Consider the following 57,671-nt stretch of genomic DNA (forward strand, 5'->3'; position numbering starts at 1 on the left):
CTCCGATCATTGAATCTTTGTATCAAGCTGTTAAAGGAAAGGAGTATAGAGTGGGGGAGTAAAAACGTGACTGGATTCTTTTCTTCCATTATTGCAACATTCGTGACTATTCCGTTGCTTGGGTATATAATCGTGTTTGTAATTAGTAAGCTAGTTACAAAACAGCATCGGAAGTCCGTAAGAATTGCAATTGATGTGACAACACTATTATTAATAATTGCTGTACATTATTTTATTAAAGCCATTTGGGATACTTCCTTACTATGGGTCATTCTAATCATCTTGCTGATTGTTGCAGTTGTATTTGTCATTGTACATTGGAAAGTAAAACATGACATTCAGTTTTCTAAGGTTTTTAAGGGATACTGGAGGTTCAATTTTTTGCTGTTTGGTTTCATTTATATTATTTTAATTGTATACGGACTTTTTTATCGTGTCAGTATGTCTATTTCAATGTCATAATTTCGTTAGTAGAAAGGAAGTCATAAATGGAGATGTTAAATCTCGAGCTGCCGGCAACCAATCGGTTTGCAACTGGATATTTAGCTGGCGCACCTGAGATACAACGTTTTTTTCACTATCAATATCAGAATGTTGCTGATTATGAAGAAAGAGTATTAGAGCTGGAAAAGCGGACGTTCTTGAGGGAAGAACTGGCTTCATGTATTGAAAAATATTTGGATCGTTTTCCAACATCTAAAACTGTATTGGAATCCCTGCAAAAATTAAGACAACCGAACAGTGTTGTAGTGATTGGCGGACAGCAGGCAGGAATCTTAACGGGTCCGTTATACTCTATACATAAGATTATTTCGATTATCGTTTTTGCTAGGCAAAAGGAAGCAGAACTTGGCATTCCAGTAGTTCCCATCTTTTGGATAGCGGGAGAAGACCATGATTATCAGGAAGTAAATCATATTTATGTAGAGAATGAAGGAAAAGTTCAAAAAGTAGTCTATCCTGAAAAAGTACTCGAGAAGAAAATGGTCTCGGATATTAAGATTGACAAACAATTATGTATTGCTTGGGTCGAAGAGATCGTTGAACTGCTGGGAGAAACCGATCATACGAAAGGTTTACTTTCCTTTTTAAAAGAGGCGGTAAATCAATCAGAAACGTTCGTTGACTTTTTTGCACACATCGTTATGGAATTATATAAGGATTATGGTTTACTTGTAATTGATTCCGGTTATTCTGGTTTACGCTGCCTTGAAAAGGAAATCTTATTTTCGCAGATTAAACAAGCGGTAAGTATAACAAACCATGTAAAAGAAGTTCAAGCAGAACTTGAAGAGGCTGGTTTTCCTCATTCGATTGATTTAAGCAATCAAGCTGCCAATATTTTTTATTATGATGACCGGTACAAAGAAAGAATTTTACTTGAGTATCAAGAAGAAACAAAAGAGTTTATTGGGAAGAACGGGGCGGTTACATTCACGATGGAGGAATTACTGCAAACAGCCTCTGAATTTCCATGGAAACTAAGTAACAATGTGGTGACCCGGCCCATTACACAGGAATGGCTGTTTCCGACACTGGCTTTTATTGCCGGACCAGGGGAAATTGCTTATTGGGCCGAATTAAAAAAAGCATTTGAAAGCTATTCAATGAAAATGCCGCCTATTGTTCCACGGTTAAATATAACTCTTGTAGACCGATCGGTTGAAACCGATTTTCTTGAGCTGGGGTTGTCGCTAGAGACTGTTCTAACAAAGGGTACGGACAAACAACAAGAGCAGTATTTATCGTCGGTAAAGGATCCAGAACTCGATCAGCTATTTAAACATGCCAAGGAGCAGCTGCTTAACAGCTATCATTTGATTAAGGAAAGAATAGATAGGGGACTTTCCCCACTTTTAGAAAAAAACCAGGAGAACTTGCTTAAACAAATCGAGTTTATGGAAGGGAAAGTCGACTTGGCTTTACAGGAAAAACATCAGGTGATTTTGACTAAATTCAGCCGGGTGAATAATAAGTTAAGGCCTTTAGGCTCTCCGCAGGAACGGATTTTAAATGCGGTTTACTATATGAATCAATATGGTATTCCTTTTCTTGCTGATTTAGCAGCCCTTTCCTACACATTCGATGGAAAGCATAAAGTCATAAAAATTTAACTCAAAACAGACCTTTTCCGAAATGGAAAGGTCTGTTTTTTTGCTTATTTTTTAAAAAAATTTCAATTTATTTACGTATATAGAAGGATTTTATTTCATCTGCGAGAATTACTAAAAATAAGTGGTGGAAAGTGGAGGGATGTGGTAAAGTAATTTTAGAAAGTGGGGGCAGCGGGTATGTTCATGGGCGAATATCATCATAATATTGATGCAAAGGGTCGTTTGATTGTACCTGCTAAATTCCGCAATGATTTAGGCGATTTGTTTATCTTAACTCGTGGTCTTGATCAATGTTTGTTTGGCTACCCGCTAAGTGAATGGCAGATTATTGAAGATAAATTGAAAAATCTTCCATTAACAAAAAAAGATGCCCGTGCATTTACTCGTTTCTTTTTCTCCGGTGCTACCGAATGTGAATTGGATAAACAAGGACGAATTAATATTGCGACTCCGCTTGTAAATTACGCAAAACTCGAAAAAGAATGTGTTGTATTAGGCGTTTCCAATCGAATCGAAATATGGAGTAAAGATATTTGGGACGAGTATTTTAGCGAATCAGCGGATTCTTTTGCTGAGATTGCAGAAAATATGATAGGGTTTGATATATAATCAGGATAGTATATGAAAATAATTTCCTGATCTTTTCGATTGGAAAGGTGGACGCAAATGTTTAATCACAAAACTGTATTATTAAATGAAGCTGTTGAGGGCTTAAATATTAAGCCTGATGGTATATATGTAGACTGTACACTTGGAGGAGCCGGTCATAGTGAGCTGATTTTATCAAAGCTATCAGAAACTGGTAAATTGTACGCCTTTGATCAGGATCAGACTGCGATCAATCATGCCAAAGACAAGCTGGCTCAATATGGAGATAAACTGACGATCATTAAAAGCAATTTTCTTCATATAAAAGAAGAGCTGGCGAATTTAAATGTGAACAGTGTAGATGGAGTATTATACGATTTAGGTGTTTCATCCCCACAACTTGACAATCCCGAAAGAGGTTTTAGCTACCATCACGATGCCCCTCTTGATATGAGAATGGACAAGGATGCTGAATTTTCAGCTTTTGATGTGATTAATCAATGGTCGTATGAAGCGCTTGTTCGTATATTCTTTCAGTATGGTGAAGAGAAATTCTCCAAGCAAATTGCTCGCAAAATCGAAGCAGCCCGCGAGATTAAACCCATTGAAACAACTGGACAGCTAGTTGACATTATTAAAGATGCAATTCCCGCTCCGGCACGTAGAAAAGGCGGTCATCCAGCAAAACGAATTTTTCAAGCCGTTCGTATTGCTGTCAATGATGAGTTAGGTGTGTTTGAGAAGTCGTTGGAGCAGGCTATTTCGATCTTAAAGCCTGGCGGGCGTATAAGCGTAATAACGTTCCATTCTCTCGAGGACAGGATTTGTAAGGTTACCTTTAAAAAGGCTAGTGAAACACCTGATCTGCCTCCTGGTCTCCCAATTATTCCAAAGGAATATCAACCTGTCTTAAAATTAATCACACGAAAACCAATCGTACCGCTGGAAGAGGAATTGTTAGAAAACAATCGGGCTCGTTCAGCAAAGCTCCGAATTGCCGAAAAACGATGAAAAAAGAATTTTTATGATAAGAACAATTACAATTGGAGGGGTATATGAATGGCTAATTTAGCAAGACAGCTTCGACAAGAGCAACGGGAGCAACAAACGACTATAGCTCCAAAAGCTCCAAAGAAAAAAGCACAACAGAAGAGATGGCTTTCTCCTGGTGAAAAGATTTTAGGAATAACATTTGGAGCATTGGTTTGTTTTGGCTCAATTCATATAATCTCCAATCAGGCTTCAATATACGAACTTAATGCAGAGATTCAAGATACGAATGATATGATTCAAGAGCAGCAAAAGTCCAATAGCGATTTATCGATTCAAGTCAGTGAGTTAAGCCAATATGATAGAATTAAAGAAAAAGCTAGAAAGCTTGGTCTTGAATTAAATGATCAAAATGTTAAGGTTGTGCAGGATTAATGATAAAAAAACAACGAAATATCAATTTTGGAGCAGCTATCTTATTTCTAATATTTAGCATGCTCTTTTTTGTCTTATTGTCCCGTTTTTTCTTTATTCAAGCAACCGGCGAAGTTAAGGGTCAGGTGCTTGCAGCAAAAGCCGAACAACAGTATACAGACTCAACGAAAATTGAAGCAAAGCGCGGAACGATATACGATCGGAATGGAGAAGTGATCGCGGAGGATCGGAGTTCATTTAGTTTAGTTGCGATTCTTGAAGAGGATATGACGACAGATCCGAAGAATCCTAATCATGTTGTCGATCTAAAGAAAACGGCTAAAGAGCTATCTAAATATATTAATTTAAAAGAATCTAAGATCTATGACATTCTCGAAGAAGGAAAGAAAAAAGATCGGTTCCAGGTGGAATTTGGATCTGCTGGTCGTGATATTTCGTATGAAACAAAGACAAACATTGAAAAACTAGATCTTCCAGGTATTGCCTTTAACAGAACGATGAAACGCTTTTACCCAAATGGAATTTTCGCTTCACATGTCATTGGATATACAGAAACGAGAGAAGATAAAAATGGTAAAACGTCAATTGTCGGCCAATTAGGGTTAGAGAAGAGCCTAAACGATGTTTTGACAGGAACTGATGGTTCATTTAAATTTGAAAGTGATGTATGGGGCTACTTACTTCCAGACGGAAAAGAACAAATTACGCCCGCTCGTGATGGAAAGGACGTCTACTTAACTATTGACCGCAAGATTCAGATTTTGCTTGAAGATGCGATGAATAAGGTAGATAAGGAATATAAACCGAAAAAAATGATTGGGATTGTAGCTGATGCTAAAACAGGTGAGATCCTTGCAATGGGACAGCGCCCTACATTTGACCCTGAGACAAGAGCAGGAATTGAAAATGGCTGGTATAATGAGGCGGTTGAAACATCATTTGAACCAGGTTCAACGATGAAGATATTTACTCTTGCTGCAGCAGTTGAAGAAGGGGTCTTTAATCCGAATGAATACTATGAATCAGGGACCTATAAAGTTGATCCTAAATCCCGAGCAGTACCCGATCATAACGGTGGAAGTGGATGGGGTTCCATTACCTACCTAGAAGGAGTTCAAAGGTCATCGAATGTTGCCTTTGCGAAGCTTGCTAATGAGAAGCTGGGATTTGATAAATTTAGAGAATATTTAACTCATTTTGGGTTTGATCAGCCGACAGGGATTGACCTGCCGAACGAAACAAATGGAAAATTAGCTTATACGTATCCAATTGAAAAGGCAACAACAGCCTTTGGACAAGGGACAGCGATTACTCCGATCCAACAGGTACAGGCAACTACGGCCATTACGAATGATGGAAATATGATGAGGCCCCATGTGATTGATAAAATTGTGGACCCTGATACGGGAAAAATGATAAAAGAAACAAAGCCGAAGGTAGCCGGAACTCCAATTTCAGCAGAAACAGCCGCGAAGGTGAGGGACTATTTAGGAACAGTTGTTACAGGTGAAAACGGAACAGGTAAAAAATATGCTCTCGAAGGATATGAAGTGGCGGGGAAAACAGGGACTGCGCAGATTCCTGGCAAAGGGGGATATTTAACAGGAGCAAGCAACTATATCTTTTCATTCCTCGGCATGGCTCCTAAGGATGATCCAAAGTTGATTATGTATGTAGCAGTACAGCAGCCTGATTTAACGAAAAACGCAGACGGAGCCGTTCCTGTTTCGATGATCTTTAATCCAGTGATGAAAAGCAGTCTACAGTACCTTCAAATTGAACCAACCGGAAAAAAACCTGCTGAGACTGCGAAAATTCCAAATGTTACCGGACTGTCGACGAACGAAGCAGCTGAGGTATTAACGGAAAAAGGCGTACAGCCTGTTATTGTTGGCAATGGTTCAAAGATTATTAAACAGATTCCAGCTAAGGGTGAAACACTTTTAGCCGGTGAAAGAGTCATCATTAAAACAGATGGAGATGTAACGGCTCCTGATATGTCAGGCTGGTCTATCCGGGATGTGATGAAGTTTGCTGAGGCAGCCGGTTTGAAATTAAACTCTGTCGGAAATGGCTATGTTGTTAAACAAAATGTTCAGGAAGGGTCTGTTATAAAAGAAGGCGAATTTTTAATTGTTGAACTGAATGATCCTGAAACGATAGTAAATAAAGAAAAAAATAATGATGATGAAGTGGAAGAAAAGGAAAAAACGGACGAAGTGAAAGTGAAAGATTAACGATCGTTGTAAGACATGACTGTCCGTTCTAATAAAAAAAGTACAAGCATATATTGGAACGAGCCATATGAAAGGGGGTTCGTTCTTTTTATGCGTGTATCAAATGTAACGGTCAGGAAGAGATTGACGATTGTCTTATTAGTAGGGATACTCGTATTTTCTATTATTGATATGCGGTTAGGATATGTTCAACTTTTTTTGGGAGATGGGCTGACTGAAAAGGCAAAAGGATTGTGGAGCCGGAATATTCCGTTTGAACCAAACCGGGGGGAAATTATCGACCGAAATGGTGTGGCGCTTGCAACCAATATTAGTGCGCCCACCGTTTATGTTGTTCCCCGTCAAATTAAAAACCCTCAGGAAGCAGCAGAAAAATTGGCATCTGTCTTAAATATGTCAAAAGAAAAGGCATATGAACTTATTACAAAAAAGACAAGCAGTGTAAAAATTCCGGAAGGCAGAAAGATTTCTCATGTAAAAGCCAAACAGATTCGTGCTTTAGGGATTGATGGTGTGTACATTGGAGAAGATTCAAAAAGACATTATCCATTTGGTAATTATCTTTCCCATGTTCTTGGTTTTGCTGGTATCGATAATCAAGGCTTGATGGGATTGGAGCTTTTCTATGATAAAGAGCTCAGCGGGACAGAAGGCTCGGTGAAGTTTTATGCGAATGCAAAGGGAGAACGGATGAACGATATGGCGGATGATTATGAGCCGCCGGTTGATGGCTTAGATTTAAAACTGACGATTGATTCGAAAATACAGACGATTTTAGAACGAGAATTTGACAATGCAGAAGCTACTTATAATCCAGATGGTCTTATTGGAATTGCCATGAATCCAAATACAGGAGAAATATTGGCGATGTCCAGCCGGCCAAGCTTTGATCCGGCTGACTTTCGAAATGTAGAACCTGAAATTTATAATCGCAACCTGCCAATTTGGAGTAGCTATGAACCAGGGTCAACATTTAAAATTATCACGTTGGCGGCAGCCCTTGAAGAGGGAAAAGTCGATTTGGAAAAAGAAGTATTTCATGATCCTGGATACGTTAGTGTCGGTGGTGCCAGATTGCGTTGCTGGAAAAAAGGCGGCCATGGCAGTCAGTCATTTCTTGAGGTCGTCCAAAACTCTTGTAACCCTGGATTTGTTGAACTTGGTGAGAGATTAGGAAAAGATACATTATTTAAATATGTTAAGGATTTTGGTTTTGGGGAAAAAACAGGTATTGACCTGCAAGGTGAAGGAAAAGGGATCCTGTTTAATCTTGAACGTGTCGGTCCTGTGGAGCAGGCAACGACTGCTTTTGGACAGGGGGTTTCGGTTACGCCTATCCAACAAGTTACGGCCGTTTCAGCAGCCATTAATGGCGGAACATTATATACGCCGTATGTGGCAAAGGAATTAATTGATCCGACCACTGGAGAAGTAGTGATGAAGAAAAACCCTGTTGCAAAAAGAAAAGTAATTTCAAATGAAACATCAACAAAAATTAGATATGCCCTCGAAAGCGTTGTCGCCCAAGGAACAGGCGGAAAAGCATTTGTGGATGGTTATCGAGTCGGCGGTAAAACAGGTACGGCACAAAAAGCACAAAACGGCCGCTATTTGGAAAATAATCATATTGTATCGTTTATCGGTTTTGCACCGGCAGATGATCCGCAAATTGTCGTTTATGTTGCGGTAGATAACCCAAAGGGGACCGTACAGTTCGGGGGTACAGTTGCAGCGCCGATCGTTGGAAATATTATTGGCGATAGCTTAAGAGTAATGGGTGTGGAGCCAAGAAAAGAACAAATAGAAAAAGAGTTAACGTGGATGGATACACCAATGATCGAAGTTCCTGACCTTGTTGGAATCTCTAAAACAGAAATACGTGAGCTTATGTTGAATTTAAAGATTGATGCCAGCGGTGATGGCGATACCGTTGTCAAACAAACACCTGAAGCAGGTGTGAAATTAAAAGAAGGTTCAACGATCAGGCTTTACTTTGGTAATTCTCCAGATAAAAATCAGTAATTTGTCGTATCACAGTGTCAACTAATCATATATTACACAGGGGGGCGGCTCGTTTTTACTCCGCCTCTTTTCACATATTATGAACTAGTTTAGCATGAACATATTGCTTTTTTTCTCATACATTAAAAATGAAAATAGATTAATTGCCATTTATCATGTAAAATAATATCGCGCTTGTTTGTAAGCAGGTCATCTAAGTATTTCAATTTTGAGAGGATTTGAGTGATTTGAAATTACATACCTTACTTCAATATTTGTATCCTTATTTGCCGGTTGATGGTGAAAATCCAGAGGTTACATCAATTGAAAATGATAACAGAAAGGTTCAGCCCGGCAGTCTATTTGTTTGTATCAAAGGCTATACGGTAGATGGGCATGATTTTGCACAGTCTGCAGAAAAAAATGGTGCCGTTGCTGTTTTAGCTGAAAGGGAACTATCATTAAATATTCCAGTTATTGTTGTCAAAAATACTAAGCGGGCCATGGCGTTATTAGCTGACTTCTTTTATGAACATCCAACACAAGCCTTGCACCTTGTAGGAATTACAGGTACAAATGGTAAAACAACGACAAGTCATTTAATCGAAAAAATTTTTTCTGATCATGGCAAAAAAACCGGTTTGATAGGAACAATGTATACAAAAATTGCCGGTGAAACGTTTAAAACAAAAAATACGACACCTGAAAGCTTGACACTGCAAAAAACATTTAAGGAAATGGTTGATGAGGGCGTAACTGCGGCAGTCATGGAGGTTTCTTCCCATGCGTTAGTGGAAGGACGGGTACATGGATGTGATTATGATGTGGCTGTTTTTACAAACCTTACCCAGGATCATCTAGATTATCATAAGACAATGGATGAATACCGTCAGGCAAAAGGGTTATTGTTCTCGCAGTTAGGAAATGCATTTAACAGCCGGAAGCCAAAATTTGCCGTATTAAATGTAGACGATAAAGCAAGTGAACAATACATAACGAATACTGCGGCAAGAGTAGTGACATATGGTATTGATCAAGAGGCTGATTTTTACGCAAAAAACATTCAAATGACAGCAAGAGGAACATCTTTCGAATTATGGAGCCCACTTGGAACGTATTCAATTAACATGAAGTTAATTGGCAAATTTAGTGTATATAATGTTTTGGCAAGTATTGCTGCTGCATTTGTTTCCGGTGTACCAATCAATAAAGCTATCTCTTCAATTGAAGAAGTAGAAGGGGTTTCCGGGCGTTTTGAAGCTGTGAGCGCTGGACAGGATTTTTCAGTCATTGTAGACTACTCCCATACTCCGGATAGTCTTGAAAATGCTTTAAAAACAGTTCGTCAGTTTGCAGAGAAACGGATCTTTGTTGTTGTTGGCTGTGGAGGCGACCGTGACAGAACAAAGCGGCCGCTGATGGCAAAAATTGCATGTCAGTTGGCAACCGATCCTATTTTTACATCTGATAACCCACGCAGTGAGGACCCTGAGGCCATTTTACGGGAGATGGAAGCAGGGGTTATCGGGGAAAAATATATAAGTATTACTGATCGTAAGCAGGCAATCCAATATGCGGTAAACGAAGCCAAACAAGGCGATGTCATTTTAATTGCCGGAAAAGGCCATGAAACATATCAGCAAATAGGCCGGGAAGTGTTTGATTTTGATGATCGGCTTGTTGCAAAAGGGGCTATTGAGGAGAAGATACAATGACATTAAGATATCGTGATTTGGTTCAATTATTTCCGGGAAACAAGGGGATAAGTGAACCGTCCTTATCGTTTTTAACCGTTACTGCTTTTGCTCGAATACCTCAGCCTAAAGGGATCTTTGTTCCCTTATTTCATAATTCGGGTGAATTAAAGGAAGCAATTGATCACGGTGCGGTCGCTGCTTTATGGGATGAAAAGATTCCACTGCCAGCCTATATGCCAAACCATTTTATTGTTTTTTATTGCAATGATTTACTGAAAGGTTTAAAAAAGATGATTGAATTATATCGTAAGAATCAGCTAGAAATGGAAGAAGAACAAATGAATCAAACAAAATTTTACTTTTTGCCTGAAATCAGTCTGAATGAGAAGGAAAGCACATATGATTTAGCTGTAATGGTAAATGAATTGGATCTGTTGTTGAAAGACAGCGAAGATGGGAGGGGGAAGTAAGTGCAAGAACAGGTGTTGTTTTTTTCTATATTACTTGGATTTCTCATAACGGTTTTACTATCCCCCATTTTCATACCTTTTTTAAGAAGATTAAAATTTGGACAAAGTATTCGTGAGGAAGGACCGAAATCTCACCAGAAGAAAACGGGGACTCCAACAATGGGCGGCATTATGATTTTACTTTCTATTATCATAACGACGCTGGTGATGACGGAGAAATTTAGTGAACCTACGATAAAGACGTTTATCCTTTTGTTTGTGACAATCGGGTTTGGACTTTTAGGGTTTTTGGATGATTTTATAAAAGTGGCAATGAAAAGAAACCTTGGTTTAACATCGAAGCAAAAACTGCTTGGCCAAATTGTCGTTTCAATTGTTGTCTATTTCTTATTAAAACAAACGAATTTTTCAACGTCCGTAGAGATTCCGTTTACCAATTATACAGTAGAGCTCGGCTTTTTTTATGCTTTATTTATTGTGTTCTGGCTTGTCGGGTTTTCCAATGCAGTCAATTTAACAGATGGACTTGATGGTCTTGTATCAGGAACAGCAGCCATAGCCTTTGGTGCTTTTGCTGTCTTAGCATGGAACCAATCGATGATCGAGGTTTCCATCTTCTCAGTAGCTGTTGTCGGGGCGGTGCTTGGTTTTCTTGTTTTTAACGCTCATCCAGCTAAGGTATTTATGGGAGATACAGGTTCGTTGGCGTTAGGAGGGGCTATCGCATCCGTTGCTATCTTAACAAAGCTTGAAATCATACTGCTTGTTATTGGCGGGGTATTTGTGATCGAAACTCTCTCGGTGATTTTGCAGGTTGCTTCATTTAAAACAACGGGAAAACGCATTTTCCGAATGAGTCCGCTGCACCATCATTATGAGTTATTGGGATGGAGTGAGTGGCGGGTAGTTGTCACATTCTGGACTGCTGGATTATTATTTGCCATAATAGGAATTTACATTGAGGTGTGGTTATAAATGAAAACAATAAATGATTATACTCATAAAAAAATACTAGTTCTTGGTTTGGCTAAAAGTGGTGTTGGTGCAGCATTACTATTACATAAGCTTGGTGCATTTGTCACTGTAAATGATTACAAGCCATTATCAGAGAATCCCGAAGCGCAAGGGCTCCTTGAACAGGGAATAAAGGTGATTTGCGGCGAGCATCCAATTGAACTGCTTGAAGAAGGATTTGAGTTGATTGTTAAGAATCCGGGGATTCCATATCATAATCCGATGATTGTAGGTGCGATGGAAAGGGGAATTCCTGTTATTACCGAGGTCGAACTGGCTTATCAAATTTCTGAGGCTCCTTTTATTGCTATTACAGGAACAAATGGAAAAACAACGACAACAACGCTAGTTTATGAAATGCTCAAGGCGGGGAATAAGAACCCGCTTATTGCTGGTAATATCGGTACCGTGGCTTCAGAGGTTGCACAAGCAGCGGAAGGACATAATCAAATTGTCATCGAGCTATCTTCGTTCCAGCTCATGGGTACTCCTAGCTTCAGACCAAAGATTGCCATTTTGACCAATTTGTATGATGCCCATCTCGATTATCATGGGACAAGATTAGAATACATAAAAGCAAAGGCAAATATAACTAAAAACCAAACGAGTGATGACTTTTTTATTGTTAACGCCGAGCAGGAAGAGGTAATGAATGTTGCCCGCGCGTCAAAGGCTCAGATTGTACCGTTTTCCCCTGTAAGAGAGCTTACTAATGGCGCATATATAAAAGATGGCTGGCTGATTTTCGAAGGGGAACAGATCATGCAGCAGGCAGATATAAGACTGCCTGGTGCGCATAATCTTGAAAATATTTTATCAGCGGTAGCAGCTGCTAAGTTGTCTGGAGTTCAAAATGATGCAATTTACCAAGTACTTACTACCTTTACAGGAGTTAAACATAGACTGCAATTTATCGGTGAAGTTTGCGGCAGACTGTTTTATAACGATTCAAAAGCGACTAATATATTGGCAACAAAGAATGCATTAGCGGCCTTCGATAAACCAATCATTTTGCTCGCAGGCGGTTTGGACAGGGGAAATGAATTCGATGAACTCATTCCTTCTTTTAAAAATGTCAAAGCAATGATTACGTTTGGACAAACAGCAGGAAAAATGGAAAATGCAGCACAAAAGGCAGGAATAAAAACAATTCAACGTGTCGATAATGTTGGAAAAGCTGTTCCTCTTGCTTATGAGCTCTCAGAACCGGGTGATGTCGTGCTATTATCACCAGCATGTGCGAGCTGGGATCAATATAAAACTTTTGAAGTAAGGGGAGACATTTTTATCGAAGCAGTGCATAAGCTTAAGTAAGGGCTTGTCTTCTAGAGGAGAATGTTTTTATTGTCACCTGAGTGGTTCCTAGACTTCTCTAAGCAGGCCAAATAACTTGCATTTCGAGGTGTGGTCTTTTGCCGACAAAAAAAACGACTCCTGATATTATTTTAATGATATTGACTTTTACGCTCTTAGCTATAGGATTGATCATGGTATACAGTGCAAGTGCCATTTGGGCAGATTATAAATTCGATGATTCCTTTTTCTTTGCTAAACGACAGATGCTGTTTGCTGGCGTAGGGATTGTTGGAATGTTTTTTATCATGAATGTGGATTATTGGACATGGAGAACATGGGCGAAAGTACTAATAATTGTTTGCTTTGTACTGTTATTGCTTGTGTTGATTCCGGGAATTGGGAACGTCCGTAACGGTTCACGAAGCTGGATTGGTATCGGTGCGTTTTCGATTCAGCCTTCAGAATTTATGAAGCTAGCAATGATCGCTTTTTTAGCTAAGTTTTTATCCGAGAAACAAAAATATATTACATCATTTAAAAAAGGTTTAGCACCTTCGTTAGGTCTAGTATTTTTAGCCTTTGGGATGATTATGCTCCAGCCTGATTTAGGGACAGGAACAGTCATGGTTGGTACCTGTATTGTGATGATTTTTATTGCCGGGGCAAGGGTAAGTCATTTTGCTGTTCTTGGGTTAATGGGGGTAGCTGGTTTCGCGGCACTGGTTATATCCGCTCCGTACCGGATTAAACGGATAACATCCTTTTTGGATCCGTGGCAGGATCCGCTTGGTAGTGGGTTTCAAATTATTCAATCACTATTTGCTATTGGACCAGGGGGATTATTCGGCTTAGGTTTGGGACAAAGCAGACAAAAATTTTTCTATTTGCCTGAGCCGCAAACAGATTTTATTTTTGCTATCTTAGCAGAAGAGTTAGGTTTTATCGGAGGATCCTTTATTTTATTATTGTTTTCTCTTTTGCTCTGGCGGGGGATACGAATCGCCTTAGGTGCCCCTGACCTTTATGGAAGTTTTCTAGCCGTTGGAATTATCGCGATGGTAGCAATCCAAGTGATGATCAATATTGGGGTTGTAACCGGCCTTATGCCGGTAACAGGGATCACGCTTCCATTTTTAAGCTATGGGGGCTCCTCGTTAACACTGATGCTTTTGGCAATTGGCGTGTTGCTGAATATAAGCCGCTATTCACGGTACTGATGGTGTTTTTTCTATTTGAGCTGACCGATTTCAGGTCAGTTTTTTTGTGGAGTGAGAAAGAATTGTTTTTTGCCTTCGTTCCGTCATAAAAAAGGATTATAATCAATAATGTTGAAATAGGTATTTCAAATGAATATCAATTTGGTTGCGTGTATTACACATTTATCATTCTTTTCTATAAATGATTACGATTTTATAACATTCTTTTGATGGTATCTTTCTTACGTTTGGAATATAGTAGAATAAGAAAAGTAAATAAGGGATTTTATTCACTTTTATAATTCCAAATTACATACTGTTAATTATCCGTTCTATGAGGTGAAACAATGAATATTGTGGTAAGCGGAGGAGGGACTGGAGGTCATATTTATCCAGCCCTAGCTCTTATTCGTGAGATAAAGAAAGCAGCACAAGATGTAAATTTTTTATACATCGGTACGGAAAAGGGACTTGAAAGCAAGCTTGTGACGCGAGAAAACATTCCTTTCAAATCAATACATATCACAGGTTTTAAAAGAAAAGTCTCATTTGAAAATGTCAAAACGATTCTCCGTTTTATTAAAGGAGTAAATGATAGTAAGAAAATGTTGAAGGAATTTAAAGCGGATGTTGTCATTGGTACTGGAGGATATGTATGTGGTCCTGTTGTTTATGCTGCCGCAAAGCTCGGGATACCGACAATTATCCATGAACAAAACAGTGTCCCTGGTTTAACGAATAAATTCTTAAGTCGTTATGTAGACCGGATTGCCGTGTGCTTTGAGGAAGCAAAAACGTTTTTTCCTGAATCGAAAGTGGTTCTTACCGGAAACCCTCGTGCTCAAGAAGTATTACACCAAGACGGGATAAAAGGTAGATTATCAGCTGGTTTAAGTGTAACCGAACCAGTTGTATTAATCGTTGGCGGCAGCCGGGGGGCAAGACCGATTAACGAAGCTGTTTTAAAAGCTTTATCATTACTCGGAGAAAAGCCTTATCAAGTGCTTTATGTTACAGGTGATGTTCATTATGAAGAGGTAAAAAAAGAAGTTGAACTAGTGGGAAATCCGAAGAATGTAATCATAAAACCATTTATTCATAATATGCCTGAGGTACTGGCCGGGGTTGATTTGACGGTCGCAAGAGCAGGTGCTACAACACTTGCTGAGCTTACCTCATTAGGCATCCCAAGTATATTGATTCCAAGCCCATATGTAACGAATAACCATCAAGAAAAAAATGCCCGTGCATTAAGTGATCACGATGCGGCTGAATTACTGCTTGAAAAAGATTTGACTAGTCATAAGCTCGTGGCAGAGATTGATCGGATCCTCATGGATGAAAACACGCTTAAGAAAATGAAAAAATCAGCAAAGGAATTAGGAATACCAGATGCTGCAAGTAGACTTTATCTTTTAATGAAGGAGCTTGTTGATAAGAAAAAGTAGCCCATTTATGATTTCGTCATACACTATGGTAAGCTATTTTTCAGGAGGGTTTTATGGACAATAATATAAATACGTTAATGAATGAACTTATAGAGTTAAATGTCGGCAAAGTGAAAAGACATGAGCCGCTTGCCAATCATACAACTATCAAAATAGGTGGTCCTGCCGATTTGTTGATTGAACCTAGTTCAATCAAATATTTGGAAACAACGTTGAATTTGATACGAAAATATAAAGTAGGCTGGAGAGCCATCGGCAGAGGATCCAATTTACTTGTTTCAGATGATGGTATTGAAGGAATCGTTATTAAATTAGGCAGCGGTTTAGATCATATGGATGTGAACGGAACGGTTTTAACAGTGGGAGCAGGTTATCCTCTTGTCAGCCTGGCTATGAAAATCAGCCGCCAAGGATTATCCGGACTTGAGTTTGCCAGCGGGATCCCTGGATCTGTTGGCGGAGCTGTTTATATGAATGCCGGAGCACATGGCTCAGATATATCCAAAATCCTAACGGAAGCACATATTCTTTTTGAAGATGGCACTATGAAATGGCTATCGAACGAGGAAATGGAATTTTCATATCGGACTTCTGTACTACAGAAAAAACGTCCTGGTATTGTCATTGAAGCCAGATTCCAACTGACTGAAGGGGACAAAGATAAGATTGTTGATGTCATGCAAAAGAATAAAGACTATCGAAAAGATACACAGCCATGGAATTTTCCATGTGCAGGGAGTATTTTTCGAAATCCACTGCCAAACTATGCGGGCCGATTAGTTGAAGAGGCAGGATTAAAAGGGCATCAAATTGGCGGTGCGAAAATTTCCGAAATGCATGGGAATTTTATTGTAAATGCAGGAAATGCCACGGCTTGTGACGTATTAAATTTAATAGAACATGTGAAAAAAACCGTTTTTGAATTATACCAAGTCAAAATGGAAACCGAAGTAGAGATAATAGGAAGAAAGTAACGGAAAACTTCCAAACGCAACATCCATTTACTGTGTTATAATTATCTATTGAAATATACTTAAAAACCATAACGGCATGATACTCGTGCCGTTGTTTTTAATAAGAAATGCGGACAAGCCATGAGAGGTGTGAGGTGATTGGAATGGAAAATGGTAATGTTGTCTCAATTGAAGATCGTATACCTAAATTAAAACAACAGCGCAGAAAAAAAGCCAATCGACGACTAATCTTTTTACTATTGCTATTTTTTATTCTAATCGCTTTTATTCTATATTTTCAATCTCCATTAAGTTATGTTAATCATGTTGTTATCAATGGAAATACAGCCCACACAGATAAGGAAATCATGGCGGTTGTCGGAATCAAAAAAGAGACAAATATTTGGAAAGTCCGCAAAAAGGAAATAGAAGAGAAGCTAATCGCCCTGCCTGAAATGAAAAAAGCAGACGTTGTGACAAAGCTGCCAAATTCTATCATTATAAATGTTCAAGAATATAAACGAATATCCTATATCTCTAAAGGGAAAAACTTTTTACCTGTTTTGGAAAATGGCAATATTCTTCAGGAGAAAAAAACAACAGACCTTCCATTAAATGCCCCCATTTTATTCAGTTTTTCTGAAAATAAAGCATTGAAGGAAATGATTGTTAGTCTAGAAAAATTACCTGCAGAAGTGTTGAATTCGATTTCAGAAATTCATTATGATCCAACAGAATCAGATCCATTTCATATTTCACTTTTTATGAATGACGGCAATCAAGTGAGTGCAACTATAAGAACATTTGCGGAAAAGATGTCCCATTACCCTTCAATTATAAGCCAGCTTGATCCAACCCAAAAAGGCGTGATTAATTTAGAAGTTGGTTCATACTTTAAGGCTTATGAACTGGAAGGAGATGAGCCGGTTGAAACAGATAAAGATCGTGAGGGGTAGATATGTCCTATTAACAGTTGTCTGCCTTGTCTTTGGGTTTATGATTGCATTCTCTTATCATTTAACCGAAAAACAGGCAAGTAATTCGAATATGACAAGCAGTCAATTTGAACGGGATATGGAACTAAGAAATGAATTGATCAAACAAGAAGAAAAAAATCGAGAGCTCAAGCAGGAACTGAGTCAAAAACAGAAGCAAGTGTTGAATAAAGAAAAGGAATTATCCAATGAGGCGCAAATTTATTTCAACCTTGCCGAAGATACAGAAAAATATCGAATGTATCTAGGTAAGGTTGACGTCAAAGGTGAGGGTGTTCAAGTAACCCTTGCGGACAGTGATTATAACCTTGATGAGCAAAACCCTAATCAATATATTGTTCATGAACATCATGTCTTTAAAGTTATAAATGAACTTAATATTTCAGGGGCTAGTGCGATTGCGATCAATGGGCAGAGGCTTTCACATGATTCATATGTGCTCTGTAATGGTCCGGTTATCGAAGTGGATGGGAAGAGTTTCCCTGCGCCATTTGTCATCACAGCCATTGGTGATGCGGACACAATGGCTGAATCATTAAACCTAAAAGGAGGAGTAAAAGATATTCTTGTAAATGAAAATGTTCAATTTACGCTAGAGAAAAAAGCTGAAATTGTGATAAACGCTAAATTAAATAGTTAATGGTTCTGGTAAAAGTAAGGTGGATCGAACATGGGGCAAAAAAGTTATCTAAGCATGGGGGTTATTACATTAATCATTGGTTTGATGATCGCCGTTCAATATCAAACTGTCAAAGATCCAATTGTTCGCGACACACGTGATACTTCACAGTTGCGCGAGGATTTAGTAAAAGAAAAAGAGCTTTATTTAAGTTTGATTCGTGAAATTAGATCGAATGAGGAAAAACTTGAAAAATACGAAACTGAGCGATCACAAAGCAAAGAACAGATTCTAAAAGAAACATTAAATGAATTAAAGACTGAAGCTGGCATGACAGAAGTCAAAGGACCGGGAATTGTGATCAATATTGAACATGTTGATGAGGCCCTATTACCTGGGAAAGTTGTATCTCCCATTTCTCCCTATTTAATCCAAAGGCTGGTCAATGAACTCAATCAATATGGTGCTAATCATATTTCAATTGCCGGACAGCGACTGATTAATTCCAGCGTGATTCGCGATATCAATGGCCAAACAAAGGTGGATGGATACAGTTTAGATACGTTTCCGATTGAAGTAAAAATAGCCGTTGATAATATAGAGGCAGCCGAAAAACTACATAACCGTATGCAAGTATCATCTTCAGCAGAGGACTTTTTTGTGGATAATTTTCGTTTAAAAATATCAGATCCTCAAACAAACATAATCATACCGGCATATAAGGACAGCTTAAAAATCCGTCACATGGAGTTGGCAGAGACTGAAAAAGGAGGGTAAACATGTGGCTTCCCGTTCTCGGGTTACTGATAGGGTTATTTCTCGGTTCGCTCACCGATATAAGGATCCCTGTTGAATATTCCAATTATTTATCGATTGCTGTACTTGCAGCGCTGGACACATTATTTGGGGGAATAAGAGCACATCTGCAAAATATTTATGATGAAAAAGTATTTGTGTCAGGCTTTTTCTTTAATATTATTTTAGCTGCAAGTTTAGCTTTTCTAGGTGTCCATCTTGGTGTAGACTTATATCTAGCAGCAGTTTTTGCATTTGGTGTTAGGCTTTTTCAAAATATTGCTGTTATTCGAAGAATTCTACTTACAAAGTGGTCAGCAAATAAGGAAAAAATGTAAAAAAATTAAATTTTAAAAAGGGAATAATTACATTTTGACGAATAATTTTAAGATAAAAGTAAAAGCGAACAAAAATTGCAGAAATTCGTAAGAGGGTTTCAAACTAAAGGACCAAGAAGCAGGTTCGCTAATCGTCAAATATAGTTATTACTTAATTTAGAGACTTGTTGTTCAAACAGTAATTGTAAAGGGAGGTGCCATAGAATGAACAGCAATGAAATTTACGTTAGCCTTGACATCGGTACATCCAGTGTGAAAGTAATCATAGGTGAAATGGTCAACGATGCATTAAATATTATTGGCGTGGGAAATGTTCCCTCTGAAGGATTACGAAAAGGTTCAATTGTTGATATAGATGAAACCGTTCATTCTATTAGGAAAGCAATAGAACAGGCTGAAAGAATGATAGGGATGGACATTCGGCAAGTGATTGTTGGAATAACAGGTAATCATATCATGCTGCAGCCTTCACACGGAGTAGTTGCCGTATCAAGCGAAAACAGGGAAATATCGGATGTGGACATCGCTAGAGTTTTAGAGGCGGCACAAGTTGTTTCAGTTCCTCCAGAGAGAGAAATTATTGATGTGATTCCAAAACAGTTTATTGTTGATGGTCTTGATGAAATTCATGATCCACGCGGAATGATTGGTGTTCGGCTTGAAGTGGAAGGTACGATTATTACAGGTTCAAAGACAATCCTACATAATATTTTGCGCTGCGTAGAGAAAGCGGGTTTAGAAATATTAGACATAACTTTACAGCCACTTGCTGCAGGATCGTTTGCCCTTTCAAAGGATGAAAAAAATCTTGGCGTTGCTCTCATTGATATTGGCGGAGGATCAACAACGATCGCATTATTTGAACAAGGCGGGTTACGTGCTACGTCTGTCCTTCCGGTTGGCGGAGATCATATTACAAAGGACATATCCATTGGACTTAGAACTTCATCTGAAGATGCTGAAAAATTAAAAATCAAATATGGACATGCTTTTTATGATCACGCTTCCGAGGATGTGGTATTTAATGTTCCGATTATTGGGAGTGATCAGCAGCAGACTTTTAATCAATTAGAATTAAGTGATATTATTGAAGCTAGAATGGAAGAAATCTTTGAAATGATTCTAGCGGAAATTCATCGTTTAGGCCTAAGGGATGTACCTGGTGGTTTTGTCCTAACCGGTGGTGTCGCTAATACACCAGGAATCCTTGAACTGGCACAGGTTGTGTTCGAAAACCGGGTTCGTATTGCGATTCCTGATTATATTGGCGTGAGGGAGCCGCATTTTACGACTGCTGTCGGTTTAATTAAGTTTGCCTATAAAAATGCAAAGATTCAAGGGAGACAGATGAGTTCAACTTCTGTTAATAATCATGAAGTAAAAGAGAAACGACCGGTAAAACAAGCGCAGGCAAAGTCAAAGCCGGAAAAACAACCTGAAGAAAAAGTTTCTTCAAAAATGAAAAAGTTTTTTGGTTACTTTTTCGAATAATAAAATCGAAATAACAGACTGATATAATGTAGCAATCCGAGTATGCACTGCTAACAGGAATATCGACGATTTAGGAGGATTTGTCATGCTGGAATTTGAATCAAATGTAGAGGCATTAGCAACGATAAAGGTTATAGGTGTTGGCGGTGGGGGGAATAATGCCGTCAACCGTATGATAGAACATGGTGTTCAAGGTGTAGAATTTATTGCCGTTAATACTGATGCCCAAGCATTGAATCTGTCAAAAGCAGAAATAAAAATGCAAATTGGCGGTAAATTAACAAGAGGACTTGGTGCAGGTGCTAATCCTGAAGTAGGAAAAAAAGCGGCGGAAGAAAGTAAAGAACAAATTGAAGAAGCCTTAAAAGGTGCTGATATGGTTTTTGTTACTTGCGGTATGGGAGGCGGAACAGGAACTGGTGCTGCCCCTGTGGTTGCACAAATTGCAAGAGACTTAGGTGCATTAACGGTAGGAGTAGTAACGAGACCGTTTACATTTGAAGGAAGAAAAAGGGCTACACAAGCTACTGGCGGGATTTCCTGTATGAAGGAATCTGTCGATACATTAATTGTCATTCCGAATGATCGTCTTCTTGAAATTGTTGATAAAAGCACGCCAATGCTTGAGGCATTTAGAGAAGCAGATAATGTACTTCGTCAAGGGGTTCAAGGGATTTCAGATTTAATCGCTGTACCTGGTTTAATTAACCTGGACTTCGCCGATGTAAAAACTATTATGTCTAATAAAGGCTCTGCATTGATGGGAATAGGTGTGGCTTCAGGTGAAAACCGTGCTGCTGAAGCTGCGAAAAAATCAATTTCTTCACCATTACTTGAAACATCTATTGATGGTGCACAGGGTGTGTTATTAAATATTACCGGCGGTTCAAATTTAAGTCTTTATGAAGTACAAGAAGCAGCCGATATTGTTGCGAGTGCCTCCGACCAAGAAGTAAACATGATTTTTGGTTCTGTCATTAACGATAATTTAAAGGATGAAATCGTTGTAACGGTAATCGCAACCGGGTTTAATGAAGAAGTCATGCAGTCGGCAAAACCGATGCGTCCTTCTTTTGGTCAACAGCAACAGCAAAAGACTGTGACAAATACAGTGAAAAGAGAGCCTAAAAGAGAAGAGCCTCCTGTAGAGCAGACAAGAGTAAGTGCACCACAGCAAGGTGAAGATGTTCTTGATATTCCAACTTTCTTGAGAAATCGCAATAGAAGAAGGTAAACATAAAAAAAGCATAGCCATTGGCTATGCCTTTTTTATTATGCACAAGGGTAGGTTTCTATCTACTTATACACGTGCAAAATTCATAGTAGATTGGCGAAAAAGGAATCGGATTCCTGTTAATTAAGTGAATGTTAACATAAATAAAATAGTGACAAAAAGCGGTGGGAATAGTGAAAATTTCTGCTTTTTTATAACCAGAAAGTGACACACTTCATCAATGAAGGTAATGTATACTTTTTTGTAACAGATTAATAGATAAAAGGAGGAAGTCTATTGGCCGTTTATTTAGATATCATTTGGTTACTAAATTTCTTATTTGATAGCCTCCTTCTTTATTTAACTGCCCTAGTTTTAAAAAGGGATTTCCGTTTTTGGAGACTTTTAGCAGGGGGGATGATCGGTTCATTCATCATTATATTATCGATTACACCTTTGAATACCTATTCAGGGCACCCAATGGTAAAGTTATTGTTTTCTGTTTTAATGATTCTCACAGTTTTTGGGTATAAGAGATTTAAATATTTTCTCAGTGGACTTATGACATTTTATTTGACTACTTTTCTTGTTGGCGGTTCATTAATGGGCATACATTATTTTATTCAATTTGATATGAATCTTTCATCGTCTGTATTTTTGGCAAGTGTAAAAGGGTTTGGTGATCCAATTAGCTGGTTGTTTATTGTATTTGGCTTTCCTTTAGCATGGCAGTTTTCCAAAAGGAATTTTGAGCGAATAGAAGTGGCAAAAATTCAATACAGCCAGAAAGTGCTGCTACAGATTGTTTTAGACGGCAAATCATATAATTTTACCGGCCTCGTAGATAGTGGCAATCAGTTGTATGATCCTATTTCAAAAATGCCGGTCATGTTTGTTTCAGTAAAAAAAATATTAGAGGAATTACCAGAGGAATTAAAGCTGGTTGCCTTAGGCTCAGAGCAAGTCATTATGGGCAATACACCAATGGCACCGGAGTGGGAAAATCGCATGAGAGTGATTCCTTATAAAGTGTTGGGAAAGGAGCATCAATTAATTATTGCCATCAAACCGGAGCAAATCATGATTACGCAAAATGGAGAAACGCATCAAGTTGAAAAAGGCCTTGTTTCCTTCACGATGCAGGAACTCTCCTCTGACGACAGTTTCCAAGCCATCGTCCATCCTAAAATGCTAAATGGAATAAGAAAAGCGGAGCCGGCTTGACCAGGGGCGACAAGCATAAGATGGCCCGAGGGTGAGGTTGTCCTTTAACCTCATCATCGGGACAGCTTATGACTCGAGCCCCTAGCCGGCGGAACTGGATCAAAGAAAAGCGGAGCCGGCTTGACCAGGGGCGACAAGCATAAGATGGCCCGAGGGTGAGGTTGTCCTTTAACCTCATCATCGGGACAGCTTATGACTCGAGCCCCTAGCCGGCGGAGCTGGATCAAAGAAAAGCGGAGCCGGCTTGACCAGGGGAGTCAAGCTATAAGTAATGATAATAATTAACCGCCAAAAGGAGGAATAATGATGAAAAAATTCAAACTACGCCTTTCGTATTATTGGTATAGACTATTGTTTAAACTGGGCTTAAAGGCCGATGAAACATACTATATTGGCGGTAGTGAAGCATTACCACCTCCTTTAAATAAAGAAGAGGAAGCGTTATTAATTGAAAAACTGCCAAATGGTGATAAAGCGGCGAGGTCCATCCTAATTGAACGGAACCTGAGATTGGTTGTTTATATCGCAAGGAAATTTGAAAATACCGGTATCAATATTGAGGATTTAATAAGCATAGGTACCATAGGTCTAATTAAAGCTGTCAACACGTTTAATCCAGAAAAGAAAATCAAATTAGCTACATATGCATCACGGTGCATTGAAAATGAAATTCTCATGTACTTACGGAGGAATAATAAAATACGATCAGAAGTGTCATTTGACGAACCCTTGAACATCGATTGGGATGGCAATGAACTGCTGCTCTCTGATGTACTTGGAACAGAAGAAGATATCATTACGAAGGATTTGGAAGCCAGTGTGGATAAAAAACTCCTGTTAAAAGCCCTTCATCAGCTATCAGACCGCGAAAAACAAATCATGGAGCTTCGTTTTGGTCTTGGTACAGGTGAAGAAAAAACGCAAAAGGATGTTGCGGATATGCTTGGAATATCGCAATCCTATATTTCACGCTTAGAAAAGCGAATTATCAAAAGACTCAAAAAGGAATTTAATAAAATGGTGTAAATAAAAATTTTTTTCTAAACGAAGAATCAAGATAATTCCCAAGTTTTGTTAGGCTTTTTTCTATTTTCACTTTGTTCCCTCCGTTTTGCCAGTGCATATTTTTCCTTACAGGGGAGATACTGTTTTTTGTACAGCAACTCCTGTAAGGAGGGAAATGGATTGACTCGAAACAAAGTAGAAATTTGCGGTGTTGACACATCAAAGCTTCCAGTATTGAAGAACGAAGAAATGAGATTGCTTTTTAAGCAAATGCAACAAGAAGGGGACATATCCGCACGGGAAAAACTCGTTAACGGGAACCTGCGCCTCGTATTAAGTGTTATTCAAAGATTTAATAACAGGGGCGAGTTTGTTGATGATCTGTTCCAAGTTGGCTGTATTGGACTTATGAAATCAATTGATAATTTTGATTTAAGTCAAAACGTTAAATTTTCCACCTATGCTGTTCCGATGATTATCGGAGAAATCAGACGTTATTTGCGTGATAATAACCCGATACGAGTATCGCGGTCACTTAGGGACATCGCTTATAAGGCGCTGCAAGTACGGGAACGTTTAATGAGTAAAACATCACGCGAACCTACAGCGGAAGAAATTGCAAAAGAGCTTGATGTTCCACATGAAGAAATTGTTTTTGCCCTTGATGCTATCCAAGATCCTGTATCACTATTTGAACCGATTTATAATGATGGCGGAGATCCGATATTTGTTATGGATCAGTTAAGTGATGAGAAGAACAAGGATATTAATTGGATTGAGGAAATCGCTCTCAAAGAAGGCATGCGCAGACTAAATGAACGAGAAAAGCTTATTTTAAGGAAGCGATTTTTTCAAGGGAAAACCCAAATGGAAGTGGCAGAGGAAATCGGTATTTCTCAAGCACAGGTCTCCAGGCTGGAGAAAGCTGCCATTAAACAAATGAATAAAAATATACAAAGTTAAAGCTGCCAAAAGGCAGCTTTTTATTGTGAAAAAAGACTTTTAGTTGATGTAAAACCAAGTGATTTTTCCTATACGTTTCATCATATACATAAGGTAAGGCTAATTGTGGGAGTGAATACGTATGGTAAGAATCTCTGATTTTCAAATAAAAGATGTCGTCAATGTCGCAGACGGGAAAAAACTTGGAAATATCGGTGATATTGAAATTGATGTACAAACCGGGAAAATTGAAGCAATCATTATTTCAGGTTCCGGAAAGATACTTGGCTTTTTTGGAAAAGATGAGGAATTCATTATTCCCTGGAAGAATATTTTGAAAATAGGGGAAGATGTGATACTTGTTCGTTATAAAGACTCATCTGAGTATAAAACAAATGAAGAAGAAGGGTCTTGATGATTTTTACTGGGATGCGTTTTCATTGTGTGATAGAATAATTTAAAAAACGATGAGGTAATGAGATGGATCCTTTTAAATTAGAATCAAATGAATATTTTGTCCTTGAAGATTGGGTCCAAAGGTTTCCAAACTTATCGGTCGGGTTTACAACGAAGAATGGCGGCAAAAGCAGCGGGGATTTTACAAGTTTAAATGTCGGTTTTCATGTAAATGATTGTCAGCAGACTGTAAATGAAAACCGGCTTCTTTTAGCGGAAAAACTTGATTTTCCTTTGCCCGATTGGGTAGGTGCCCAGCAGACCCACGAAACAGTGGTTAAAAAGGTAACGAAAGCAGATAAAGGCAATGGTGCCTCTTCATATGAAAATGCATTTAAGCATACGGATGGCTTTTTTACATATGAAAAGGGGATATTACTGACTTTATGCTATGCAGATTGTGTTCCGCTTTACTTCCTTCATCCTGAATCGGGTGCGATCGGAATTGCCCATGCAGGCTGGAAAGGGACGGTTAATGGCATTGCTGAAGAAATGATTCGTGTATTTCAATCTGAAGGAATAAATTCAAATGACATTTTTGTGGCAATTGGACCCTCTATATGCGAAAATTGTTATATAGTTGATGATCGTGTTATAAAATTAGTGCAAAATAAACTAGAAGATGTCGAGTCAAAACCATATAATTTAATCAGTGATCATCAATATCAATTGAATTTAAAGGAATGTAATAAAGAAATCCTTTTAAGGGCAGGGGTACAGAAGGAACATATTCTGATAACGAATCTATGTACGAGTTGTCATAAGGAACATTTTTTTTCACATCGTAGAGATCAAGGAAAAACCGGACGAATGATGAGTTTTATCGGTTGGAAGGAGGCTATTCTGTAAGTAATGAAAGTGGCAGATAATTTAAAGACAATCAAAGAAACGATAGCGAAAGCGTGTGAACAGTCTAACCGAAGGCCAGAAGAGATCAAAATCATAGCAGTAACAAAATATGTTTCGATTGAACGGGCTAAGGAAGCTTTAGATTCCGGGATAGTTGATCTTGGTGAGAATCGTGAGGAAGGCTTAACAGCAAAATGGGAAGTTTTACAGAACAAGCCAACATGGCATTTTATCGGATCATTGCAATCACGGAAGGTAAAAAATATTATCGATAGAGTAGACTATATTCATTCTCTAGACCGCCTATCATTGGCTCAAGAAATAAATAAACGGGCAAAACGCATAATCAAATGTTTAGTACAAGTGAATGTGTCTGGGGAAGAGTCAAAACACGGTTTAGCACCGGAAGAAGTTAGATCCTTTATTGATGAAATGAAACAATTTTCGAACATTGAGGTTGCTGGCTTAATGACAATGGCACCTTATACAAATGATCGGGAATTCCTGCGTGAATGCTTTAAAAGATTGAAGAATATCCAATTGGACATTCAACGATTGGAACTTGATTATGCACCTTGTACTGAATTATCGATGGGGATGTCAAATGATTATGCTATAGCCATTGAAGAAGGTGCAACAATGGTTCGCATTGGGACAGCCTTAGTCGGAGAAGAATAGGAGGTTCGAAAAATGAGCATTAAATCTAAATTTAAAACATTTTTCTTTTTAGATGATGAATATGCTGATAACGAAGAGGATCAATATGAAGAAGAATATGAACCTGAAAAAAAGCAAAAAACATTCTCACCGCCGCCTAAGCCTAATGTTGTAAGCTTACAAAGCGTACAAAAGTCCTCTAAAGTTGTGTTAGTCGAACCTCGTGTCTATGCAGAAGCGCAGGATGTTGCAGACCATTTAAAAAACAGGAAAGCAGTTGTAGTGAATTTACAACGCATTGATCATGATCAAGCAAGAAGAATTGTTGACTTTCTTAGCGGAACTGTCTATGCATTAGGCGGGGACATACAAAAAATTGGATTGGATATTTTTCTTTGTACACCAGATAATGTTGAGGTTTCCGGCAGTATATCAGAATTTCTCCAAGAAAAAGAATTCGAACATTCGAGGTGGTAATTGTAAATGGGATTTATTATTAGCATACTGTCTACTTTAATTTATTACTATTCATGGGCATTAATTATTTATATTTTAATGTCATGGTTTCCCAATGCCCGCTCATCAGCAATTGGCCAATTTTTAGCCCGCATATGTGAGCCGTATTTAGAGCCTTTTCGTCGTTTTATTCCATCAATCGGGATGATTGATATTTCACCAATTGTTGCATTTATGGTTCTGAACTTTGCTACAGCAGGATTAGGACAACTTGCAAGGTGGTTTGCATAGAGCACAATAAAATGGGTATGAAAAAGGGGCTCTATAGTCTGTCCCTTTTTTATTAGGATTTAATAAAGGTGAAAAACATGTCAATCTATCAGCATTTTCGACCAGAGGAACGGGATTTTATAAACCAGGTAATGAATTGGAAAGCGTATGTTGAAGAAGTATATGCTCCGAAATTAACGGATTTTCTAGATCCTCGTGAGCAGCAAATAGTCAAAATGATAATTGGACAGCAAATGGAAGTGAAATGGGAGTTTTTTGGAGGTTCTGTCTATACAGAACGAAAAAGGGCCCTTTTATATCCAGAATATTACCTTAGCGAAGACAGCGATTATAAAATAAATTTATATGAGATTCAGTATCCAAAAAAGTTTATCAGCCTATCCCATCGTGATGTATTAGGCAGTTTGATGTCACTCGGCTTGCGACGGGAAAAATTTGGTGACATTGTCATTGTTGGCGATCGTATGCAATTTTATTGCGCAGAAGAAGTCGGGGAATATGTACGTCTGCAATTACAAACAGTTGGAAGAGCTAATATCCAATTATTGGAGCAGCCATTGACTGAAGGTATCGCATATGAAGACCTCTGGCATGAAACGGCCGTTTCTGTTTCCTCATTAAGGCTTGATGCAGTCATCGCTTCGATTTTTAAACTTTCAAGACAAAAGGCTCAAAGCTTAATCAGTTCGCAACTTGTGAAAGTAAACTGGACAACCATCGAAAATACTTCTTTTGAATGCGGTACAGGTGATACGATTTCCGTACGGGGCTTCGGCCGCGGTAAGCTGTTCTCTATTGAAGGGAAAACTAAAAAGGAGAAATGGCGTATTTCAGTAGGAAGACAAAAATAATTATTATTATTGCAGGAATATAAATAAATTTGTCGAAAAAGAAAAAGGCAAACTAGAGAAAATACTTGGGAGGTGGCAGCATGCCATTAACGCCATTGGATATACATAATAAGGAGTTTAGTAAAGGATTTCGGGGATATGATGAGGATGAGGTAAATGAATTCCTTGACCAAGTGATCAAGGATTATGAAATCGTTCTTCGTGAAAAAAAAGAGCTGGAAGACAGGCTTAACGAAATGACGGACCGAATGGGGCATTTTAACTCATTAGAGGAAACGCTTAATAAATCAATTGTAGTTGCTCAAGAAGCCGCTGAGGAAGTCAAGCGGAATGCCCAAAAGGAAGCAAAGCTTATTATTAAAGAAGCCGAAAAAAATTCCGACCGCATTGTGAACGATTCACTTTCAAAGGCCAGAAAAATTGCGCTTGAAATTGAAGAGCTTAAAAAACAATCAAAAGTATTTCGTACCCGTTTTAAAATGTTGATTGAAGCACAGCTTGATTTATTGAATAATGATGATTGGGATCATTTGCTTGAATACGAGCTTGATTCCACAGAGTTAAAATCCACGCAAGAAGAAGATTCCTTAGCTTGACGTATTGCTGTAAAAAAGCATATAATTTCTATTACAATATGAATTAAACGTTGACAGGGACAGTACAGCTTAAAAAAAGCTTATCAAGCGAACCGGGGATGGTGAAAGCTCGGTATAAGCATTAAGACTGGAAGATCACCCTTGAGTTCCTTTCTGAAACTTTAAAAAAGGAGTAAGAAAAGGCGTATCATTCGCGTTAAGAATGTTATTGAGCGGATAGATGAGATTTTTTCTATCTACAAGGGTGGTACCGCGGGAAATAAAGCCTTTCTCGTCCCTTTTTGGGATGAGATGGGCTTTTTTGTTTTTCTTTTTCATACGAGATATAAAAAACAGCTAAGAATATAGCTAATGAATTTTAATGGAGGAAGTAAAATGGATTACAAAGATACTTTATTAATGCCAAAAACTGAATTTCCTATGCGTGGCAATCTTCCAAAAAGAGAGCCTGAAATTCAAGAAAAATGGAAAGAAATGGATATTTATAAATTAGTGCAAGAGAGAACAAAGGACCGCCCGATGTTCGTACTTCACGACGGACCTCCATATGCGAATGGTGATATTCATATGGGTCATGCATTGAATAAAATTTTAAAAGACTTTATTGTTCGCTATAAATCAATGAGCGGATACAATGCTCCATATGTACCCGGCTGGGATACTCACGGTCTGCCAATTGAGCAGGCATTGACTAACAAAGGTGTAAACCGTAAAGAAATGACAGTTGCTGAATTTAGAAAGCTTTGTGAAAAGTACGCTTATGAGCAAATTGACAGCCAACGCAGCCAATTTAAACGCTTAGGTGTTCGCGGTGATTGGGAAAATCCTTATATTACGTTAAAGCCTGCCTATGAGGCACAGCAAATTAAAGTATTCGGTGAAATGGCCAAAAAAGGCTATATTTACAAAGGGTTAAAGCCTGTTTATTGGTCTCCATCAAGTGAGTCCGCGCTTGCAGAGGCTGAAATTGAATATAAGGATAAAAAGTCGCCATCGATTTATGTTGGCTTTAACGTGAAAGATGGAAAAGGTGTGTTAGGCACTGATGTTCAAATTATCATCTGGACAACAACACCTTGGACCATTCCAGCAAACCTTGGTATTTCCGTTCACCCGGAATTGACTTATGTTGTTGTGGAAGAAAAAGGCCAAAAATATCTTGTCGCAAAGGACCTTCTCGAAGCAGTGACAAATGAAATCGGCTGGGAACAGCCAACGATCGTTCAGACCATTAAGGGATCAGAGCTTGACCGAATTGTTGCGAAACATCCAATTTATGATCGTGATTCTCTTGTAATGCTTGGCGAACACGTAACGATTGATGCGGGAACAGGCTGTGTTCATACAGCACCGGGTCATGGGGAAGATGACTTTTATGTTGGCCAAAAATATGGACTTGATGTTCTTTGTCCGGTTGATGATAAAGGGGTTATGACAGAGGAAGCAGAAGGATTTGCAGGATTATTTTACGATAAAGCGAATAAAGCGATAACAGAAAAGCTGGAAGAAGTCGGTGCTCTTTTAAAGCTTACCTTTATCACTCACTCCTATCCTCATGATTGGAGAACGAAAAAGCCGGTTATCTATCGGGCGACAGCACAGTGGTTTGCGTCGATTAAAGATTTCCGTGACGATTTATTAGAAGCTGTTAAAGAAACAATATGGGTTCCTGCATGGGGAGAAACAAGACTATTTAACATGGTTCGCGACCGCGGTGATTGGTGTATTTCCCGGCAGCGTGCATGGGGTGTACCAATCCCGGTTTTCTATGCAGAAAATGGCGAGCCTATAATTACGGATGAGACGATTGAACATGTGTCAAACCTATTCCGTGAACATGGTTCAAATGTTTGGTTTGAACGTGAAGCAAAGGATCTTTTACCTGAAGGATTTACACATCCTGGCAGTCCAAACGGCATTTTTACAAAAGAAACAGATATTATGGATGTTTGGTTTGATTCCGGCTCCTCCCACCAAGCAGTATTATTAGAACGTGACGACCTGCAACGTCCAGCAGATCTATATTTGGAGGGCTCTGACCAATATCGCGGCTGGTTCAACTCTTCACTTTCAACAAGTGTTGCTGTAACAGGAAAAGCACCATACAAAGGCGTGTTGAGCCATGGCTTTGCGCTCGACGGCGAAGGCAGAAAAATGAGTAAATCAGTTGGAAATGTAGTTGTCCCTGCTAAAGTGATGAATCAATTAGGGGCAGATATTTTACGGCTTTGGGTTGCTTCTGTTGATTACCAGGCAGATGTCCGTGTATCTGATGCGATTTTAAAACAAGTGGCTGAGGTATACCGTAAAATTCGTAACACCTTCCGTTTCTTGCTTGGAAATCTTGCTGACTTTGATCCGGCTAAGGATGCCATTCCTTATGAAAAATTACGTGAAGTGGATCAATTCATGCTTGTTAAGTTAAATGAACTGGTAAAGCAAGTACGCCATAACTACGAAAACTATGAATATGCAAGTATTTACCATGCGGTTAATAATTTCTGTACGCTTGATTTAAGTTCTTTCTATCTTGATTTTGCCAAAGATGTCCTATATATTGAAGCAAAGGATCAATATGACCGCCGGGCAATTCAAACTGTTTTATATGAAAGCTTACTTTCGTTAACAAAATTGATTGCGCCAATTTTATCACATACAGCTGATGAAGTATGGAGTTTTATTCCTGCAGTACAAGAACCTAGCGTTCAATTAACGGATTTCCCTGAAGCAAAAGAAATCTCAGGGGCTGGGGAGTTACTGACAAAATGGTCTAAGTTCATGAACCTTCGTGATGATGTGTTAAAAGCACTTGAGGAAGCACGTAATGAAAAAGTGATCGGTAAATCATTAACAGCAAAAGTAACATTGTACGTAAATGATGATACAAAGGGTCTTCTAGATTCAATTGAAGAGAATTTACAACAGCTCTTTATCGTCTCTGGATTTGAAGTGATTGATGGTTATGAAAAGGCTCCAGAACAAGCATTAAAGCTTGAACATGCAGCGATTGTGGTTTCAAAAGCAGAAGGTGAGACCTGTGAGCGCTGCTGGACGGTGACACCAAATGTTGGTGAAAATGAAAACCATCCTACACTATGCCCGCGTTGTGCCGATGTGGTCCAAGATCATTACAGTCATTTAGTTTAATCGCTTGCTTGAAAAAGGCAGACAATAACGTCTGTCTTTTTTTTTTTATAGATAAAATATTCCACCTTCGTTAATTGTTGTTCAGCTTGTCAAAAGTTTTTCCGTGTTTATTGTTTCAAGGGGGAAATGATAATTGGTACAACAAGAACGGAGGGAAAGACATGGATCTAAACACAAACGAAATCTATTCAGATCTCCGTAAAACAAAAGAGGAATTACTTCAGCGGCTGAATCAGGAGAATTGTTCCCCAATAGTGAGGCCATATATTGAGGCAGAGTTAAAAGATATTGAAACAGCATTAAAGAAAATCGAAACAGGAACGTTTGGAACATGTGAAGTGTCAGGAGAGCTTATTCCAATGGAACTCTTGCAGATCATTCCAACGTTGAAATCGATGGAAGACTGCAAAACAGTCAATTATGTCATTAGCAACCATTAAGATTAACATAAATTGTAAAGTTTATGTACACATGATAGAAATCAGCAAAGCTTCTACTGTCGTTTTACTTTAGGTTATGCTAAAATGCAAAGGAGAAATCTTATCTTCTGGAGGTTACCTTTGTGTTTTATTACATAATAGCATTACTGGCCATTCTTCTTGACCAATGGACGAAATGGCTTATTGTTAAAAACATGGAATTAGGTGAGCAAATAACTGTAATTGAAAATTTTCTCTACATAACATCACATCGTAATCGTGGTGCAGCATGGGGAATTTTACAAGGCCAAATGTGGTTCTTCTATGTGATTACGGCTGTTGTGATTATTACTATTATTTACTATCTGAAAAAATCTGAAAAGGAAAGTCCACTTTTTAAATTTTCGCTTGCTTTAATGCTGGGAGGAGCGATTGGAAACTTTATTGATCGTGTATTCCGCCAAGAAGTAGTAGACTTTATTCATACGTACCCTTTCGGCTATAATTTTCCGATTTTTAATATTGCAGATTCCGCACTAGTCATAGGAGTAGCTATATTAATCATATATATGCTGCTAGAAGAGAAAAAGGAAAAGGAGAAAGTAAATGGAGAAAGTGGAACACACCGTCCTTGAACATGAGGGCAATGAACGGATAGACAAAGTAATAACCAGTCTTGAATCTGATTGGTCCCGAACACAAGTTCAGCAATGGATTAAAGAGGGGCTGGTATTAGTCAATCAGAAGCCAATTAAAACAAATTATAAATGTAGTATCCATGATCAAATTGAGATATCGATTCCAGATCCGGAAATCCTTGATGTTGTTCCAGAAGATATGGAACTCGATATTTATTTCGAGGACAGTGATTGTCTAGTTGTGAATAAACCAAAAGGGATGGTTGTCCATCCTGCAGCAGGTCATGCAACAGGTACCCTTGTAAATGGATTAATGGCACATTGTAAGGACTTATCCGGAATAAACGGAGTGCTGCGTCCTGGGATTGTTCACCGAATTGATAAAGATACATCTGGTTTATTAATGGTTGCGAAAAACGATAAAGCACACGAGCATTTAGTTAATCAATTGGTTGAAAAAACAGTTACGAGAAAATATAAAGCACTGGTTCATGGGAATATTAGTCATGATTACGGTACAATTGACGCCCCGATTGGAAGAGATCCTAAAGATCGACAAAGTATGACAGTGATTGAAAACGGCAAGCATGCCGTTACGCATTTCCATGTAATTGAACGGTTTAAAGACTTTACCTATGTTGAATGCCGTTTGGAAACCGGAAGAACGCATCAAATTCGTGTACATATGAAATATATCGGTTTTCCGCTTGCCGGTGATCCAAAATACGGTCCGCGTAAAACGCTTGATATTAACGGGCAGGCCCTTCATGCAGCTGTCCTTGGTTTTACCCATCCTCGGACAGAGGAGTACTTGGAATTTGAAGCTCCTCTTCCAAAGGAATATGAGGAACTGCTTGAAAAGTTGCGCAAAAATTAATTGACAAAATTCTACACGTACAGTACACTGATTACAGTTGAAAAAGTCCTTTAAATCGGTCCTGTGAGGCTGAGAAGGAAACGGATTGCAATTGGGAGTTCTATCTCCAATTGCATATTATGTCATTCGTTTACCCTCTTACCATCACGGTAAGAGGGTTTTTTTATCTTCTCATAGGATAGTCATACGAACGGTATATAAAACCATTGGACATTTTTATGAAAGGGTGGAAATACATGGTACAGAAAGCAATTGTTCTAGACGAGCAAGCGATTCGCAGAGCGTTAACAAGAATAGCTCACGAAATTATTGAGAAAAATAAAGGAATCGAAAACCTTATTCTTGTCGGTATACGAACACGGGGGATTTTTATTGCGAACCGATTAGCGGAAAGAATCAATCAAATCGAAGGAAAAAATGTTCCCGTCGGTGAAGTAGACATCACATTATATCGTGATGACTTAACAACAAAAACGGTAGACCGGGAACCGCTTGTGAAAGGGTTACACATAGATATGAACATAAAGGATAAAACCGTGATCCTTGTTGATGATGTTCTATACACGGGCCGGACAGTTCGCGCTGCATTAGATGCCATTGTTGACATTGGCCGACCAGCTTCAATCCAGCTTGCTGTTCTAGTGGACAGAGGGCATCGTGAATTACCAATTAGAGCCGATTACGTTGGGAAAAATATCCCTACTTCAAGCTCCGAAAAAATAGTAGTCGAGCTTAATGAAATTGATCAATCGGATCAAGTTAGTATACATGATAAATAATCACCCTTTTAAATGCAGCACAGAGAGGCTGACAAAGGGAAAGGAATAAAGACCTGTCTTTATCCTGCCCTTTTCTACCCTCTTTGTTTTATCAACAAGAGGGTTTTTGTGTAAAGTGAATCAGATGGAGGAAAAACAGCTATGAATAAACCAGTATTAGACATTAAGGATGTTCCATCACCGTTACATTGGGTGACTTTAAGTTTGCAGCATTTATTTGCTATGTTTGGAGCCACTGTTCTAGTCCCCGTGTTAGTCGACTTAAACCCAGGAATCGCTCTTATTTCAAGCGGTCTTGGCACACTTGCTTTTCTCTTCATAACAAAATGGCAGGTTCCAGCTTATCTTGGTTCTTCCTTTGCCTTCATTGCGCCGATTATTGCGGCGAAAGCAAGCGGCGGCGGACCGGGAGCAGCGATGATCGGAAGTTTCATTGTCGGACTTGTCTATGGTCTAGTTGCGCTAATCATCAAACAAGCAGGGTATCGCTGGATTATGAAGCTCCTGCCGCCCATTGTTGTCGGCCCAGTTATTATGGTTATCGGCTTGTCTTTAGCAGGAACTGCGGTTGGAATGGCTATGAACAATCCAGCATCAGGAGAATATGACTTACTTTACTTTTCGGTAGGTCTAGTCACTTTAGCAGCAACGATTTTCTTCTCAATCTTCTTTAAGGGATTTTTAGGAATGATATCCATTCTTGCTGGCATTATTGTTGGTTACATTTATGCACTATTCGTGGGAATTATTGATTTCTCCCCGGTACTTGAAGCAAAATGGTTTGAATGGCCTCCATTTATCGTTCCGTTTGTCGATTATGATGTAAAAGTAACTTTAGATATTATTCTGTTAATGGTGCCAATTGCGGTTGTGACCATTTCAGAGCATATTGGACATCAATTAGTATTAAGTAAGGTAGTGGGCCGTGACTATATTAAGAAACCTGGTTTACATCGCTCGATTCTCGGCGACGGTACTGCAACCATGATTTCAGCTTTAATCGGAGGACCTCCAAAAACAACCTACGGAGAAAATATCGGAGTTTTGGCCTTAACGAAAGTTTACAGTGTCTATGTAATTGCCGGAGCAGCAGTTATTGCCACAGTCTTTGGCTTTATTGGTAAAATTTCAGCGTTAATTAATACCATTCCACCAGCTGTAATGGGCGGAGTGTCCATCCTGCTATTTGGAATTATTGCATCGTCAGGCTTAAGAATGTTGGTTGATAATAAAATTGATTTTGGCAGCAACCGAAACTTAGCCATTGCTTCTGTCATTCTCGTTCTAGGAATCGGTGGAGCTTTAATTAAAGTCTCAGATCAGTTCCAGCTTCAAGGCATGGCCTTTGCTGCCATCGTTGGGGTAATTTTGAACTTAATATTGCCTGGCAGAGAAGAAGTAAAAGAAGATATGTTTGAATCACATTAATAAATGTTATAACACAGGTACCCGGCGGCTAAAAATAAAGTGTAGAACTGATGTTGGCCGCCGCCCTTGATACAACTAAAATTACCTGACTATATCAAAAAGACGGAACATAGGTTTAATTCCAAAACATCTGATTTGACAGTTAGAATAAATACTAGATTGCTTCAAAGCATATCTGGTATAAGTCTTAAAAAATGGAGGCTTTAAAAATGAACCATTTATTATCGACTGCTAGTTTATCAACAGAGGAGATAAAAGCGATATTAAATCAAGCTCGAAGCTTTTTGGAAGGGGAACAGTGGAAGCCGGCAGAGCAGCAGTTTGTGGCAAATTTATTTTTTGAGCCTAGTACGAGAACGAAATCCAGTTTTGAAGTAGCGGAAAAAAAGCTTGGCTTAGATGTCATTCCATTTGATGCTGATTTCTCAAGTGTGTTAAAGGGGGAGACCCTGTATGATACAGTACGTACCCTTGAATCGATTGGAGTTAATGCGGTCGTCATCCGACACAAAACAGATCATTATTTTGATGAATTAGTCGGACGTGTTGGAATCCCTGTTATTAATGCAGGTGACGGCTGTGGTCATCATCCAACCCAATCCTTGTTAGATTTATTAACGATTCAACAAGAATTTGGAGATTTTAAGGGAATAAAGGTTGCAATCATCGGGGATGTCAGCCATAGCCGGGTAGCCCGTTCAAATGCTGATGCTTTAACCCGACTAGGTGCAAAGGTTGTTTTTTCTGGTCCGCAAGAATGGTTTGACGAAACATTTCTTGCAAGTGGAAGCTACGAAGATGTAGATACTGCCATTGAAACATCTGATGTTGTGATGCTCTTACGTATTCAGCATGAACGTCACGATGGAGACGACTCAGGTATTTCTGAAAATTATCATCAACAATTTGGCTTAACGATTGAACGTGAAAAAAGAATGAAGCCGGGCAGCATTATTATGCATCCTGCCCCGGTAAATAGAAATGTCGAAATAGCTGATGAATTAGTAGAATGCAGCCGTTCAAGAATCTTTACGCAAATGAAAAATGGAGTTTTTGTCCGTATGGCTGTGATTAAACGAGCGCTTGAAAAAAACAAAGGGGGAATGCAAAGTGTCAATACTCATAAAAAATGGACAATTGCTAACTAATGGGGAACTTACAACAGGTGACATCCTTATTGAGAAGGGTGTCATTAAAGAGATTGGAAACCTTGTAAATAATACTGCTGATGAAATAGTAGATGCATCTGGCTTAATTGTTGCCCCTGGTTTTATTGACCTGCATGTTCACCTTCGTGAGCCAGGCGGAGAAAAAAAAGAAACGATTGCAACAGGTACACTTGCGGCAGCAAAAGGCGGATTTACAACCATCGCAGCAATGCCAAATACAAGGCCTGTTCCTGATACGAAGGAGCAATTAGAATGGCTGCACAAACGGATTGAAGAAACAGCGGCAGTAAAAGTACTTCCTTACGGTTCGATTACAGTCCGAGAAGCGGGTAAAGAATTAACTGATTTCTCCGCATTAAAGGCAGCCGGTGTATTTGCCTTAACAGATGACGGGGTTGGAGTTCAATCAGCAGATATGATGCTGACAGCTATGAAGAAAGCAGCGCAGGAAGGTTTAGCCATCGTTGCCCATTGCGAGGAAAATACACTGATTCATAAAGGATCTGTTCATGAAGGTTTATTTTCTCAGAAACACGGAATAAACGGAATTCCTTCTGTTTGTGAGTCCGTACAAATTGCCCGGGATGTCCTCCTTGCAGAGGCAGCCAATTGTCATTATCATGTCTGCCATATTAGTACGAAGGAATCCGTTCGTGCTGTTAGGGATGCTAAGCGGGCAGGAATACATGTCACTGCAGAAGTGACACCACATCATTTATTATTATGTGAGGAAGATATTCCAGGCTTAGACGCAAATTTTAAAATGAATCCCCCTTTACGCGGATCTGATGATCGCGAAGCATTAATTGAAGGACTATTAGATGGAACAATTGATTTTATTGCAACAGACCATGCACCGCACACAATGGAAGAGAAAGCTGAAGGAATGCAGCTTGCACCATTTGGGATTGTTGGTTTGGAAACAGCTTTTCCACTTTTATATACTCACTTTGTTGAAAAAGGAAGTATGACTTTGGAGCAGCTTATTGACTATTTAAGCAGCAAGCCTGCACAAGCCTTTGGCCTTAATGGAGGGAGATTAGCGGTTGGTTCTCCGGCAGATATTGTTCTGCTTGACTTAAATCATGAAGAAAAGATCAATCCAGATACATTTTTATCAAAGGGCCGAAACACACCATTTGGCGGCTGGGTATGTAAAGGATGGCCTGTCGTAACATTGGTTGATGGAAAGATAGCATGGGAAAAAGGACGTGAAAAGGTATGAAAAAGAAGCTTATTCTAGAAGATGGAACTATATTTATTGGAGAGGCATTTGGCAGTGAAACAAGTTGTGTAGGAGAGGTAGTTTTTAATACTGGTATGACAGGATATCAAGAGGTGCTGTCAGACCCTTCTTATTGTGGGCAAATTGTTACATTGACCTACCCTCTGATCGGAAATTATGGAATAAACCGAGATGATTTCGAATCTATAACCCCTGCAATCAGCGGCTTTATCGTAAAAGAAACAGCCGATTTTCCATCTAACTGGAGAAGTGAAAAATCATTAGATGAGTATTTTAAGCTTAAGAATATTCCAGGAATCTCGGGGATTGATACAAGAAAACTTACGAGGGTAATTCGACAACACGGTACACTCAAAGGTGCCCTTTGCAATATGAACGAAAATGTTGATGATGTTTTGGAGAAACTACGTGCAACTGAAATTCGTCGCGATCAAGTTAAACAGGTATCAACAAAAACTCCATATCCAAGTCCTGGTAGAGGCAGAAGGGTTGTACTAGTGGATTTTGGTATGAAACACGGGATTTTAAGAGAATTAAACCAACGTGATTGTGATGTAATTGTGGTGCCTTATAATACAAAGGCGGAAGAAATACTTGAATTAAATCCTGATGGTGTCATGCTTTCAAATGGACCTGGAGATCCAAAGGATGTTCCTGAAGCGATAGGAATGATTCAAGGAATTCTTGGTAAAGTACCGCTGTTTGGTATTTGTCTTGGTCACCAGCTATTTGCTCTTGCTTGCGGAGCTAATACTGAAAAAATGAAATTTGGCCACCGTGGATCGAATCACCCGGTAAAGGATCTTGCAACCGGAAAAGTGTACATTACATCACAGAACCACGGTTTTACTGTTGATGAAAAATCAATTGCAAATACAAGCTTGGAAGTCACGCAAATTGCTTTGAATGATGGAAGCATTGAAGGGTTAAAACACAAGGACTATCCAGCTTTTACTGTTCAATACCATCCGGAAGCTTCACCAGGACCAGAGGATTCCAATAATTTATTTCAACAATTTCTTGATTTAATTGAGAATGCTAAACAGGAGGGAAATACTTATGCCAAAGCGTAATGATATAAAGAGTATTTTAGTGATCGGATCCGGCCCAATTGTGATTGGTCAGGCAGCAGAATTTGATTACGCAGGAACACAGGCATGTTTAGCTTTAAAAGAAGAAGGTTATAAAGTCATTCTTGTTAACTCCAACCCTGCTACCATCATGACAGATACAGAGATTGCCGACGCCGTCTATATTGAACCATTGACACTTGAATTTGTCGAAAGAATAATTAGAAAAGAAAGACCTGATGCACTATTGCCAACATTAGGCGGCCAGACAGGCTTAAACCTTGCAGTGGAATTAGCCAAATCAGGCATATTGGAAGAATGTGAAGTTGAAATTTTAGGCACAAAGCTGTCTGCTATTGAGAAAGCAGAGGATCGTGATTTATTCAGAACTCTTATGAATGAGTTAAACGAACCGGTTCCTGAAAGTGATATCATTCATAATCTCGAGGAAGCGTATAAGTTTGTTGCTCAAATCGGCTATCCAGTGATTGTTCGTCCTGCATTTACACTGGGAGGAACTGGCGGAGGAATCTGTCACAATGAAGAAGAACTTGTTGAAATTGTCACAAGCGGATTAAAATACAGCCCAGTAACACAATGTCTATTAGAGAAAAGTATTGCTGGTTTTAAGGAAATTGAGTATGAGGTCATGAGGGATTCAGCCGATAATGCGATCGTTGTATGTAACATGGAAAACATAGATCCGGTTGGAGTACACACGGGAGATTCCATTGTCGTGGCACCTAGCCAAACATTAAGTGACCGCGAATATCAATTACTGCGAAATGCATCATTGAAAATTATTCGCGCACTGAAGATTGAAGGCGGATGTAATGTCCAGCTTGCCCTTGATCCGAATAGCTATAATTATTACATTATTGAAGTAAATCCGCGTGTCAGCCGTTCTTCTGCACTTGCATCAAAGGCAACCGGCTATCCAATTGCAAAACTTGCTGCTAAAATAGCCGTTGGTCTTACGTTGGATGAAATGATGAATCCTGTTACGGGAAAAACATACGCTTGCTTTGAACCGGCACTAGATTATATCGTGACAAAAATTCCACGATGGCCGTTTGATAAGTTTGAATCAGCCAATCGCCTTCTAGGAACACAAATGAAAGCGACCGGTGAAGTGATGGCAATTGGCCGTACATTTGAAGAGTCATTATTAAAGGCCATTCGCTCACTTGAAAGCAATGTCTATCATTTTGCTTTACCAAATGCTGCTGAATTCAGTGATGAAGTAATCGAAAAACGGATCCGTAAAGCAGGTGACGAACGGTTATTCTACATTGCTGAGGCGTTAAGAAGAGGAGTCACGATTGAAACGATTCATGAATGGAGCCAAATCGATCTATTCTTCTTATATAAAATGGAGGGAATGATACGATTTGAAAAAGAGCTTTCCCAGCATCCATTTGATCGTGAATGGGGAGAAAAGGCCAAGAAAAAAGGATTTTCTGATCTGGCTATTTCTAAGATTTGGGATACAACAGAGCGTTCCATTTATGATTGGCGTGTGAAACAAGGTGTGATTCCGGTATATAAAATGGTTGATACATGTGCAGCGGAATTTGCTTCAGAGACTCCGTATTTTTACGGAACATATGAAGAAGAGAACGAATCCATTGTTACCGAGCGAAAAAGTGTGATCGTACTTGGTTCAGGTCCAATCCGGATCGGTCAGGGTGTTGAATTCGATTATGCAACGGTGCATTCTGTATGGGCAATTAAAGAAGCCGGATATGAAGCAATCATCATTAATAATAATCCTGAAACAGTATCAACTGACTTCAGTATTTCAGATAAATTGTACTTTGAACCGTTAACAACGGAAGATGTTATGTCAATTATTGACCTGGAAAAACCAGTTGGCGTAGTTGTACAGTTTGGCGGTCAAACAGCGATTAATCTTGCATCAAAGCTGGTTGAGCATGGTGTTAAGATATTAGGAACGACTTTAGAGGATCTAGATCGTGCTGAAGACCGTGATAAGTTCGAACAGGCATTAGTACAATTAGAAATTCCAATGCCAAAAGGGAAAACAGCTCTTTCTGTCGATGAAGCTTTAACGATTGCAGAGAAAATTGGTTATCCAGTTCTGGTAAGGCCTTCTTATGTATTAGGAGGAAGGGCAATGGAAATTGTTTACAAGCAGGAAGAACTGTTACATTATATGGAAAATGCAGTAAAAATCAATCCAGAGCATCCTGTCCTTATTGACCGTTATTTAACAGGTAAAGAAATAGAAGTAGACGCGATTTCTGATGGAAAAGATGTTGTGATTCCTGGAATAATGGAGCATATTGAGCGAGCAGGCGTCCATTCAGGAGATTCAATTGCAGTCTATCCGCCGCAAAGTCTTTCAAACACTGTGAAAGAAAAACTCATTTCTTATACGGAGAAATTAGCGCTGGGATTGAATATCATTGGTTTATTAAATATTCAATATGTTGTAAGTAATGATGATGTTTTTGTACTGGAAGTAAATCCGCGTTCAAGCCGTACGGTTCCATTTTTAAGTAAAATTACGAATGTACCAATGGCCAATATTGCTACAAAGGTGATTCTTGGACAGACGCTTGCTGAACAGGGCTACGTATCCGGTCTGGTTCCGGAAAAGCCTGGTGTATATGTAAAAGCACCTGTATTTTCATTTGCAAAATTGCGCAATGTTGATATTTCTTTAGGACCAGAAATGAAATCAACAGGCGAAGTCATGGGGAAAGATTATACATTAGAAAAAGCATTGTATAAGGCCCTTGTGGCATCGGGAATTACGATTCAAAAGTTTGGAACGGTTCTTTTAACCATTGCTGATAAAGATAAAGAAGAGGCAGTTCATCTTGCAAAACGTTATGCAGCAATCGGTTATCGCCTGATGGCAACAGAGGGAACTGCAGAATTTTTGAAAAAAGCAGGCATTCCAGTTAGTGTTGTCAGCAAAATTGGCTCTGAAGGTCCAGATCTTTTAGATGTGATTAGAAACGGAGAAGCACAATTTGTCATCAACACTTTCTCAAAGGGCAAGCAGCCTGAGCGCGATGGCTTTAGAATCCGCCGCGAATCCGTTGAAAATGGAGTTCCTTGCTTAACATCGCTTGACACGGCTGAAGCCATTTTACGTGTCATTGAATCGATGAATTTTTCTGCGGAAGCAATGGCTCAACCGCTCAATACAAAGGAGGCTGTTCTTTCATGATCATGAAAGAGATGTGTACAGTCGTTTCCCAAACAGAATTAGCTGATTCTATATATGAGCTCACCTTAAAAGGTGAGCTTGTTCAACAAATGAATGAACCGGGTCAATTTGTCCACATTAAAGTAGAAAATAATCTGGATCCATTGCTAAGACGTCCGATTTCGATTGCTCGAATTGATAAAAGAAGCGGTGAATTTACGATGATTTATCGGAAAGAAGGCAGAGGAACCACCTTGCTGGCTCAAAAACAAACCGGTGATCCCGTTGATATATTAGGGCCGCTCGGGTCTGGCTTTCCAATTACGGAAACAGCAACAGGAGAAACAGCGCTATTAGTTGGCGGAGGAATTGGTGTTCCGCCGCTTTATGAACTGTCACGGCAGCTAACAGACAAAGGAGTCAATGTGGTTCACGTGCTTGGATTTCAGACAAAAAGCGCCGTCTTTTATGAACAGGAATTTTCCCTGCTGGGAGAGACATATGTAGCAACTGTGGATGGGACGTATGGTACGAAGGGTTTTGTAACGGATGTCATCGCCGAAAAAGGGCTTGCATTTGACACGCTTTATTCCTGCGGTCCGACCCCAATGCTAAAAGCACTTGAAACGAATTTCGCTGATAAAAAAGTATATCTTTCATTAGAAGAAAGAATGGGCTGCGGTATTGGTGCTTGCTTTGCCTGTGTATGTCATGTGAAAAATGATAAAGACGGACACTCGTATAAAAAGGTGTGCAGTGATGGTCCTGTTTTTCGGGCTGGGGAGGTTGTACTATGAGCATGCTTGATGTGAAATTACCAGGACTTAACTTGAAAAATCCAATTATGCCGGCATCCGGCTGTTTTGGATTCGGCCGTGAATACAGCCAGCTCTATGATTTAAGCAGGCTCGGAGCAATTATGATAAAAGCAACGACAGTCGAACCCCGTTTTGGCAACCCGACACCAAGAGTGGCTGAAACCTCTGCAGGAATGCTTAATGCGATTGGATTGCAAAATCCGGGGCTAAAAAAAGTTGTATCAGAGGAACTTCCGTGGCTGGAGCAGTTTGATGTTCCGATTATTGCTAATGTGGCTGGATCGACCGAAGAGGATTATGTGGCAGTAGCTGAAGAAATCTCCAAAGCACCTAATGTTCATGCGCTTGAGCTCAATATATCCTGTCCCAATGTAAAGGAAGGCGGCATTGCCTTTGGGACGATTCCGAGCATTGCCGAAAAGTTAACAAAAAAGGTAAAAGAGGTATCAGCTGTTCCTGTTTATGTAAAACTATCGCCAAATGTAAGTAATATCGTGGATATGGCAAAAGCAGTGGAAGCAGGTGGTGCGGACGGGTTGACTATGATCAATACTTTAGTTGGGATGAGAATTGACCTTAAGTCAGCGCGCCCGATTCTTGCAAACAAAACGGGCGGCTTATCAGGTCCGGCAGTGAAGCCCGTTGCCATCCGAATGATATATGAAGTAAGCCAGCAGGTAAAACTTCCGATTATCGGTATGGGCGGTATTCAAAATTCAGAAGATGTAATTGAATATTTTTATGCCGGAGCTAGTGCAGTTGCCGTCGGGACGGCTAATTTTGTTGATCCTTTCGTTTGTCCTACCATTATTGATGAACTGCCGGATCTATTAAAGAAGCTTGGCTATGACCATATTTCACAATGTACAGGAAGGAGCTGGAAATAATTTGAAAACTCCTATCATTATTGCTCTTGACTTTGCTTCAAAAGAAGAGGTATCACGTTTCCTCGATCGTTTCAAAGGAGAAAAATTATTTGTAAAAGTAGGCATGGAGCTTTTTTACCAAGAGGGGCCATCCATTGTTCATGACATTAAAGAAAAAGGCCATCAAATCTTTCTCGATTTAAAGCTTCATGATATACCGAACACAGTAAAAAGTGCAATGAAAGGTCTCGCGAAGCTTCAGTGTGATCTTGTCAATGTTCATGCTGCTGGGGGACAGGAAATGATGATGGCTGCATTAGAAGGATTGGATCAAGGGACACAAGCAGGACAAAAAAGACCGTTTTGCATTGCCGTCACACAGTTGACAAGCACTTCGGAAGAGCAAATGAAAAAAGAGCAACTGATTCAAGTTCCGCTCGAGGAATCAGTCCTTCATTATGCAAAGCTGACAAAGCAATCTGGTCTTGATGGTGTCGTGTGTTCAACACATGAGGCTGCGATCATTCGTCAAGCACTTGGAAATGAGTTTTTAACGGTTACTCCTGGCATTCGGCTTAAAGAGGATGCTGTAGGTGATCAAAAGAGAGTGGCAACACCTGATGATGCCAGAAAAGCAGGGGTCTCATATATGGTGGTTGGCCGTTCAATCACAAGATCAGAAAATCCTGTTGAAAGTTATCAAAAGTTTATTCAAGCATGGGAAGGTGTTCAACTGTGAAAAAGAATATTGCTGAAAGCTTATTAGAAATTAAAGCCGTTAGCTTAAGTCCAAATGAGCCATTCACGTGGGCGTCAGGCATCAAATCTCCGATTTATTGTGATAATCGATTAACCCTTTCATATCCGCAAATAAGAAGAAAAATCGCAGCAGGACTTGCAGGTATCATTAAAGAGCAATTTCAGGGAACAGAGCTTGTTGCCGGAACTGCTACGGCAGGGATACCACATGCGGCTTGGGTAAGTGAGGAATTAAACTTGCCAATGTGCTATGTTCGTTCAAAAGCGAAGGGCCATGGGAAAGGAAATCAAATAGAAGGAAAAGCGGAAAAAGGACAAAAAGTCGTTGTTGTTGAAGATTTAATTTCAACGGGCGGAAGTGTCATTACTGCTGTAGATGCATTACGTGAAGCCGGATGTGATGTATTGGGAGTTGTATCCATCTTTACATACCAGCTTGAAAAAGGCTTCGAATTATTGCGTGAAAGTAACATCACAGCCTATTCCTTAACTGATTTTTCTACCCTTGTTGAGGTTGCAAGTGAAAAGGGTTATATTGAACAGAAGGATTTAGAGAAGTTATTGGAGTGGCGTAAAAATCCTTCTGAGTGGGGAAAATAATATTTGCAACACATTCATGCCTGGCATTATTGAAATGTCAGGCATTTTTTTATTTTTGAATGTACAGCAAAGAAGGTTTATCATAAATTAATGAGAGAAGTCGGGTGTATTTTGAGCAGTTAGGGAGAGGATTTAAGCGGTGAATAATCGGTTGGATAATGTTGATTTAACGAAAAAAGAAGTTAGTAAAAAAGAATATGAAACAAAACTGCTTCTTTATCAGTCACGTTTATTAAGGCTTCAACACATATTACATCAAGAGAAAATAGCGGCTGTAATTGTAATGGAAGGATGGGATGCCTCTGGCAAAGGAGGAGCAATAAAAAGAGTGACAGAGCATCTTGATCCACGCGGATTTAAGGTTTGGTCGATTTCTGCTCCTCTGCCTCATGAAAGCCGATATCATTATTTACAGAGATTTTGGCGCAAGATTCCAAGTTACGGAGAATTGACGATTTTTGATCGTTCTTGGTATGGAAGGGTGCTTGTAGAACGTATTGAAGGCTTTGCGGGTAAAGAAGAATGGTTTAGGGCATATAAAGAGATCAATAATTTTGAAAAACTATTAACCGATGATCGTTATTTGATCATGAAATTTTGGTTTCATATAAGCAAGGACGAACAATTTTTGCGTTTTAAAGCAAGAGAGGCCAATCCGCTCAAAAGCTGGAAACTGACTGATGAAGATTGGCGTAACAGGGAGAAATGGGATTTGTACCTTGAAGCAGCTGAAGACATGTTCGAAAAGACGGATACATCCTATGCCCCATGGCACATCATACCAAGCAATGATAAACGCTATGCTCGATTGGAAACGCTGAATATAATAATCCAACAAATTGAAAGCTATTTAACTGCAAAACAGATAGCGCTTCCGGAGTAACGGAAAAAAAGAGTGCATCATTGCACTCTTTTTGTATAGAAGAAATTTATTATTTTTTCAGCTTGATGACGGTTTCTTCATCAGGTGTAATATAGACCGTTTGTTGGTTATCATAGATGACAAAGCCTGGTTTTGCCCCTGCTGGTTTTTTTACATGACGAACACGTGTAAAATCAACAGGAACTGAACTTGAGTTACGTGCTTTGCTGTAAAATGCAGCAAGGACAGCTGCTTCATATATCGTTTCTTCCGTTGGATTTTTGCTGCGTATGACGACATGAGAGCCTGGGATATCTTTTGTGTGCAGCCAGATATCATCACGGGCTGCCAGTCGATTTGTTAAATAATCATTTTGTTTATTGTTCTTCCCAATGATGATTTCAGTGCCGTCAGAAGCATAAAAGTGATCCAAGATTGGTTTTTGGGTTTGTTTCTTCAACTGTTTTTTCTGTCTATTGCGAATATATCCTTCTTCAATTAATTCATCGCGGATTTCAGCAACATCCCTTGGTGAGGCTGTTTCAAGCTGCTGGATAAGTGCTTCGAAATAACGAACCTCGTCAAAGGCCTTTTCAATTTGTTCCTTAACAACCTCAAGGGCGTTTTTAGCTTTTTGGTATTTAGTAAAATATTTCTGTGCATTTTCCGATGGCGTTTTTAATGGATCAAGCGGGATCGTAACTGTTGAGCCATTTTCATCATAATAATTAACCACTTCAATTTCCTTTAACCCTTTTTGCACCGCATATAAATTCGCTGTTAATAATTCACCAAATAATTGAAATTGCTGGGCTTTATTTGCTTCATGTAAAGTTTCTTTTAACTTAGTAATTTTTTTCTCGTTTTTTTCTTTTTCATTGACAATTAGACGTTCAATATCATTTGCCTGTTGTTTGACACGATCACGCTCTGCTTTGCCAAAATAATAGCGATCGAGCATCTCTCCAAGTGTGTTAAATGATTTAACATGATGATTGTTCGTGCTTTCAAGTGGGAATAAATAAAAGTTTTCTTTGTCATTGCTCTCCATAATGGAAGGGGAATAATCATGACGCTTAATACGTTCAATTAGAGCAAGAAAAGCTTTCGGCAAGGTCGTTCGATTCACAAGTCCGGCCTGAAAGGTAATTTCTTTTGCAACTAAAGGTGAAAGTCCGGCATATTGACTGACTAGCTGTTTATCAAGTCTGCCAGCATTGAAATCGAGCCGCCTCAGTAGATCCTGTTCATCTGCCTCAAACGGATTTGCTTTATCTTGTTCTGGCGGAAGGATGTATTCATGACCAGGAAGAACGGTTCGATAGGTATTAACCGCTGCAGATACGTGCTTAATGCTGTCAAGAATCATATTTCTAGTCCGGTCAACTAAAATAATATTGCTGTGCCGTCCCATAATTTCTACGATCAGCTGCTTATAAGAAGTATCCCCTATTTCATTTCTTCCTTTTATATCGAATATAATCATCCGGTCAAGTCCTGCTTGACGGATATCCTCCAAAATATATCCTTCTAAATGCTTTCGCAAAAGCATACAAAACATTGGTGGGAGAGAGGGATTCTCGTATTCCGCTTGAGAAATATGGACCCTTGCATGTGCTGGATGAGCGGAGAGTAAGACCTTTTGATTTTTCCCGTTTGCCCGAACAATGAGAATGATTTCATTTTTATATGGCTGATGTATTTTATTGATTCGGCCGCCTTTCAGTGAATCTGTAAGTTCTTTAACCATTGCCCGTGTAAATAATCCATCAAACGACATGATAAACATCCTTTACTTTTTAGATAAGAAATTATTAATTTTTTAACTTTGATTGTGGTCTAGCGCAAGCAGCCGGCCCCTCTTGGGTCTAGCCAAGCCGTCAAGAAGGTTAAAGCACAACCTTCTTGACGGCTCGTCATATTGCAGCCTTTAGGCTGATCAGGCGCTTGCGCTTTTCTTTAACTGTACAAGTTGTTGAATTGAAGTGCAACTATATTAGCATTTTTTTGGACAAGGGTGAATAAGCTTTCCATAGATAGCAGAAAAAAGTTTTGCTAACAAAAATGAAAGGCTGACTGAGCTTTGGCACCTGGCTCGGCAAAGCTTTTCTGATTAAGGGGGAAGTGAGATGGCGGGATGAAGTACCATGAGATGAACACGAAAGAGGTAGAGGAAGCGCTAAATACAGACCTCTCGTCAGGATTAACGAGTGCAGATGTAAAAAAAAGGCTGAAGCAATACGGAAACAATGAATTAGAAGAAGGTGAAAAGCAATCTGTGCTGCTGTTGTTTTTCAGCCAATTTAAAGACTTTATGGTGCTTGTCTTACTAGCAGCAACACTTATTTCCGGCTTTTTAGGGGAGTATATTGATGCGATTGCCATTATAGCGATCGTCGTTATCAATGCCTTTCTTGGATTTTTTCAAGAAATCAAAGCGGAAAAATCACTACAGGCTTTAAAAGAACTTTCCGCACCGCAGGTACAAGTGCTACGGGATGAACAATGGATTAAAGCGGCTTCAAAGGAAATTGTCCCTGGCGATATATTAAAATTCTCAAGTGGAGACCGAATCGGTGCAGATATACGATTAATTGATGTAAAAAGTCTTGAAATAGAGGAATCAGCATTAACAGGTGAGTCACTGCCTGTTTCCAAAACAATTGCCGCTCTTTCTGCCGAAAACCTCGGAATCGGTGATATGGAAAACATGGCGTTTATGGGTACAATGGTTACGAGAGGAAGCGGAATGGGTGTCGTTGTTGGGACAGGGATGAAAACAGCAATGGGGCAAATCGCCGATTTGCTGCAAAGTGCAGAATCCATGACAACTCCGCTGCAAAGAAGATTGGAACAGCTTGGGAAAATACTCATTGTGACAGCACTCCTGTTGACCGCCTTGGTGGTCATTGTCGGTGTGATTCAAGGACATGATTTATATACGATGTTTTTAGCTGGTGTTTCCTTAGCTGTTGCCGCCATTCCAGAAGGGCTTCCAGCGATTGTAACAGTCGCGCTTTCTCTTGGCGTTCAGCGGATGATTAAGCAAAACGCGATTGTTAGAAAGCTGCCGGCGGTTGAAACATTAGGCTGTGCTTCTGTCATTTGTTCCGATAAAACAGGAACCATGACACAGAATGAAATGACGGTTACTCATTTATGGAGCAGTGGACAAACATGGTTTGTTGATGGGGTCGGCTATGAACCGAGAGGATCGTTTTTCAAAAACGATGAAAGAATTGATGTGAATAGCGAAAAAGCACTGCAACAGATGCTTATGTTTGGAATGCTGTGTAACCATGCTGAGTTAATTCAGAAGAAAAAAGAATATATGGTCGATGGAGATCCGACTGAAGGAGCCCTCCTTGTAGCGGCTATGAAAGCGGGCTATAACCGTGATGATTTGTTAAAGGAATTTAATATCGTCCAGGAGTTCCCATTCGATTCAACAAGAAAAATGATGAGTGTGATTATCAAGGATCCACATGGCCGACAGTATGTAGTGACAAAAGGAGCGCCCGATATTCTTGTCGGGAAGAGTGAAGCAATCCTTTGGAGTGGAAAAAAACAACTATTATCGCAGGAAGTAAAGCATACTGTCCAGTCTGCCATCAACGAATTAGCATCAAAAGCTCTCAGAACAATTGCAATCGGTTTTAAGGAAATTCCTGCACAGACCCTTGTTCTCGATGAAAAAGAGGCGGAGAAGAATTTAACCTTTATTGGTCTACAGGGTATGATAGACCCGCCTCGTCCAGAAGTGAAAACCGCTGTTAAAGAATGTAAAGATGCAGGTATTAAGACAGTTATGATTACCGGTGACCATGTAATAACAGCTAAAGCAATTGCGAAACAGCTAGGGATTCTTTCAAATCACTCAAAAGTATTAGATGGACCGGCTCTCACTAACATGTCACTTGAAGAGCTTGAGGAAGTTGTTGATGATGTATCGGTTTTTGCGCGTGTATCACCAGAGCATAAATTGAAAATCGTCAAAGCTTTACAAAGTAAAGGTCATATTGTTGCCATGACAGGTGATGGTGTCAATGATGCTCCGGCCATTAAAGCAGCAGATATTGGCGTTGCAATGGGAATTACCGGTACAGACGTAGCAAAAGAGGCTTCTGCTCTCGTGTTGCTTGATGATAACTTTGCTACCATTAAAGCAGCAATTAAAGAAGGACGGAATATTTACGAAAACATTCGGAAATTTATCCGTTATTTATTGGCATCAAATGTCGGTGAAATTCTCGTGATGTTATTTGCCATGTTATTAGCATTGCCATTGCCGCTTGTACCGATACAAATCCTTTGGGTGAATTTAGTGACGGATGGATTGCCGGCCATGGCACTAGGGTTAGATCAGCCTGAAGGGGATGTGATGAAACGAAAGCCGCGAAATCCGAAAGAAGGAGTATTTGCAAGAGGGTTAGGCTGGAAAGTGGTTTCAAGAGGATTTTTAATTGGATTAGTTACATTGCTGGCTTTTATGTTTGCCTATAAAGATAATCCCGATCACCTTGAATATGCACAGACTGTTGCTTTTGCTACCCTTGTACTGGCTCAATTAATCCATGTTTTTGATTGCCGCAGTGAAAAATCGATTCTTTCCCGTAATCCGTTTGGAAATAAATATTTAGTTTGGGCCGTTATTTCATCATTGTTAATGGTTCTTGCTGTTATCTATTACCCGCCTTTGCAGCCCATTTTCCACACCGTTCCGATTTTAGCTTCTGATTGGTGGATCATAACAGGACTTTCAGCAATCCCAACTTTTTTACTTGCGGGTTCATTTTTACTAAGAAAAACAAAATGAAATATGTTATAATTTTTTAGGTAGTAGAGTTTACTCTATTACCTTTTCTTTCGTAAAGCCAAACTACCTCCTCTTTTATATTAAGAAATGCTAACATAACAACATGACATCATATAGAAATGAGCATGAAAAGTCTCCTACTTTTATAGGAGCAGATAGGATGTGGTCTTAATGGTTATGAGTATGACAGGTTTTGGGAGAAGTAAAAAAAGTACCGGCTCTTATTCCGTTTCAGTAGAAGTAAAAACGGTAAACCATCGGTTTTCAGAATTTTATATTCGAATGCCCCGTCAATTTAATAAAATAGAAGACAAAATAAAAAAGAAATTGAGCTCATTTATACATAGAGGAAGAATAGAAGTTTATGTGACTGTTGAGGGAGAAGGAATCGTAAATCGGAAAGTGCTGGTTGATTGGAATTTGCTGGACCATTATGTCCAAACAATTGCCGATATCAAACAAAAATATGCTCTCGAACATGGGTTATCACTTCAGGATTTACTAAGTAGGGAAGATATTATTCATATTGAAGAAGAAGAAACCGGGGACGAAGAACTAGAGCGGATTGTGCTGGATGCAGTGGAGGAAGCGGCTGGGTCAGTCATCCAAATGCGTAAAGCTGAAGGTACAGCACTTGAAAAGGATATTACCTCACATTTGCAAATTTTCCAAGACTTAGTATCGGGTGTAATCGAGCTGGCCCCGTCTGTAGTGCAAATGTATCGTGAAAAATTAACAAAAAGAATTCATGAATTTGTAGGCGGTCAAGTAGAGGAAGCGCGCATTTTGACCGAGGCCGCAATTTTTGCTGATAAAGCAGACATTAACGAGGAATTAACCCGTCTGAAAAGCCATATTAAACAGTTTGGAAAGATCATTACTTTAAATGAGCCAATCGGCAGAAAGCTTGATTTCCTGTTACAGGAAATGAATCGAGAAGTAAATACGATTGGTTCAAAAGCAAATGATTCTAAAATTGCCAAAGAAGTAGTTGAGATGAAAAGTAACCTTGAAAAAATGAAAGAACAGGTACAAAACCTTGAATAGTACCTGTTTAGAAAATAATCGTCAGGGTGAAACTAATTTTACTGATAATAGGAGGAAAATCAGGTGATCAAACTGATTAATATCGGCTTCGGCAACATCGTTTCTGCCAACCGCATAATTTCCATCGTGAGTCCTGAATCAGCACCTATTAAAAGAATCATTCAGGATGCACGGGACCGTGGTTCATTAATTGATGCAACATATGGCAGAAGAACACGGGCTGTCATTATTATGGATAGTGATCATGTGATTTTAAGTGCGGTGCAGCCTGAAACAGTGGCACACCGTCTAAATGATCGGGACGAAATATTGGATGAAGGGTAGGACATTATAAATGCATGAAAAAGGGTTATTGATTGTATTATCCGGACCTTCAGGGGTTGGTAAAGGAACGGTGAGAAAAGAAATCTTTTCTCAACCAAATACAAAATTTGAGTATTCGATTTCAATGACAACGAGATCTCCACGCGAAGGGGAAGTAGATGGCGTGGATTATTTTTTTAAAACCCGGGAAGAATTTGAATTACTGATTGAACAGGGGAAACTTCTCGAGTATGCTGAGTTTGTCGGCAATTATTACGGAACACCCGTTGATTATGTTCGTGAAACATTGGATAAAGGAAAAGATGTGTTTCTCGAAATTGAAGTTCAAGGTGCACGTCAAGTCCGTGAAAAGTTTCCTGACGGTCTTTTTATTTTCCTTATGCCTCCTAGTCTGTCTGAATTGAAAAATCGGATTGTGACAAGAGGAACTGAAACAGAGGATATTATTAATAATCGTTTAAATGTGGCAAAAGAAGAAATTGAAATGATGCACTTATATGATTACGTGGTCGAAAACGATCAAATTGATCTTGCCTGCGAGCGCATAAATGCAATCGTTGTGGCAGAGCATTGCCGCAGGGAACGTGTAGAACCAAAATATTTAAAAATGCTGGAGGTTAAGTAATATGTTAGATCCATCGATTGATTCTTTAATGACAAAAATAGATAGTAAATATTCATTAGTATCGGTTGCAGCTAAGCGTGCCCGTCAAATGCAATTAGGTGAACCGCCACTGCTAAACCGTTATATTTCTCATAAAAATGTTGGTAAAGCACTTGAGGAAATTGATGCAGATAAATTGTTTTATCGCTTAGCGGACAGAGATTTAGGTTCAAGGTATGAATAAATGAAAGAAAGGGCTGACCATGTCAGACCCTTTTCTTTTGCATTATACCTGTGTGAATGTTTGCGAAAACTTTGTGAAATGGGGGTCAGTTTTATGCTGAATGGTAAAAATATCTTATTATGTGTCACAGGCGGAATTGCTGTTTATAAAGCGGCAGCCTTGACAAGTAAACTCACTCAGGAAGGTGCGGATGTACGTGTGATCTTAAGCAAATCTGCTTGTGAGTTTGTAGCACCGCTTACTTTTCAAGCTTTATCGCGAAATGATGTATATACAGATACCTTTGATGAAAAGGACTCAAATAAAATTGCCCATATTGATCTGGCTGACTGGGCTGATTTAATCTTAGTTGCCCCGGCAACAGCAAATATAATTGGAAAACTAGCAGGCGGGATTGCGGATGATATGATTTCGACCACCTTACTTGCAGCAACTGCACCAGTTTGGATTGCCCCAGCAATGAATGTCCATATGTATAACCATCCGGCAGTGCAAAGAAATATGACTTTATTATCCCAGTATGGTTATTCGTTTATTGAACCTGGTGAGGGATATTTAGCATGCGGATATGTTGGAAAAGGAAGATTAGAAGAACCAGAGAACATTGTGGAGAAAGTAAAAGCTTTCTTTCATCATAGTGATGGAAGGCTTAAAGGTAAAAAAATAGTGATTACAGCAGGTCCAACAAGGGAAAAAATTGATCCTGTCCGCTATCTGACAAACCGTTCAACAGGAAAAATGGGTTATGCAATAGCACAGGAAGCAGCTAAAGCTGGAGCAGACGTCATATTAATCTCTGGCCCTGTATCACTTGCAAAGCCAGACGGTGTACAAGTGATTATGGTGGAAAGTGCACAGGAAATGTATGAGGCAGTAATCAGTCAATTTGATGATTCCGATGTAGTGATTAAATCGGCTGCCGTTGCTGATTACCGGCCGAAGCATTATGCCGACCATAAAATAAAAAAACAGCCTGGTGAACAAGTCATTGAACTGGAACGAACAAAGGATATCCTAATGGAACTCGGACAAAGAAAAGACAAGCAGGTATTAATTGGGTTTGCGGCTGAAACGGAAAATGTCGGTGAATATGCTCAAAAAAAACTAATGAGTAAAAATGCTGATATGATCGTTGCCAATAATGTAACAGAATCAGGTGCGGGTTTTGGAACAGATACAAATATCGTGACTTTTTATCGGAATAACGGGATAGCCAAGGAGTTTCCCATTCTTTCAAAAAAAGAAGTGGCAAGTAAAATTTTAGATGAAGTTTGCTTGCTTTTAAAGGAACAGCATTAATGGCAGTAGCGAAAGTGATCGTCGATGTACCGGCAAAGCAAACAAACAGACCCTTTGATTATGCTATACCCGAAAGGCTCAAAAGTGTTTTAATGCCTGGAATGCGTGTCATTGTTCCGTTTGGTCCTCGTAACATTCAGGGATTTGTCATTGATATCGTCGCAGAATCACAGTTTTCCAAGCTAAGAGAAATCATAGAGCTGATGGATATTGAACCTGTTTTGAATGAGGAGCTTCTTATGCTGTCGGATTGGTTAACGGAAAAGACATTGTGCTATAAGATATCGGCCTTTCAAGTCATGCTCCCGCCTGCATTAAAAGCAAAATATGAGAAAAAAGTAAGATTGAAAAACCGCTCACAGCTTGCCATGCTTTCTCCTGTTTTACAATCTCTTTTTTCTAGCGATGACGTCATAAAGTGGGAGGAAGTAAGTAAAGGGAACGAGCTTTCTGTCATCCAAAAGGAAATTGCAAACGGTGTGCTTGAAGTTTTGTATGAAGTGAATGAAAGAGTAAAAAAGAAAACAATCAAGATGATCGCACCAGCTGTTTCAAACGAGGAGCTGCAAGCAATTCGCTCAGAGTTTCCAAGCCGCAGTGTAAAGCAGCTGAAGCTAATTGATTATTTTATTGAACACAGCGAGCCAATTGAAAGACAAAAAATCATGTCCATTGTAGGCGTTTCAAGCGGCGTCATTAAAGGACTGCTTGAGAAAGGCATCTTAACGGAACGAACCAAGGAAGTTTATCGTGATCCATATAGGGATCGTGATATTGAGAGAACAACACCGTTAGAGCTGACGAATGATCAAGCACAAGCCATTCAGCCGATTTTGGCTGCTATCGAAGAGAAAAAACATGATGTTTTCCTTTTATATGGTGTGACTGGAAGCGGAAAAACGGAAGTGTACTTACAATCGATTCAACGGGTACTTGAGGATGGAAGAGAAGGTATTGTCCTCGTTCCGGAGATTTCACTGACCCCGCAGATGGTCAATCGATTTAAAGGGCGTTTTGGAGATATGGTTGCGGTTCTTCATAGCGGACTGTCAGTCGGAGAAAAATACGATGAATGGCGAAAAATTCAACGAAAGGAAGTAAAGGTGGTAGTTGGAGCGCGTTCGGCCATCTTTGCTCCCTTTGAAAACCTCGGGATTATTATTATTGATGAGGAGCATGAAACAAGCTACAAGCAGGAAGATAACCCTAGGTACCATGCGCGTGATGTAGCAATCGAAAGGGCAAAGCGATACAACTGTCCGGTGGTGCTAGGAAGTGCGACACCTTCACTTGAAACCTTTGCCCGGGCGAAAAAGGGTGTTTATCAGCTTTTAACCTTGTCAAAACGAATGAATGAGCGTAGTTTGCCAACTGTGAACATCGTTGATATGCGTGAAGAGCTAAGAGAAGGCAACCGTTCGATGTTTTCTCGTGACCTGCATGAAAAACTACAAAGTCGTCTAGAGAGAAAAGAACAGACTGTCCTGTTTTTGAATAAGCGGGGACATTCTTCCTTTGTCATGTGCCGTGACTGCGGGCTTGTGCTTCAATGTCCGAATTGTGATATTTCTTTAACCTATCACCGCTTTAATGAGCAGATGAAATGTCATTATTGCGGTTTTGAAGCAGGTGTTCCAACCACCTGTCCGGAATGTGCCAGTGATCATATTCGTTATTTCGGGACCGGTACACAAAAGGTTGAAGAAGAAATTGCAAAAATTTTCCCCGAGGCAAAGGTTATTCGAATGGATGTAGATACGACGTCTAGAAAAGGGGCACACGAAAAGCTTTTAACGGAATTTCAGGAAGGCCATGCTGATATTTTACTTGGTACGCAAATGATTGCCAAAGGGCTGGACTTTCCCAATATTACATTAGTTGGTGTATTATCAGCTGATACAATGCTCCATTTGCCTGATTTTCGTTCTTCGGAAAAGACCTTCCAGTTATTAACACAGGTAAGCGGTCGGGCAGGGAGGCATGAGCTTGCCGGTGAAGTTGTGATTCAAACATATACACCAGAGCATTACAGTATTGAGCTCGCAGGTCAACAGGATTATGATCAATTTTACCAGCGGGAAATGATGATCCGGAAGATTCATAAATACCCGCCTTTTTATTATATTGCCTTAATCACCGTCAGCCATGAAGAGCTCATGAAGGCAGTTGATGTAACAGAGAAAATAACGAAGTATATTACATCAAGACTTTCAAAGGCAGCAGTCGTTTTAGGTCCTGTTGCATCACCGATTCCAAGACTG

At 39.4% G+C, this 57,671-nt stretch carries 53 protein-coding genes, 1 pseudogene and 1 other annotated feature (2 of these 55 only partly in view); of the genes and pseudogenes, 53 read left to right on the forward strand and 1 reads right to left on the reverse strand.

Features of this window, described 5'->3' with window-relative positions:
* The 46 genes and pseudogenes from R4Z09_RS08810 to R4Z09_RS09035 form a co-directional block, all read left to right on the forward strand.
* Positions 1-62, forward strand: the final stretch of a protein-coding gene (locus R4Z09_RS08810; protein ID WP_338451954.1) for a 2-dehydropantoate 2-reductase. It extends 835 nt beyond the left edge of the window; 62 of the gene's 897 nt are visible here — the last part of the coding sequence; the start codon falls outside the window, past its left edge; it ends in the stop codon at positions 60-62.
* 4 nt (positions 63-66) lie between these two features.
* Positions 67-462: a DUF3397 domain-containing protein gene (locus tag R4Z09_RS08815; RefSeq protein WP_338451955.1), complete on the forward strand. Its 396-nt coding sequence runs from the start codon at positions 67-69 to the stop codon at positions 460-462.
* 26 nt (positions 463-488) lie between these two features.
* Positions 489-2,114, forward strand: coding sequence for a bacillithiol biosynthesis cysteine-adding enzyme BshC (gene bshC, locus R4Z09_RS08820; RefSeq protein ID WP_338451956.1), 1,626 nt, complete (start codon positions 489-491; stop codon positions 2,112-2,114).
* Between the two features lie 177 nt (positions 2,115-2,291).
* The gene (mraZ, locus tag R4Z09_RS08825) at positions 2,292-2,723 is read left to right on the forward strand and encodes a division/cell wall cluster transcriptional repressor MraZ (RefSeq protein ID WP_338451957.1); all 432 of its coding nucleotides are present in this window, start codon (positions 2,292-2,294) and stop codon (positions 2,721-2,723) included.
* Between the two features lie 57 nt (positions 2,724-2,780).
* Positions 2,781-3,713 carry a 16S rRNA (cytosine(1402)-N(4))-methyltransferase RsmH gene (gene rsmH / locus R4Z09_RS08830; protein WP_338451958.1) on the forward strand — a complete coding sequence of 311 codons (933 nt, stop codon included), beginning with the start codon at positions 2,781-2,783 and terminating at the stop codon, positions 3,711-3,713.
* A gap of 48 nt (positions 3,714-3,761) precedes the next feature.
* Positions 3,762-4,127, forward strand: a complete 366-nt coding sequence (gene ftsL, locus R4Z09_RS08835; protein ID WP_338451959.1) for a cell division protein FtsL — start codon at positions 3,762-3,764, stop codon at positions 4,125-4,127.
* Positions 4,127-6,364, forward strand: coding sequence for a penicillin-binding protein (locus R4Z09_RS08840; protein WP_338451960.1), 2,238 nt, complete (start codon positions 4,127-4,129; stop codon positions 6,362-6,364). Before ftsL ends, R4Z09_RS08840 begins: the two co-directional genes overlap by 1 nt.
* Positions 6,365-6,454: 90 nt before the next feature.
* The gene (locus R4Z09_RS08845; RefSeq protein WP_338451961.1) at positions 6,455-8,386 is read left to right on the forward strand and encodes a stage V sporulation protein D; all 1,932 of its coding nucleotides are present in this window, start codon (positions 6,455-6,457) and stop codon (positions 8,384-8,386) included.
* A 227-nt stretch (positions 8,387-8,613) separates the two neighbouring features.
* Positions 8,614-10,080, forward strand: a complete 1,467-nt coding sequence (locus R4Z09_RS08850; RefSeq protein WP_338451962.1) for a UDP-N-acetylmuramoyl-L-alanyl-D-glutamate--2,6-diaminopimelate ligase — start codon at positions 8,614-8,616, stop codon at positions 10,078-10,080.
* Positions 10,077-10,532: a hypothetical protein gene (locus tag R4Z09_RS08855; protein WP_338451963.1), complete on the forward strand. Its 456-nt coding sequence runs from the start codon at positions 10,077-10,079 to the stop codon at positions 10,530-10,532. Before R4Z09_RS08850 ends, R4Z09_RS08855 begins: the two co-directional genes overlap by 4 nt.
* The gene (mraY, locus tag R4Z09_RS08860) at positions 10,533-11,507 is read left to right on the forward strand and encodes a phospho-N-acetylmuramoyl-pentapeptide-transferase (protein ID WP_338451964.1); all 975 of its coding nucleotides are present in this window, start codon (positions 10,533-10,535) and stop codon (positions 11,505-11,507) included.
* Positions 11,508-12,860, forward strand: coding sequence for a UDP-N-acetylmuramoyl-L-alanine--D-glutamate ligase (gene murD, locus R4Z09_RS08865; RefSeq protein WP_338451965.1), 1,353 nt, complete (start codon positions 11,508-11,510; stop codon positions 12,858-12,860).
* 98 nt (positions 12,861-12,958) lie between these two features.
* A complete protein-coding gene (spoVE, locus tag R4Z09_RS08870; RefSeq protein ID WP_338451966.1) occupies positions 12,959-14,059 on the forward strand; it encodes a stage V sporulation protein E in 1,101 nt (366 codons plus the stop codon).
* 326 nt (positions 14,060-14,385) lie between these two features.
* Positions 14,386-15,486, forward strand: a complete 1,101-nt coding sequence (gene murG / locus R4Z09_RS08875; RefSeq protein WP_338451967.1) for an undecaprenyldiphospho-muramoylpentapeptide beta-N-acetylglucosaminyltransferase — start codon at positions 14,386-14,388, stop codon at positions 15,484-15,486.
* Between the two features lie 53 nt (positions 15,487-15,539).
* A complete protein-coding gene (murB, locus tag R4Z09_RS08880; protein WP_338451968.1) occupies positions 15,540-16,460 on the forward strand; it encodes a UDP-N-acetylmuramate dehydrogenase in 921 nt (306 codons plus the stop codon).
* A 143-nt stretch (positions 16,461-16,603) separates the two neighbouring features.
* Positions 16,604-17,395, forward strand: coding sequence for a cell division protein FtsQ/DivIB (locus R4Z09_RS08885; RefSeq protein ID WP_338451969.1), 792 nt, complete (start codon positions 16,604-16,606; stop codon positions 17,393-17,395).
* Positions 17,358-18,074, forward strand: coding sequence for a DUF881 domain-containing protein (locus tag R4Z09_RS08890; RefSeq protein ID WP_338451970.1), 717 nt, complete (start codon positions 17,358-17,360; stop codon positions 18,072-18,074). The genes R4Z09_RS08885 and R4Z09_RS08890 overlap by 38 nt, the downstream gene beginning before the upstream one ends.
* 30 nt (positions 18,075-18,104) lie before the next feature.
* The gene (locus R4Z09_RS08895) at positions 18,105-18,830 is read left to right on the forward strand and encodes a DUF881 domain-containing protein (RefSeq protein WP_338451971.1); all 726 of its coding nucleotides are present in this window, start codon (positions 18,105-18,107) and stop codon (positions 18,828-18,830) included.
* A gap of 2 nt (positions 18,831-18,832) precedes the next feature.
* Positions 18,833-19,186 carry a small basic family protein gene (locus R4Z09_RS08900; protein WP_338451972.1) on the forward strand — a complete coding sequence of 118 codons (354 nt, stop codon included), beginning with the start codon at positions 18,833-18,835 and terminating at the stop codon, positions 19,184-19,186.
* Positions 19,187-19,390: 204 nt separating this feature from the next.
* Positions 19,391-20,677 (forward strand): cell division protein FtsA, encoded by a 1,287-nt coding sequence (gene ftsA / locus R4Z09_RS08905; RefSeq protein WP_338451973.1) that lies wholly within the window; start codon positions 19,391-19,393, stop codon positions 20,675-20,677.
* An 85-nt stretch (positions 20,678-20,762) separates the two neighbouring features.
* Entirely contained in the window at positions 20,763-21,911 is a 1,149-nt protein-coding gene (gene ftsZ / locus R4Z09_RS08910; protein ID WP_338451974.1) for a cell division protein FtsZ, read from the forward strand.
* A 276-nt stretch (positions 21,912-22,187) separates the two neighbouring features.
* Positions 22,188-23,114, forward strand: a complete 927-nt coding sequence (gene spoIIGA, locus R4Z09_RS08915; RefSeq protein ID WP_338451975.1) for a sigma-E processing peptidase SpoIIGA — start codon at positions 22,188-22,190, stop codon at positions 23,112-23,114.
* 306 nt (positions 23,115-23,420) lie between these two features.
* Positions 23,421-24,140, forward strand: a complete 720-nt coding sequence (gene sigE, locus R4Z09_RS08920) for an RNA polymerase sporulation sigma factor SigE (RefSeq protein WP_338451976.1) — start codon at positions 23,421-23,423, stop codon at positions 24,138-24,140.
* Positions 24,141-24,299: 159 nt separating this feature from the next.
* The gene (sigG, locus tag R4Z09_RS08925) at positions 24,300-25,082 is read left to right on the forward strand and encodes an RNA polymerase sporulation sigma factor SigG (protein ID WP_071395416.1); all 783 of its coding nucleotides are present in this window, start codon (positions 24,300-24,302) and stop codon (positions 25,080-25,082) included.
* 121 nt (positions 25,083-25,203) lie between these two features.
* Entirely contained in the window at positions 25,204-25,476 is a 273-nt protein-coding gene (locus R4Z09_RS08930) for a YlmC/YmxH family sporulation protein (protein ID WP_338451977.1), read from the forward strand.
* Positions 25,477-25,541: 65 nt separating this feature from the next.
* The gene (gene pgeF / locus R4Z09_RS08935; RefSeq protein ID WP_338451978.1) at positions 25,542-26,366 is read left to right on the forward strand and encodes a peptidoglycan editing factor PgeF; all 825 of its coding nucleotides are present in this window, start codon (positions 25,542-25,544) and stop codon (positions 26,364-26,366) included.
* A gap of 3 nt (positions 26,367-26,369) precedes the next feature.
* Positions 26,370-27,044, forward strand: coding sequence for a YggS family pyridoxal phosphate-dependent enzyme (locus tag R4Z09_RS08940; protein WP_338451979.1), 675 nt, complete (start codon positions 26,370-26,372; stop codon positions 27,042-27,044).
* A 12-nt stretch (positions 27,045-27,056) separates the two neighbouring features.
* Entirely contained in the window at positions 27,057-27,500 is a 444-nt protein-coding gene (locus tag R4Z09_RS08945; protein WP_338451980.1) for a cell division protein SepF, read from the forward strand.
* Positions 27,501-27,506: 6 nt separating this feature from the next.
* Entirely contained in the window at positions 27,507-27,770 is a 264-nt protein-coding gene (locus tag R4Z09_RS08950) for a YggT family protein (RefSeq protein WP_338451981.1), read from the forward strand.
* 77 nt (positions 27,771-27,847) lie between these two features.
* A complete protein-coding gene (locus R4Z09_RS08955; protein ID WP_338451982.1) occupies positions 27,848-28,621 on the forward strand; it encodes an RNA-binding protein in 774 nt (257 codons plus the stop codon).
* An 80-nt stretch (positions 28,622-28,701) separates the two neighbouring features.
* Positions 28,702-29,217, forward strand: a complete 516-nt coding sequence (locus R4Z09_RS08960) for a DivIVA domain-containing protein (RefSeq protein ID WP_338451983.1) — start codon at positions 28,702-28,704, stop codon at positions 29,215-29,217.
* 41 nt (positions 29,218-29,258) lie between these two features.
* Positions 29,259-29,499 (forward strand) — a binding site (T-box leader).
* A 93-nt stretch (positions 29,500-29,592) separates the two neighbouring features.
* Positions 29,593-32,364 carry an isoleucine--tRNA ligase gene (ileS, locus tag R4Z09_RS08965; RefSeq protein ID WP_338451984.1) on the forward strand — a complete coding sequence of 924 codons (2,772 nt, stop codon included), beginning with the start codon at positions 29,593-29,595 and terminating at the stop codon, positions 32,362-32,364.
* A 161-nt stretch (positions 32,365-32,525) separates the two neighbouring features.
* On the forward strand, positions 32,526-32,804 hold the full coding sequence (locus tag R4Z09_RS08970) for a hypothetical protein (RefSeq protein WP_338451985.1): 279 nt from the start codon (positions 32,526-32,528) through the stop codon (positions 32,802-32,804).
* A gap of 122 nt (positions 32,805-32,926) precedes the next feature.
* Positions 32,927-33,418, forward strand: a complete 492-nt coding sequence (lspA, locus tag R4Z09_RS08975; RefSeq protein WP_338451986.1) for a signal peptidase II — start codon at positions 32,927-32,929, stop codon at positions 33,416-33,418.
* Positions 33,390-34,298 carry an RluA family pseudouridine synthase gene (locus R4Z09_RS08980; RefSeq protein ID WP_338451987.1) on the forward strand — a complete coding sequence of 303 codons (909 nt, stop codon included), beginning with the start codon at positions 33,390-33,392 and terminating at the stop codon, positions 34,296-34,298. The genes lspA and R4Z09_RS08980 overlap by 29 nt, the downstream gene beginning before the upstream one ends.
* Positions 34,299-34,534: 236 nt before the next feature.
* Positions 34,535-35,077 (forward strand): bifunctional pyr operon transcriptional regulator/uracil phosphoribosyltransferase PyrR, encoded by a 543-nt coding sequence (pyrR, locus tag R4Z09_RS08985; protein WP_338451988.1) that lies wholly within the window; start codon positions 34,535-34,537, stop codon positions 35,075-35,077.
* Positions 35,078-35,218: 141 nt separating this feature from the next.
* Positions 35,219-36,505, forward strand: coding sequence for a solute carrier family 23 protein (locus tag R4Z09_RS08990; protein WP_338451989.1), 1,287 nt, complete (start codon positions 35,219-35,221; stop codon positions 36,503-36,505).
* Positions 36,506-36,714: 209 nt separating this feature from the next.
* The gene (locus R4Z09_RS08995; protein ID WP_338451990.1) at positions 36,715-37,653 is read left to right on the forward strand and encodes an aspartate carbamoyltransferase catalytic subunit; all 939 of its coding nucleotides are present in this window, start codon (positions 36,715-36,717) and stop codon (positions 37,651-37,653) included.
* On the forward strand, positions 37,616-38,899 hold the full coding sequence (locus R4Z09_RS09000; RefSeq protein ID WP_338451991.1) for a dihydroorotase: 1,284 nt from the start codon (positions 37,616-37,618) through the stop codon (positions 38,897-38,899). Before R4Z09_RS08995 ends, R4Z09_RS09000 begins: the two co-directional genes overlap by 38 nt.
* Positions 38,896-40,001, forward strand: a pseudogene (locus R4Z09_RS09005) (carbamoyl phosphate synthase small subunit). Before R4Z09_RS09000 ends, R4Z09_RS09005 begins: the two are co-directional and overlap by 4 nt.
* Entirely contained in the window at positions 39,980-43,192 is a 3,213-nt protein-coding gene (carB, locus tag R4Z09_RS09010) for a carbamoyl-phosphate synthase large subunit (RefSeq protein ID WP_338451992.1), read from the forward strand. The pseudogene R4Z09_RS09005 and the gene carB overlap by 22 nt, the downstream one beginning before the upstream one ends.
* Positions 43,189-43,968 carry a dihydroorotate dehydrogenase electron transfer subunit gene (locus tag R4Z09_RS09015; RefSeq protein ID WP_338451993.1) on the forward strand — a complete coding sequence of 260 codons (780 nt, stop codon included), beginning with the start codon at positions 43,189-43,191 and terminating at the stop codon, positions 43,966-43,968. Before carB ends, R4Z09_RS09015 begins: the two co-directional genes overlap by 4 nt.
* Entirely contained in the window at positions 43,965-44,876 is a 912-nt protein-coding gene (locus R4Z09_RS09020) for a dihydroorotate dehydrogenase (protein ID WP_338451994.1), read from the forward strand. Before R4Z09_RS09015 ends, R4Z09_RS09020 begins: the two co-directional genes overlap by 4 nt.
* Positions 44,836-45,594, forward strand: coding sequence for an orotidine-5'-phosphate decarboxylase (pyrF, locus tag R4Z09_RS09025; RefSeq protein WP_422392254.1), 759 nt, complete (start codon positions 44,836-44,838; stop codon positions 45,592-45,594). The genes R4Z09_RS09020 and pyrF overlap by 41 nt, the downstream gene beginning before the upstream one ends.
* Entirely contained in the window at positions 45,591-46,214 is a 624-nt protein-coding gene (pyrE, locus tag R4Z09_RS09030) for an orotate phosphoribosyltransferase (RefSeq protein ID WP_338451996.1), read from the forward strand. Before pyrF ends, pyrE begins: the two co-directional genes overlap by 4 nt.
* A 139-nt stretch (positions 46,215-46,353) precedes the next feature.
* Complete coding sequence (locus tag R4Z09_RS09035) at positions 46,354-47,097, forward strand: UDP-galactose-lipid carrier transferase (protein ID WP_338451997.1); 744 nt, start codon at positions 46,354-46,356, stop codon at positions 47,095-47,097.
* Between the two features lie 49 nt (positions 47,098-47,146).
* Here R4Z09_RS09035 and R4Z09_RS09040 read toward each other — a convergent pair whose 3' ends face one another.
* Positions 47,147-48,856 carry an Rqc2 family fibronectin-binding protein gene (locus R4Z09_RS09040; RefSeq protein WP_338451998.1) on the reverse strand — a complete coding sequence of 570 codons (1,710 nt, stop codon included), beginning with the start codon at positions 48,854-48,856 and terminating at the stop codon, positions 47,147-47,149.
* Positions 48,857-49,213: 357 nt separating this feature from the next.
* On the opposite strand from R4Z09_RS09040, the gene R4Z09_RS09045 reads away from it, so the two are divergent.
* From R4Z09_RS09045 to priA, 7 genes are all read left to right on the forward strand, one after another.
* The gene (locus R4Z09_RS09045; protein ID WP_338451999.1) at positions 49,214-51,892 is read left to right on the forward strand and encodes a calcium-translocating P-type ATPase, SERCA-type; all 2,679 of its coding nucleotides are present in this window, start codon (positions 49,214-49,216) and stop codon (positions 51,890-51,892) included.
* Between the two features lie 171 nt (positions 51,893-52,063).
* A complete protein-coding gene (locus R4Z09_RS09050) occupies positions 52,064-52,939 on the forward strand; it encodes a YicC/YloC family endoribonuclease (RefSeq protein ID WP_338452000.1) in 876 nt (291 codons plus the stop codon).
* Positions 52,940-53,002: 63 nt separating this feature from the next.
* A complete protein-coding gene (gene remA, locus R4Z09_RS09055; RefSeq protein WP_150439580.1) occupies positions 53,003-53,263 on the forward strand; it encodes an extracellular matrix/biofilm regulator RemA in 261 nt (86 codons plus the stop codon).
* 10 nt (positions 53,264-53,273) lie between these two features.
* Positions 53,274-53,888 (forward strand): guanylate kinase, encoded by a 615-nt coding sequence (gene gmk / locus R4Z09_RS09060; RefSeq protein WP_338452001.1) that lies wholly within the window; start codon positions 53,274-53,276, stop codon positions 53,886-53,888.
* A gap of 1 nt (position 53,889) precedes the next feature.
* Entirely contained in the window at positions 53,890-54,111 is a 222-nt protein-coding gene (gene rpoZ / locus R4Z09_RS09065) for a DNA-directed RNA polymerase subunit omega (RefSeq protein WP_338452002.1), read from the forward strand.
* 93 nt (positions 54,112-54,204) lie between these two features.
* Positions 54,205-55,410, forward strand: coding sequence for a bifunctional phosphopantothenoylcysteine decarboxylase/phosphopantothenate--cysteine ligase CoaBC (gene coaBC, locus R4Z09_RS09070; protein ID WP_338452003.1), 1,206 nt, complete (start codon positions 54,205-54,207; stop codon positions 55,408-55,410).
* A protein-coding gene (gene priA, locus R4Z09_RS09075; RefSeq protein ID WP_338452004.1) for a primosomal protein N' crosses the window boundary here: on the forward strand, positions 55,410-57,671 show its 5' portion. Its footprint extends 153 nt past the window's final position; only the first 2,262 of its 2,415 coding nucleotides appear in the window; its start codon is at positions 55,410-55,412; the stop codon falls past the right edge of the window. Before coaBC ends, priA begins: the two co-directional genes overlap by 1 nt.

It is taken from the genome of Niallia oryzisoli, assembly GCF_036670025.1.
GTDB classification, from domain to species: Bacteria; Bacillota; Bacilli; order Bacillales; family Cytobacillaceae; genus Bacillus_BD; species Bacillus_BD oryzisoli.

What these genes read in the sequence shown, in the direction of transcription:
- bshC (WP_338451956.1), top strand. Translation starts at nt 489, where the DNA reads ATGGAGATGTTAAATCTCGAGCTGCCGGCAACCAATCGGTTTGCAACT.
- mraZ (WP_338451957.1), top strand. Translation starts at nt 2,292, where the DNA reads ATGTTCATGGGCGAATATCATCATAATATTGATGCAAAGGGTCGTTTG.
- rsmH (WP_338451958.1), top strand. Translation starts at nt 2,781, where the DNA reads ATGTTTAATCACAAAACTGTATTATTAAATGAAGCTGTTGAGGGCTTA.
- ftsL (WP_338451959.1), top strand. Translation starts at nt 3,762, where the DNA reads ATGGCTAATTTAGCAAGACAGCTTCGACAAGAGCAACGGGAGCAACAA.
- R4Z09_RS08840 (WP_338451960.1), top strand. Translation starts at nt 4,127, where the DNA reads ATGATAAAAAAACAACGAAATATCAATTTTGGAGCAGCTATCTTATTT.
- R4Z09_RS08845 (WP_338451961.1), top strand. Translation starts at nt 6,455, where the DNA reads ATGCGTGTATCAAATGTAACGGTCAGGAAGAGATTGACGATTGTCTTA.
- R4Z09_RS08855 (WP_338451963.1), top strand. Translation starts at nt 10,077, where the DNA reads ATGACATTAAGATATCGTGATTTGGTTCAATTATTTCCGGGAAACAAG.
- murD (WP_338451965.1), top strand. Translation starts at nt 11,508, where the DNA reads ATGAAAACAATAAATGATTATACTCATAAAAAAATACTAGTTCTTGGT.
- murG (WP_338451967.1), top strand. Translation starts at nt 14,386, where the DNA reads ATGAATATTGTGGTAAGCGGAGGAGGGACTGGAGGTCATATTTATCCA.
- murB (WP_338451968.1), top strand. Translation starts at nt 15,540, where the DNA reads ATGGACAATAATATAAATACGTTAATGAATGAACTTATAGAGTTAAAT.
- R4Z09_RS08885 (WP_338451969.1), top strand. Translation starts at nt 16,604, where the DNA reads ATGGAAAATGGTAATGTTGTCTCAATTGAAGATCGTATACCTAAATTA.
- R4Z09_RS08890 (WP_338451970.1), top strand. Translation starts at nt 17,358, where the DNA reads ATGAGCCGGTTGAAACAGATAAAGATCGTGAGGGGTAGATATGTCCTA.
- R4Z09_RS08895 (WP_338451971.1), top strand. Translation starts at nt 18,105, where the DNA reads ATGGGGCAAAAAAGTTATCTAAGCATGGGGGTTATTACATTAATCATT.
- R4Z09_RS08900 (WP_338451972.1), top strand. Translation starts at nt 18,833, where the DNA reads ATGTGGCTTCCCGTTCTCGGGTTACTGATAGGGTTATTTCTCGGTTCG.
- ftsA (WP_338451973.1), top strand. Translation starts at nt 19,391, where the DNA reads ATGAACAGCAATGAAATTTACGTTAGCCTTGACATCGGTACATCCAGT.
- ftsZ (WP_338451974.1), top strand. Translation starts at nt 20,763, where the DNA reads ATGCTGGAATTTGAATCAAATGTAGAGGCATTAGCAACGATAAAGGTT.
- sigE (WP_338451976.1), top strand. Translation starts at nt 23,421, where the DNA reads ATGAAAAAATTCAAACTACGCCTTTCGTATTATTGGTATAGACTATTG.
- R4Z09_RS08930 (WP_338451977.1), top strand. Translation starts at nt 25,204, where the DNA reads ATGGTAAGAATCTCTGATTTTCAAATAAAAGATGTCGTCAATGTCGCA.
- pgeF (WP_338451978.1), top strand. Translation starts at nt 25,542, where the DNA reads ATGGATCCTTTTAAATTAGAATCAAATGAATATTTTGTCCTTGAAGAT.
- R4Z09_RS08940 (WP_338451979.1), top strand. Translation starts at nt 26,370, where the DNA reads ATGAAAGTGGCAGATAATTTAAAGACAATCAAAGAAACGATAGCGAAA.
- R4Z09_RS08945 (WP_338451980.1), top strand. Translation starts at nt 27,057, where the DNA reads ATGAGCATTAAATCTAAATTTAAAACATTTTTCTTTTTAGATGATGAA.
- R4Z09_RS08950 (WP_338451981.1), top strand. Translation starts at nt 27,507, where the DNA reads ATGGGATTTATTATTAGCATACTGTCTACTTTAATTTATTACTATTCA.
- R4Z09_RS08955 (WP_338451982.1), top strand. Translation starts at nt 27,848, where the DNA reads ATGTCAATCTATCAGCATTTTCGACCAGAGGAACGGGATTTTATAAAC.
- R4Z09_RS08960 (WP_338451983.1), top strand. Translation starts at nt 28,702, where the DNA reads ATGCCATTAACGCCATTGGATATACATAATAAGGAGTTTAGTAAAGGA.
- ileS (WP_338451984.1), top strand. Translation starts at nt 29,593, where the DNA reads ATGGATTACAAAGATACTTTATTAATGCCAAAAACTGAATTTCCTATG.
- R4Z09_RS08970 (WP_338451985.1), top strand. Translation starts at nt 32,526, where the DNA reads ATGGATCTAAACACAAACGAAATCTATTCAGATCTCCGTAAAACAAAA.
- R4Z09_RS08980 (WP_338451987.1), top strand. Translation starts at nt 33,390, where the DNA reads ATGGAGAAAGTGGAACACACCGTCCTTGAACATGAGGGCAATGAACGG.
- pyrR (WP_338451988.1), top strand. Translation starts at nt 34,535, where the DNA reads ATGGTACAGAAAGCAATTGTTCTAGACGAGCAAGCGATTCGCAGAGCG.
- R4Z09_RS08990 (WP_338451989.1), top strand. Translation starts at nt 35,219, where the DNA reads ATGAATAAACCAGTATTAGACATTAAGGATGTTCCATCACCGTTACAT.
- R4Z09_RS08995 (WP_338451990.1), top strand. Translation starts at nt 36,715, where the DNA reads ATGAACCATTTATTATCGACTGCTAGTTTATCAACAGAGGAGATAAAA.
- carB (WP_338451992.1), top strand. Translation starts at nt 39,980, where the DNA reads ATGCCAAAGCGTAATGATATAAAGAGTATTTTAGTGATCGGATCCGGC.
- R4Z09_RS09015 (WP_338451993.1), top strand. Translation starts at nt 43,189, where the DNA reads ATGATCATGAAAGAGATGTGTACAGTCGTTTCCCAAACAGAATTAGCT.
- R4Z09_RS09020 (WP_338451994.1), top strand. Translation starts at nt 43,965, where the DNA reads ATGAGCATGCTTGATGTGAAATTACCAGGACTTAACTTGAAAAATCCA.
- pyrF (WP_422392254.1), top strand. Translation starts at nt 44,836, where the DNA reads ATGACCATATTTCACAATGTACAGGAAGGAGCTGGAAATAATTTGAAA.
- R4Z09_RS09040 (WP_338451998.1), bottom strand. Translation starts at nt 48,856, where the DNA reads ATGTCGTTTGATGGATTATTTACACGGGCAATGGTTAAAGAACTTACA.
- R4Z09_RS09045 (WP_338451999.1), top strand. Translation starts at nt 49,214, where the DNA reads ATGAAGTACCATGAGATGAACACGAAAGAGGTAGAGGAAGCGCTAAAT.
- R4Z09_RS09050 (WP_338452000.1), top strand. Translation starts at nt 52,064, where the DNA reads ATGGTTATGAGTATGACAGGTTTTGGGAGAAGTAAAAAAAGTACCGGC.
- gmk (WP_338452001.1), top strand. Translation starts at nt 53,274, where the DNA reads ATGCATGAAAAAGGGTTATTGATTGTATTATCCGGACCTTCAGGGGTT.
- rpoZ (WP_338452002.1), top strand. Translation starts at nt 53,890, where the DNA reads ATGTTAGATCCATCGATTGATTCTTTAATGACAAAAATAGATAGTAAA.
- coaBC (WP_338452003.1), top strand. Translation starts at nt 54,205, where the DNA reads ATGCTGAATGGTAAAAATATCTTATTATGTGTCACAGGCGGAATTGCT.